The sequence below is a fragment of the Clostridium bowmanii genome (assembly GCF_018861315.1).
Lineage (GTDB): Bacteria > Bacillota > Clostridia > Clostridiales > Clostridiaceae > Clostridium_AD > Clostridium_AD bowmanii.
In genome coordinates this window covers 1-57671 of record NZ_JAHLDL010000007.1, presented here as the reverse complement: position 1 = coordinate 57671, position 57671 = coordinate 1, and the positions used below count along the sequence as shown (strand labels likewise).

At 30.0% G+C, this 57671-nt stretch carries 63 protein-coding genes and 1 riboswitch (1 of these 64 running past the window's edge); of the genes, 6 read left to right on the top strand and 57 right to left on the bottom strand.

The genetic code is table 11. The features are described from left to right. The 11 genes from coaBC to KPL51_RS06415 form a co-directional block, all read right to left on the bottom strand. A protein-coding gene (gene coaBC, locus KPL51_RS06465) for a bifunctional phosphopantothenoylcysteine decarboxylase/phosphopantothenate--cysteine ligase CoaBC (protein ID WP_216158649.1) crosses the window boundary here: on the bottom strand, positions 1–63 show its start. The gene continues 1128 nt to the left of window position 1, outside the view; 63 of the gene's 1191 nt are visible here — the first part of the coding sequence; it begins with the start codon at positions 61–63; its stop codon lies beyond the left edge, outside the window. A 1-nt stretch (position 64) separates the two neighbouring features. Further along, positions 65–283, bottom strand: coding sequence for a DNA-directed RNA polymerase subunit omega (gene rpoZ / locus KPL51_RS06460; protein WP_216158647.1), 219 nt, complete (start codon positions 281–283; stop codon positions 65–67). Then, positions 276–887: a guanylate kinase gene (gmk, locus tag KPL51_RS06455; RefSeq protein ID WP_216158645.1), complete on the bottom strand. Its 612-nt coding sequence runs from the start codon at positions 885–887 to the stop codon at positions 276–278. The genes rpoZ and gmk overlap by 8 nt, the downstream gene beginning before the upstream one ends. After that, complete coding sequence (remA, locus tag KPL51_RS06450) at positions 887–1159, bottom strand: extracellular matrix/biofilm regulator RemA (RefSeq protein WP_216158643.1); 273 nt, start codon at positions 1157–1159, stop codon at positions 887–889. The genes gmk and remA overlap by 1 nt, the downstream gene beginning before the upstream one ends. A 14-nt stretch (positions 1160–1173) precedes the next feature. After that, positions 1174–2052 (bottom strand): YicC/YloC family endoribonuclease, encoded by an 879-nt coding sequence (locus KPL51_RS06445; RefSeq protein WP_216158641.1) that lies wholly within the window; start codon positions 2050–2052, stop codon positions 1174–1176. Between the two features lie 209 nt (positions 2053–2261). Beyond that, a complete protein-coding gene (locus KPL51_RS06440) occupies positions 2262–3416 on the bottom strand; it encodes an aminotransferase class I/II-fold pyridoxal phosphate-dependent enzyme (RefSeq protein ID WP_216158639.1) in 1155 nt (384 codons plus the stop codon). A gap of 143 nt (positions 3417–3559) precedes the next feature. Then, positions 3560–4924 (bottom strand): NCS2 family permease, encoded by a 1365-nt coding sequence (locus KPL51_RS06435; RefSeq protein WP_216158637.1) that lies wholly within the window; start codon positions 4922–4924, stop codon positions 3560–3562. A gap of 88 nt (positions 4925–5012) precedes the next feature. Continuing rightward, positions 5013–5112, bottom strand: a riboswitch (purine riboswitch). A gap of 73 nt (positions 5113–5185) precedes the next feature. After that, positions 5186–6181 (bottom strand): asparaginase, encoded by a 996-nt coding sequence (locus KPL51_RS06430; protein ID WP_216158635.1) that lies wholly within the window; start codon positions 6179–6181, stop codon positions 5186–5188. A 328-nt stretch (positions 6182–6509) separates the two neighbouring features. Next, positions 6510–6710 (bottom strand): hypothetical protein, encoded by a 201-nt coding sequence (locus KPL51_RS06425; RefSeq protein WP_216158633.1) that lies wholly within the window; start codon positions 6708–6710, stop codon positions 6510–6512. Positions 6711–7044: 334 nt separating this feature from the next. Beyond that, the gene (locus KPL51_RS06420; protein ID WP_216158630.1) at positions 7045–7536 is read right to left on the bottom strand and encodes a ferritin family protein; all 492 of its coding nucleotides are present in this window, start codon (positions 7534–7536) and stop codon (positions 7045–7047) included. A gap of 483 nt (positions 7537–8019) precedes the next feature. Then, the gene (locus KPL51_RS06415; RefSeq protein ID WP_216158628.1) at positions 8020–8442 is read right to left on the bottom strand and encodes a putative ABC transporter permease; all 423 of its coding nucleotides are present in this window, start codon (positions 8440–8442) and stop codon (positions 8020–8022) included. Positions 8443–8698: 256 nt separating this feature from the next. Between KPL51_RS06415 and KPL51_RS06410 the strand changes: the two genes are divergently transcribed. After that, a complete protein-coding gene (locus tag KPL51_RS06410; protein ID WP_216158849.1) occupies positions 8699–9463 on the top strand; it encodes a YkgJ family cysteine cluster protein in 765 nt (254 codons plus the stop codon). Between the two features lie 56 nt (positions 9464–9519). Here KPL51_RS06410 and KPL51_RS06405 read toward each other — a convergent pair whose 3' ends face one another. The 5 genes from KPL51_RS06405 to KPL51_RS06385 form a co-directional block, all read right to left on the bottom strand. Beyond that, positions 9520–10368: an AraC family transcriptional regulator gene (locus tag KPL51_RS06405; protein ID WP_216158626.1), complete on the bottom strand. Its 849-nt coding sequence runs from the start codon at positions 10366–10368 to the stop codon at positions 9520–9522. Between the two features lie 143 nt (positions 10369–10511). Then, on the bottom strand, positions 10512–11435 hold the full coding sequence (locus KPL51_RS06400; RefSeq protein WP_216158624.1) for a sugar phosphate isomerase/epimerase family protein: 924 nt from the start codon (positions 11433–11435) through the stop codon (positions 10512–10514). Positions 11436–11457: 22 nt separating this feature from the next. After that, positions 11458–12558 (bottom strand): Gfo/Idh/MocA family protein, encoded by a 1101-nt coding sequence (locus tag KPL51_RS06395; RefSeq protein WP_216158622.1) that lies wholly within the window; start codon positions 12556–12558, stop codon positions 11458–11460. 341 nt (positions 12559–12899) lie between these two features. After that, positions 12900–14177, bottom strand: coding sequence for an FAD-dependent oxidoreductase (locus KPL51_RS06390; RefSeq protein ID WP_216158620.1), 1278 nt, complete (start codon positions 14175–14177; stop codon positions 12900–12902). Continuing rightward, entirely contained in the window at positions 14174–15136 is a 963-nt protein-coding gene (locus KPL51_RS06385) for a sulfide/dihydroorotate dehydrogenase-like FAD/NAD-binding protein (RefSeq protein WP_224853651.1), read from the bottom strand. The genes KPL51_RS06390 and KPL51_RS06385 overlap by 4 nt, the downstream gene beginning before the upstream one ends. Before the next feature lie 131 nt (positions 15137–15267). Here KPL51_RS06385 and KPL51_RS06380 point away from each other — a divergent pair, with 131 nt between their 5' ends. Further along, positions 15268–15927 carry a phosphatase PAP2 family protein gene (locus tag KPL51_RS06380; protein ID WP_216158616.1) on the top strand — a complete coding sequence of 220 codons (660 nt, stop codon included), beginning with the start codon at positions 15268–15270 and terminating at the stop codon, positions 15925–15927. A gap of 55 nt (positions 15928–15982) precedes the next feature. On the opposite strand, the gene KPL51_RS06375 is transcribed toward KPL51_RS06380, so the two are convergent. Both KPL51_RS06375 and KPL51_RS06370 read right to left on the bottom strand, forming a co-directional pair. Then, complete coding sequence (locus tag KPL51_RS06375; RefSeq protein ID WP_216158614.1) at positions 15983–18307, bottom strand: ATP-dependent Clp protease ATP-binding subunit; 2325 nt, start codon at positions 18305–18307, stop codon at positions 15983–15985. Between the two features lie 269 nt (positions 18308–18576). Continuing rightward, positions 18577–18729, bottom strand: coding sequence for a hypothetical protein (locus KPL51_RS06370; RefSeq protein ID WP_216158612.1), 153 nt, complete (start codon positions 18727–18729; stop codon positions 18577–18579). Positions 18730–18962: 233 nt separating this feature from the next. On the opposite strand from KPL51_RS06370, the gene KPL51_RS06365 reads away from it, so the two are divergent. Further along, on the top strand, positions 18963–20555 hold the full coding sequence (locus tag KPL51_RS06365; RefSeq protein WP_216158610.1) for a recombinase family protein: 1593 nt from the start codon (positions 18963–18965) through the stop codon (positions 20553–20555). Positions 20556–20800: 245 nt separating this feature from the next. Here KPL51_RS06365 and KPL51_RS06360 read toward each other — a convergent pair whose 3' ends face one another. Further along, positions 20801–21931 (bottom strand): D-alanyl-D-alanine carboxypeptidase family protein, encoded by a 1131-nt coding sequence (locus KPL51_RS06360; protein WP_216158608.1) that lies wholly within the window; start codon positions 21929–21931, stop codon positions 20801–20803. A gap of 130 nt (positions 21932–22061) precedes the next feature. Between KPL51_RS06360 and KPL51_RS06355 the strand changes: the two genes are divergently transcribed. Both KPL51_RS06355 and ytfJ read left to right on the top strand, forming a co-directional pair. Next, complete coding sequence (locus KPL51_RS06355; protein ID WP_216158606.1) at positions 22062–22652, top strand: DUF2953 domain-containing protein; 591 nt, start codon at positions 22062–22064, stop codon at positions 22650–22652. Next, the gene (ytfJ, locus tag KPL51_RS06350; protein ID WP_216158604.1) at positions 22645–23064 is read left to right on the top strand and encodes a GerW family sporulation protein; all 420 of its coding nucleotides are present in this window, start codon (positions 22645–22647) and stop codon (positions 23062–23064) included. The genes KPL51_RS06355 and ytfJ overlap by 8 nt, the downstream gene beginning before the upstream one ends. A gap of 253 nt (positions 23065–23317) precedes the next feature. Here ytfJ and scpB read toward each other — a convergent pair whose 3' ends face one another. The 37 genes from scpB to dapF all read right to left on the bottom strand — a co-directional run bounded on the left by scpB (position 23318) and on the right by dapF (position 54870). Then, entirely contained in the window at positions 23318–23905 is a 588-nt protein-coding gene (scpB, locus tag KPL51_RS06345) for an SMC-Scp complex subunit ScpB (protein ID WP_216158602.1), read from the bottom strand. A 1-nt stretch (position 23906) separates the two neighbouring features. Continuing rightward, positions 23907–24647 (bottom strand): segregation/condensation protein A, encoded by a 741-nt coding sequence (locus KPL51_RS06340; RefSeq protein ID WP_216158600.1) that lies wholly within the window; start codon positions 24645–24647, stop codon positions 23907–23909. 233 nt (positions 24648–24880) lie between these two features. Continuing rightward, a complete protein-coding gene (locus KPL51_RS06335; RefSeq protein ID WP_224853648.1) occupies positions 24881–26062 on the bottom strand; it encodes a D-alanyl-D-alanine carboxypeptidase family protein in 1182 nt (393 codons plus the stop codon). A gap of 202 nt (positions 26063–26264) precedes the next feature. Then, positions 26265–27143: a tyrosine recombinase gene (locus KPL51_RS06330; protein WP_216158596.1), complete on the bottom strand. Its 879-nt coding sequence runs from the start codon at positions 27141–27143 to the stop codon at positions 26265–26267. A 269-nt stretch (positions 27144–27412) separates the two neighbouring features. After that, positions 27413–28063, bottom strand: a complete 651-nt coding sequence (spoIIM, locus tag KPL51_RS06325; protein ID WP_216158594.1) for a stage II sporulation protein M — start codon at positions 28061–28063, stop codon at positions 27413–27415. Positions 28064–28308: 245 nt separating this feature from the next. Next, positions 28309–29127 carry a sporulation transcription factor Spo0A gene (spo0A, locus tag KPL51_RS06320; RefSeq protein ID WP_216158592.1) on the bottom strand — a complete coding sequence of 273 codons (819 nt, stop codon included), beginning with the start codon at positions 29125–29127 and terminating at the stop codon, positions 28309–28311. A 195-nt stretch (positions 29128–29322) separates the two neighbouring features. Beyond that, positions 29323–30546: a SpoIVB peptidase gene (gene spoIVB / locus KPL51_RS06315; protein WP_216158589.1), complete on the bottom strand. Its 1224-nt coding sequence runs from the start codon at positions 30544–30546 to the stop codon at positions 29323–29325. A gap of 320 nt (positions 30547–30866) precedes the next feature. Further along, complete coding sequence (recN, locus tag KPL51_RS06310; RefSeq protein WP_216158587.1) at positions 30867–32555, bottom strand: DNA repair protein RecN; 1689 nt, start codon at positions 32553–32555, stop codon at positions 30867–30869. 11 nt (positions 32556–32566) lie between these two features. Continuing rightward, positions 32567–33019 (bottom strand): arginine repressor, encoded by a 453-nt coding sequence (locus KPL51_RS06305; RefSeq protein ID WP_216158585.1) that lies wholly within the window; start codon positions 33017–33019, stop codon positions 32567–32569. Beyond that, a complete protein-coding gene (locus KPL51_RS06300; RefSeq protein WP_216158582.1) occupies positions 32988–33869 on the bottom strand; it encodes an NAD(+)/NADH kinase in 882 nt (293 codons plus the stop codon). Before KPL51_RS06300 ends, KPL51_RS06305 begins: the two co-directional genes overlap by 32 nt. 60 nt (positions 33870–33929) lie before the next feature. Then, a complete protein-coding gene (locus tag KPL51_RS06295; RefSeq protein ID WP_216158580.1) occupies positions 33930–34742 on the bottom strand; it encodes a TlyA family RNA methyltransferase in 813 nt (270 codons plus the stop codon). Positions 34743–34777: 35 nt separating this feature from the next. Next, positions 34778–36640 carry a 1-deoxy-D-xylulose-5-phosphate synthase gene (gene dxs / locus KPL51_RS06290; protein WP_216158578.1) on the bottom strand — a complete coding sequence of 621 codons (1863 nt, stop codon included), beginning with the start codon at positions 36638–36640 and terminating at the stop codon, positions 34778–34780. Positions 36641–36792: 152 nt separating this feature from the next. Further along, positions 36793–37662, bottom strand: coding sequence for a polyprenyl synthetase family protein (locus KPL51_RS06285; RefSeq protein WP_216158576.1), 870 nt, complete (start codon positions 37660–37662; stop codon positions 36793–36795). A 44-nt stretch (positions 37663–37706) separates the two neighbouring features. Next, on the bottom strand, positions 37707–37940 hold the full coding sequence (locus KPL51_RS06280; protein WP_216158574.1) for an exodeoxyribonuclease VII small subunit: 234 nt from the start codon (positions 37938–37940) through the stop codon (positions 37707–37709). After that, entirely contained in the window at positions 37940–39145 is a 1206-nt protein-coding gene (gene xseA, locus KPL51_RS06275; RefSeq protein ID WP_216158572.1) for an exodeoxyribonuclease VII large subunit, read from the bottom strand. The genes KPL51_RS06280 and xseA overlap by 1 nt, the downstream gene beginning before the upstream one ends. After that, positions 39135–39983 (bottom strand): bifunctional 5,10-methylenetetrahydrofolate dehydrogenase/5,10-methenyltetrahydrofolate cyclohydrolase, encoded by an 849-nt coding sequence (locus tag KPL51_RS06270; RefSeq protein WP_216158570.1) that lies wholly within the window; start codon positions 39981–39983, stop codon positions 39135–39137. The genes xseA and KPL51_RS06270 overlap by 11 nt, the downstream gene beginning before the upstream one ends. A 172-nt stretch (positions 39984–40155) precedes the next feature. After that, positions 40156–40551, bottom strand: coding sequence for a transcription antitermination factor NusB (gene nusB / locus KPL51_RS06265; RefSeq protein ID WP_216158568.1), 396 nt, complete (start codon positions 40549–40551; stop codon positions 40156–40158). Between the two features lie 85 nt (positions 40552–40636). Further along, positions 40637–41026 carry an Asp23/Gls24 family envelope stress response protein gene (locus tag KPL51_RS06260; protein ID WP_216158566.1) on the bottom strand — a complete coding sequence of 130 codons (390 nt, stop codon included), beginning with the start codon at positions 41024–41026 and terminating at the stop codon, positions 40637–40639. An 81-nt stretch (positions 41027–41107) separates the two neighbouring features. Further along, complete coding sequence (locus KPL51_RS06255; RefSeq protein WP_216158564.1) at positions 41108–41611, bottom strand: SpoIIIAH-like family protein; 504 nt, start codon at positions 41609–41611, stop codon at positions 41108–41110. A gap of 52 nt (positions 41612–41663) precedes the next feature. After that, the gene (spoIIIAG, locus tag KPL51_RS06250; protein WP_216158563.1) at positions 41664–42308 is read right to left on the bottom strand and encodes a stage III sporulation protein AG; all 645 of its coding nucleotides are present in this window, start codon (positions 42306–42308) and stop codon (positions 41664–41666) included. Positions 42309–42370: 62 nt separating this feature from the next. Further along, positions 42371–42964, bottom strand: a complete 594-nt coding sequence (gene spoIIIAF, locus KPL51_RS06245; protein ID WP_216158561.1) for a stage III sporulation protein AF — start codon at positions 42962–42964, stop codon at positions 42371–42373. A 54-nt stretch (positions 42965–43018) separates the two neighbouring features. Beyond that, the gene (gene spoIIIAE, locus KPL51_RS06240; protein ID WP_216158558.1) at positions 43019–44167 is read right to left on the bottom strand and encodes a stage III sporulation protein AE; all 1149 of its coding nucleotides are present in this window, start codon (positions 44165–44167) and stop codon (positions 43019–43021) included. 9 nt (positions 44168–44176) lie between these two features. After that, the gene (gene spoIIIAD / locus KPL51_RS06235; protein ID WP_216158556.1) at positions 44177–44560 is read right to left on the bottom strand and encodes a stage III sporulation protein AD; all 384 of its coding nucleotides are present in this window, start codon (positions 44558–44560) and stop codon (positions 44177–44179) included. 59 nt (positions 44561–44619) lie between these two features. Then, entirely contained in the window at positions 44620–44817 is a 198-nt protein-coding gene (spoIIIAC, locus tag KPL51_RS06230; protein ID WP_216158554.1) for a stage III sporulation protein AC, read from the bottom strand. Between the two features lie 16 nt (positions 44818–44833). Continuing rightward, positions 44834–45352, bottom strand: a complete 519-nt coding sequence (gene spoIIIAB, locus KPL51_RS06225; protein WP_216158552.1) for a stage III sporulation protein SpoIIIAB — start codon at positions 45350–45352, stop codon at positions 44834–44836. A gap of 1 nt (position 45353) precedes the next feature. Continuing rightward, positions 45354–46274 (bottom strand): stage III sporulation protein AA, encoded by a 921-nt coding sequence (gene spoIIIAA, locus KPL51_RS06220; protein ID WP_216158550.1) that lies wholly within the window; start codon positions 46272–46274, stop codon positions 45354–45356. A 162-nt stretch (positions 46275–46436) separates the two neighbouring features. Further along, complete coding sequence (gene efp / locus KPL51_RS06215; protein ID WP_216158549.1) at positions 46437–46997, bottom strand: elongation factor P; 561 nt, start codon at positions 46995–46997, stop codon at positions 46437–46439. 368 nt (positions 46998–47365) lie between these two features. After that, the gene (locus tag KPL51_RS06210; protein WP_216158548.1) at positions 47366–47770 is read right to left on the bottom strand and encodes a hypothetical protein; all 405 of its coding nucleotides are present in this window, start codon (positions 47768–47770) and stop codon (positions 47366–47368) included. Positions 47771–47772: 2 nt separating this feature from the next. Beyond that, positions 47773–48219, bottom strand: a complete 447-nt coding sequence (locus KPL51_RS06205; protein WP_216158547.1) for a hypothetical protein — start codon at positions 48217–48219, stop codon at positions 47773–47775. Between the two features lie 6 nt (positions 48220–48225). Further along, positions 48226–49047 carry a hypothetical protein gene (locus KPL51_RS06200; protein ID WP_216158546.1) on the bottom strand — a complete coding sequence of 274 codons (822 nt, stop codon included), beginning with the start codon at positions 49045–49047 and terminating at the stop codon, positions 48226–48228. A gap of 73 nt (positions 49048–49120) precedes the next feature. Continuing rightward, positions 49121–49543 (bottom strand): hypothetical protein, encoded by a 423-nt coding sequence (locus tag KPL51_RS06195; protein ID WP_216158545.1) that lies wholly within the window; start codon positions 49541–49543, stop codon positions 49121–49123. Beyond that, entirely contained in the window at positions 49533–49991 is a 459-nt protein-coding gene (locus KPL51_RS06190; protein WP_216158544.1) for a prepilin-type N-terminal cleavage/methylation domain-containing protein, read from the bottom strand. The genes KPL51_RS06195 and KPL51_RS06190 overlap by 11 nt, the downstream gene beginning before the upstream one ends. Continuing rightward, a complete protein-coding gene (locus tag KPL51_RS06185; RefSeq protein WP_216158543.1) occupies positions 49985–50434 on the bottom strand; it encodes a PulJ/GspJ family protein in 450 nt (149 codons plus the stop codon). Before KPL51_RS06185 ends, KPL51_RS06190 begins: the two co-directional genes overlap by 7 nt. Continuing rightward, the gene (locus KPL51_RS06180) at positions 50415–50858 is read right to left on the bottom strand and encodes a type II secretion system protein (protein WP_216158542.1); all 444 of its coding nucleotides are present in this window, start codon (positions 50856–50858) and stop codon (positions 50415–50417) included. Before KPL51_RS06180 ends, KPL51_RS06185 begins: the two co-directional genes overlap by 20 nt. A 42-nt stretch (positions 50859–50900) precedes the next feature. Further along, positions 50901–52097, bottom strand: coding sequence for a type II secretion system F family protein (locus tag KPL51_RS06175; RefSeq protein WP_216158541.1), 1197 nt, complete (start codon positions 52095–52097; stop codon positions 50901–50903). 74 nt (positions 52098–52171) lie between these two features. Beyond that, positions 52172–53851: a GspE/PulE family protein gene (locus tag KPL51_RS06170; RefSeq protein WP_216158539.1), complete on the bottom strand. Its 1680-nt coding sequence runs from the start codon at positions 53849–53851 to the stop codon at positions 52172–52174. A 197-nt stretch (positions 53852–54048) separates the two neighbouring features. Next, complete coding sequence (gene dapF / locus KPL51_RS06165) at positions 54049–54870, bottom strand: diaminopimelate epimerase (RefSeq protein ID WP_216158847.1); 822 nt, start codon at positions 54868–54870, stop codon at positions 54049–54051. Positions 54871–55105: 235 nt separating this feature from the next. Between dapF and KPL51_RS06160 the strand changes: the two genes are divergently transcribed. Continuing rightward, positions 55106–56845, top strand: a complete 1740-nt coding sequence (locus tag KPL51_RS06160) for an Rqc2 family fibronectin-binding protein (RefSeq protein ID WP_216158537.1) — start codon at positions 55106–55108, stop codon at positions 56843–56845. A gap of 679 nt (positions 56846–57524) precedes the next feature. Here the strand turns inward: KPL51_RS06160 and KPL51_RS06155 are convergent. Further along, complete coding sequence (locus KPL51_RS06155) at positions 57525–57638, bottom strand: zinc ribbon domain-containing protein (protein WP_446681735.1); 114 nt, start codon at positions 57636–57638, stop codon at positions 57525–57527. Between the last annotated feature and the right edge of the window lie 33 nt (positions 57639–57671).

The following is a 57671-nucleotide window of genomic DNA, read 5'->3' as shown; positions in this document are numbered from 1 at the left end:
TAATGCTTTATAAGCAGCTACACCACCTGTTACACCAATAACTACTGTCTTTGTATTTTTCATACTATTTTATTCCCTCTTTTGTTGTAATAGCCAAAATAGCTCCTTCATAGATCTCATGTATAGCTATAGTAACTGGTTTCGTAGAATCCACATGTACAAGTGGGCTTTGACCCTCTATTAGTTGTCTTGCTCTTTTTGATGTTGCCACAACTAAGGAATATCTGTTATCAACCTTTTCTAATAAATCTACTATTGATGGGTTTATCATTGAATTATTCATTAATATTTTCCTCCTTTAAAAAAACTCCATTCATTCTATCTACTCTACATCTTTCTGCAATTACAATGCTTTCAATTTTTTTACAAGCACTATCTACAGTATCATTAACAACTGCATAATCATATTTTGACACGAAACTAATTTCATTATGAGCTGATGTAAATCTAGTAATTAAAGACTCTGGTGTTTCACTGCCCCTATTGGTAATTCTATTTTTTAATTCCTCCATGGATGGCGGAAGAATAAAAATAAATAAACCATTGGGATAGGACTTCTTAACCATAAGCGCGCCTTGAATATCTATTTCAAGTATTACATCTCTGCCGCTATCTAATACTTTTAAAACCTCAGATTTTGGTGTACCGTAATAATTTCCATAAACCTCTGCATATTCAAGAAAATCTTCTGTTTCAATTTTTTCTAAAAATTTATCTTTTGTTATGAAATAGTAGTTTACTCCATCTATTTCATCATTCCTTGGACTTCTAGTAGTGGCAGACACCGAAATCCAAAAATCATTTTTTTGGAGAAGCGACTTGCATACAGTTCCTTTACCAGCACCGGAAGGTCCTGAAATAACAATGAGCTGACCTTTACACCCCATTATTCCTCAACCTCGTCTAAACGATCATCATCTTTAACAGATAAGCGGTGTGCAACAGTTTCAGGTTGAACAGCTGATAAAATAACATGATCACTATCTGTGATAATAACCGCTCTGGTTCTTCTTCCATAAGTAGCATCAATTAGCATACCTCTATCCCTTGCTTCTTGAATTATTCTTTTAATTGGAGCTGATTCAGGGCTTACTATTGCTACCAATCTATTTGCTGAAACAATGTTACCAAAACCTATGTTTATTAATTTTATACTCATCGCGCGCCTCCTGTTTATTCTATGTTTTGTATTTGTTCTCTAATTTTTTCTATTTCACTTTTCATATCAATTACTGTATTTAAAATTTCTAAATCATTTGCTTTCGAAGCTATAGTGTTAGTTTCTCTATTCATTTCTTGAATAATGAAATCAAGCTTCCTTCCAACCGGTCCGTTTATTATTAGAGTTTCCTTCATTTGCTGTATATGACTATTAAGTCTTACTATTTCTTCATCAATTCCAGCTTTATCCACAAAAATTGCAACTTCCATGGCAACTCTATTCTCATCAAATTCAACTTCCTTATGAAGAGCATTTAGCCTTTGAGTTAGTTTCCCCTTGTACTCACAAAAGACAACGGGAGCTCTTTCTTTAACCTTTTGAACCAACCCATTGATTAAATCACATTTACACATAACATCCTCTAGTAATTTTTCTCCTTCTCTTTCTCTCATAAAAAGAAGAGCTTCAAGGGCTTCATTTAATGATTGTTCAATCTGCTCAAAAGTCTCTGAAACATCTTCCTCCTTTTGTTTAAGAGTTACTACCTCAGGTAATCTAGCAATTTGAGAAACTGATATATCATCTCGAAGATCATATTTATCTTTTAGAACTCTAAAGCAGTTCATATAACTTTCAGCTAATTTTTCATTTAAATAAGCTTCTACATCTTCCTTATCATAATTACCTTGAGTTACAAATACGTCAAGTTTTCCTCTTTTTACTTTTTCACCAATTATTTTTCGGATTTTATCCTCAAAAGATATTAACACTCTGGGCATTCTTATATTGGTTTCGAAATATCTATGATTAACACTCTTAATCTCAATGGTAAATCTTTTACCATCTTTTTCAGATCTTCCTCTTCCAAACCCAGTCATACTCCTAATCATAACAACGCTTCCTTCCAATGTTCATTGTGAATCCTTATAATTATACATAAACCAACACCACAATTTCAAGTCAAAATCATAAGTTTTCACTTTAATTACGTTTTTTATTTAAAAAAATACTGTTAAAATGTATTTTAATGTATTTTTAAAATAGTTCACACTTATAATAAAATATTTCCTATATAACTTATATTATACCAATAATAATATTAATCACCACATTTTTTTAAAGATTTTAAAGCTTCTTCAATAATAAGTCTATCTTTAGTCAATGCTATACGGAAATAATCGTATCCAAGGTTGCCAAAAACATTCCCAGGTGTAACCACAATTCCATGATTAATCAATAGTTCCGCGCAAAACTCATTAGTTGTATAATTTTTAGGTGTTTTGCACCACAAATAAAAGGTCCCCTCCGCATCAAAAAATTCAATGTTCTTTTGGAGCAGAATCCTTTTAGCAACTTGTCGCCTTTCATCATATATTTTTCTTAGATTTTGAATATAATCACGTTCTAAATTAAAAGCAGCAATTGCGGCCTTTTGCAATGGAATAAATTGACCAGAATCACAATTACTTTTCACCTTTAAAAGCGCATTTATTACTTTAGCATTCCCTACAGCATAACCTATTCTATATCCTGTCATATTGTAAGTTTTAGATAGAGTTCCAAACTCCACAAATTGCCTTTTTACATCATATTGCATAAGACTAATAGTTTTTTTGTCTACCTTAATTATCTCATTATATGCCGAATCATTACATAAAACAATGTTATTATCATAAGAAAACTTTACAATATTCTTGTAGAACTCTGAACTTGCTACTGCACCAGTTGGATTATTAGGATAATTTATAAATATAAGTTTACATTTAGAGATGATTTCCTTCGGGATAATATTGAGATCGGGCATATATCCATTGCTTTCCTTTAACGGGATAGTATAAGGAATGCAGCCCCACAGTTTTGAACAGATACTATAAACAGGATATGCAGGTTCTGGCACTATTACATACTCTCCCACATCGCATACTGCTGGGATGATATTGCTTATGCCTTCTTTTGAGCCTATAAGAATTATCACTTCCTCCAAATCTAAACATACAGAATAAATCTCCTTATAATATTTTATAACCGCTTTTTTAAGTTCAATTATACCATCATAAGGAGGGTAGTTATTATACCTATACCCTTTTAATCCATCTACTAGGGCATCAGTTATTTTTGAATTAACTTCTAAATCTGGATCCCCTATGCTCAAGTCAATGATTTTTTTCCCGGTGTGAAGATATTCATTTTTCATATCTTCAATTTTTTTGAAATGATATTCATTAATATTGGATAGCCTATTATTTATTTTCATAATACCACCCTTATACAATTTTGTATTATGTTATTCGGGTGGCACTAGCTTTGTTACAGTACTTTTATTAATAAAGAAAAGACAAGTACATATCACTGCAAATGTACCTGTCTTTTCTAAGTAATTCTAAACTTATTTTATTATTATTGATTTAACCCTGTGATAACCAATTTAGCGATAAATAATACTGCCAAAATATAAATTACAATTGAAACCTTTTTTCTTTTACTAGCATCCCTAGTAAATATATTGTTTGCAAGATTTAAAACTGCATAAGAAAGAATTCCTATAGTTAAACCATCTCCAATACTATAAGTAAGTGGCATTAATGCGATTGTTAAGAAGGCAGGAACTCCCTCTGTAAAATCACTAAAATCTATTTTAACTATGTTTTCCATCATAAAGAATCCTACAACTATTAGCGCAGGTGCAGTTGCACAGGATGGTATTGCAACGAATAGTGGTGAGAAAAACATTGCTATTAAAAATAATACTCCAGTTATAACAGAAGCGAGTCCAGTTCTAGCGCCTTCTGCAAATCCCGCCGAACTTTCTACAAAAGTAGTTACAGTTGAAGTCCCAAGGAAAGCTCCCACAGTAGTACCAACCGCATCTACAAGTAACGCACGTCCAGCATTTTTTACATTACCATTTTTATCAACAAGTCCAACCTTAGATGCAACTCCTACTAAGGTTCCTACAGTATCGAAAAAATCAACAAATAAAAATGTTAATACTATTGTAAGAAATTCCAATATTTTACTTGTATCAGTTAGGTATGAAAAATCTAGTTTACCAGCAATTGGTGCTATTGATTCAAATTTAAATATACCTTTGGGAGTACCTATTCCATATGTTGCTGCTGCCTGAGGTGATATTATAGCAAATATCCAAGCCAATATTGTACTTGCAGCTATTCCCCATAACATAGCTCCTTTAACATTTTTCTTAGACAAAACTACAATTATAATTACTCCAATTACAGTTATTAATACTGTTGGCCTTGTAAAATTACCAAGGGCAACCTTTGTTGCATCATTACTAATTACAATACCAGCATCTACAAACCCAATAAATGCAATAAAGAGCCCTATACCTGCAGTAACTGCTAATTTTAAAGTTGTTGGTATAGCATTAACTACTGCCTCTCTCACACTAGTTAAAGATAATATAATAAAAATAATGCCTTCTACAAAAACAGCCGCTAGTGCTACTTGCCATGGAACTTTCATTCCTATTACTACAGTATAAGCAAAAAATGCATTGAGTCCCATTCCTGGTGCTAGTGCAAAAGGAAGATTAGCATATACTCCCATAAATATTGTGGTAAGTCCTGCCATTAAACAAGTTACTGTTACTACAGCAGCTGCTGGCATTCCTACCCCAGGATCCCCCAATATATTTCCATTAACTGCAATAATGTATGCCATTGTTAAAAATGTAGTTACTCCTCCAATAATTTCTTTTCTTACGTCGCTTCCATTTTCTTCTAACTTAAAACGTTCCATTTAGTCAACCTCCATAATGTTTACAATACAAAATAAAACCACTAGGGTTCATGAGAAACCATAGCGGTCACTAATACAAAGGTATTAAATGGCCTCACAGATTACTCATAGTCGAATATTTTTGGTATTCGGTAGAAACTTCTGAACCCTATTATCAGAACTATATGAGTTGTAGTGAATATTTTGTTTTTGTACAAACATAATAACAAAAATATTTATATGCGTCAATGCCATCACGAATATTAAGATATAAATTCTTTATTAAATTCGGCTTTTATAACGTCCACTCTCGAACATTCTTTCAATTTCTTCTATATTTGCGGTCTTTGCAAGTGCAAGCATAAGTTTAATTCTAGCCTTTTGGCCTGGCAAACTATCCCCAAAAATAACTCCAGCATTTCTAAGTTCCTTTCCACCACCTGGATATCCATAGGAATCTAATACTCTTCCTTTAAAGCATCTAGATACCATAACTACTGCTACTCCTTTTTCTATGGCTTTTTCTACTCCTTTAGCCATTTTAGGTGGAATATTCCCTCTCCCCATAGCTTCAATAACAAGTCCTCTTGCACCTTGCTCAACACAAAAATCAATTAATTTAGAATCCATTCCAGCACAAGCTTTTATTAAATCTACTCTAGTCTCTATTTTTTCTGTAATAATATGTTCTTTTTTCAAACTATCTCTGTAAAATATTGCTTCATTATTATCTATAATCCCTATTGGACCAAATTCTGGGCTCTGAAAAGTATTTAGATGCATTGAATGTGATTTAGTAACTTCACCCGCACAATTAAGTTCATCATTTAAGCACACCAGTACCCCCCTATTACGAGCCTCTGGGGAAATAGCTGTACAAATCGAGGCTGATAAATTTGCCGGTCCATCATACCCAAGTTCCGAACTATTTCTCATGGAACCTGTAACAATTACAGGCTTTGGATTATCTATAGTTAGGTGCAATAGATATGCCGTTTCCTCAAGGGAATCTGTGCCATGTGTCACTACAACTCCGCATATATCATCTCTGCGTAAAAAACTTTGTATGTATTTGGATAGTTCCATCATAAGCTCTGGTGTCACATGAGGCCCAGGTAAACTTGAAAACGTATATGATTCTACCTCAGCAAAATTTTCAATTCCAGTAACCATAGACATTATTTCTTCTCCACTTAAAGTTGGAATTGCAGCCTTTATTCTTGGATCAACCGTCATTGCTATTGTTCCTCCATTAAATATAACCGCAACCTTTTTCATATGAAATTCCTCCTAAAATTTATTTTTAATTTGAATATTATATTTTATTTGTTTTAATCAGTACAAATAAGTATAACCTAATATGGGTTAAGTTAAAAAAATTAATATGTGTGAATTTTCTTGAACAAACAAACTCTATTTTACAATATATTTATAATAATTACATCTCTTATTTTAAATTAACACGATAGTAATAAAATACAATAAGATATACTTATTGTTATAAGCATACCTTATTTACATAATTCCAATTATAATACTTTATCATTATTAATATATCCTGTTTAATATAATATGATTGTTCAATATAACAGCATAGCTATTAAGCCTATTTGTTTATTAAATATTCAAATAAATTTCTTTCTATTTCATCTGCACCATTATCATCTAAGGTTATATATTCCCTATGCCCATCCAATGCCTTAAGTTCTATCTTCCCTATCTCTTGACCATTAACAAGGTCAAGAGCACGTTCAAACTTCATTATCTTAAATCCTTTATTTATAAACTCTACCGTTTGATTTACCATAAAATCATGCTCCTTTCAAATTTACTTTTTATTATTTTCTCTAATTGCGTGATTTATTATACCTAAAGTCGCACTTAGAATTTATTTTAATATAAAGTGCTAAAAAATGATTATTTATTTTTTAAATATTCTAAAACCCAGTAACCTTTTCTTGAAATTTACATAGTATATATTATAGTAACTTTAATTATATAATTTTTTACATTAGTAACTACTTATTTGATTGTTTCTATCCCCCCAATATAAAAACCACCGCTATATTTGATATAACGGTGGTTTTTCACTATGATTATATATTAACTTACGCTTTAAAAACTAATTAAAATAAGCTTATTTAAAATGGTGCATATCCTTGTTCTGACCACCATTCTTCTTTTAATTCCTCATATTGAGATGAAAATTTATCTAAATGAATGTTTTCCCATTTAATCAAAATAGTATATAATGCTTTCGCTTCTTTAAGTTCTGTTTCTTTGGTAGCCTTTGTATAATACTCTATTGATGCTTTTTCCATTTGTATTCCAATTCCAAAGGCAGATACAGCAATTCCAGCATCTTTTCTATCAATATTCTCCCATTTAAAAATTGCTGGTGAAGCTGGTTCAGGAATTAATGCCAATTGAAAATCCACGATATTATCATCTTTAATCTTGCTAAACAAATCCTTTAGCCAAACTACATGCTTCATTTCTTCCTGTGCAAGTTCTAAAAATGCATTTTTAACTTCTAGAGAATTAGATCCGTTTGCTGCCATGTTATAAAATTCATACCCTTCTATTTCATTAATAATTGCTCCTTTTAAGATCATCAGTTCTTGATTATTCACTATTGTCTCCTCCTTAATATGTTATAAAAATTTACGTTCTTATTTATATTAATTCTTTAATAGTAATTAATATTATTTTATCATATTTTGAAATCTTATACAACAAGTTCCTTTTATAATTTCTGTAAGAATGGAAAAGTTGCAGGAAAATCTAAGAGTAATCTTAGAAGCACGTGATTTAAGTCATGTGAGGTTCACTCAAGTACAGAACCAATGAAAATTGAAGAATCTATTAAAAATTTACTTTAAAACATATTGTGAGTTACCCGTTGAATTGACTTTAACGACATTTCAGAAGGAAAGCCACCTACTTACTATAAGTGGGTGGCTTTCCTTCTGAAGTCGTTAATATTGAAGCTTCGGAGAAGATGATTTAACTTCTAGCTATAACAAGAGCCAGAAAACCCTGCAGTGCGTTCAATATATTTATAACAATAAATTCACAGCATAATTCTTTTATAATTCTAATTATGTTCTAATTGATCATTTAGAATTATACTTTATACTATTTTCAATACGTGTTATAACATCATGGATCTTCTCAAAAATAATCCCAAGCACAATCCATATGGGCGCATACTCCAATGTAATCATCCCATATATTGACAATGTTTTATTCACATAGTTCCAAGGGCACGCACCTAAAACAGACCTAAGCAATAGTCCGCTGACTAATTCTACTGCAAATATAAGAACCATATATATACCTCCCCGAGCTAAAAGCGGAAGATGTCTTATCCTATAATGTACTGGTTCAAGAAATACAGCAAGACCATATATAGGAAACATCCAAATACATGTGGTGCCCCTAAGTAATAAGTCACCCGTAAGCATTGCTCCAAAGCCGTTCCACAAAACCTCTGCGCAGAGACCTAAAAGTCCATATATAATATATCTTTTCCACATAAATGTATTGTTTGTATTCCCTTGTAAAATATACTGATAATTTTTCTAATTAGAGTAAAAGTTTAAAATTCATCTTTCTTTATAAAATGCTGTAATAAATTTACTGTTTGTTGTAGCTTAAAAATATCTATTGTAATATAATATAATAAAAAAGCAGAGATTATATACAAATATCAAGGCATATTCAAATAAATGCACTAACAAACTGACTTTTTATTAATTTGAATGTGTCTATAACTAGGGAGGAAAGATTATAATGCAAATCAATGCTAGTGTGGCAATAATTCCTAAAGATCAATTATGCATATGTGGAAGTGGTAAGATTTTCTCTGACTGTTGTATGAAAAAAAAGCACATTTATGAAACAATGGTATTCCCTGATAATGGTCGTAAAATTATTTACGATCAAACTGAAATTACTTTAGCAGTAAAGAGTTTAGATGATTTTATTAAATCCAGAATTAATAATATAAATTCCGGATTATCTAAGGAGGAGGCCATACGTAAACTCAGACGCCTTTACGAAAAACTTGATAATGCTTTAAAACCTATTGAAAAAGTAACTTCTTGTAAACAGGGTTGTAATTATTGCTGCTATTTACCCATCTTATCAAGCCAACTTGAAAATGAGTTAATAAAAGAATATATGAGCGAACATTATTCTGCTGATAAACTTGCTGAGTTTAAGAATAGAATCATTGAAAACAAAGATACACTATCTGAACTTGTACATATTAACGGTAGATTTATGGATGAAAACTACAAATTATATTCCACCTCTAATATTCGATGTTCCTTTTTAGACAACAATAACAATTGTGCAATCTATAATGCAAGACCATTTATATGCAGAAAATATTTAGTTTTTAATTCACCAATGGTTTGCAAAAATACTTTAAATAAAACCGATCAATATTACTCAAATTACCTAACTAAGGTAAAAGATTCCATAATAGTGCTTAACAAGTTAACCTACGGTGACACTTTTCAATACAAACATGTATTATCTTGGTTTATATAATATTAAAGAAGGTAATAATTTCTAAGTAGAACAGTGTTGTTATTACCATATCAGCGCTATTTTATAGTTTTTCTATACTCCATAGGTGCGCACCCTTTCAAATTTTTAAATACCCTGTTAAAGGTTTTAACACTATTAAAACCGGATTTATATGCAACTTCTATAATAGAATTAGTATCATACATAAGATACCACTCAGATTTCGTTATTCTAAAATTATTCAAATAGTCCAAAAATGTCATTCCAGTATTTTCTTTAAAGAATCTAGTGAAATGATACTTACTAAAGCCTGCTACTTTCGAAATCTCATCTAACCCTATATGATTTTGATGATTTTTCTCTACATATGCAAAAACCTTATCAAGTTTCTTAAGCCTCTCCATTTGTCCCCTCTCATCCCCTAGTGAGCGTGCCTCTTTAGGCATATATCTAAGTAATATAACTGCTAAGTCATAGAGCCTTGCTTTTAAAACAAGTTTGTATCCTTCCTTAGCTTTACCATATTCATCAATAATCTCCACTATCTGCTTTTCCAGTAAAGCATGGACTTCACTTCCACAGGTCAGGAGCTTAGAACGCGTGAACATCGGTTTTATAATTCTATTATCTTTTGTTCCCGAAAGAAAGTTATCGTATATGGACATTCTAAATTGTATAACCGCTCTTTTGCTAAATTCTGTTTGCTTAAAAAAACAATGGACCTCTCCCGAACCTATAATAAGTATCTCCCCAGCTATCAAGTGATAGGTATCCTTGTTCACCACCACTTTAAGATTTCCCTCCACAAGATATATAATTTCAATATCCTCATGAAAATGATGAGGTGTACTTGCGTTCCCGTCATTAAAAAATAATCTAAATGGGAAATCTTGTTCCAATACTGTTTTTTCTAAGCTACCTTGCATAATACCCTCCAAAATTCTCATTAATTCAGGCAACATTACATATTAAAATAGACATACAGTTTTTTAACATTGTATGTCTATTTATTATTCTGCCTGTTACAGCTTTATTTTAACTCTTTTTTAGTTATATTCATAGAAAATAATTATATTAATTTTTGAAGGTAATCTATTCCAATTTGCAATCCTTCCTTCACTTTTTCTGCGCTACCTTCATAAAGAGGGTCTTCATGTTCAATACTCACGACTCCATCATAACCTATTTCGCTTAATTCTTTAAAAAGACTTTTCCAGTCTACCTGACCAAGTCCTGGCATTCTATATCTCCAATATCCAAAATCCTCATGGCTTAAGTTTAGTAGTTTATTAAATGCACCATAATCTTTTAATTTTTCCTTAAAAACTTCTGTATCCTTTGCATGTACATGGAATATTCTATCCTTAAATTCCTTCACAGGAGTAATATAATCCATTAGAAGTGCATGCATATGAGACGGATCATAATTTAATCCAAAATTTTTGTTAGGAACCCTTTTAAACATCTCTCTCCAAAGCTCCGGAGTAAAGGAAATAGTTCCTGGTTGTCCTTCTACCTGCCAACCTATCATTGGACAATTCTCTATTATTACTTTAATGCCTTTATCCTCTGCATACTTTACTAGCTCTCCAAAGACTATTTCAAACTCATCAAAGTTCTCCACCAGCGACTTATCTATGTTTCTTCCTACAAAAGTTCCTACTGAGGGAGCCCCTATAAGCACTGCCGCATCAACACACTTTTTAAAGTGATTGTTTATTTTAGCTCGCACGCTAAGGTCTCTATCTAAATTATTATCATAATAAGCAATTGAAGATATTGTAAGTCCATATTCGTTAAAATATGCCACAATCTCCTGTGCTTCCTCTTTTGTAAAATTAGTTACATCTATTTCACTACCTGAATAATCTCGGTTATTAGTTCTTGGCCAGCACGCAAGTTCTAAAGATTTAAAACCATGCTGACTTGCCCATTTTGCTTTTTCTTTAAGTGGAATACCACCAAGACATCCTGTTAAAAGTCCTATATACATATTAACACCCTTTCGCTTATCATTATTTATTTAAATAGACAGGTTTTCCTGTTTTAGAAGATTCATATATTGCTTCAAGTATCTCAGTAACTATTAATGTTTGTTCTGGTTTCACTAAAGGCTCACTATCATTTAATATACAATCAATCCATAGTTTTGCCTCTAGGTCTGCTGGGTTTTCTAAGCTTCCTTCATAGAAATCAACCCCACCTGAATTAAAATCTACTTTGGTATCGTATAATCTACTTAGATTTTCTCCATTTATCCTAAGGCCATCCTTCATATCAGCTCCGCCTTCTGTTCCACATAGTGTTGTTTGTGCTTCTCCTATATCAAGGGTATTTAAAGCCCAACTTGATTCTAAAATAATAGTTGTTCCATTTTCCATTGTAATAAATCCAAAAGCTGAATCCTCTACAGTAAATTTTTTAGGGTCCCAAGGCCCCCAAGCATTAGCAGCATTTTCTTTACTACTAAGTTTATGATATACATTTCCAACTACATATTTAGGTTTATAATTATTTAGCATCCATAAGGTTAAATCCAGTGCATGGGTTCCTATGTCTATTAGTGGTCCGCCACCTTGCTCAAATTCATTTAGAAAAACTCCCCAAGTTGGAACTGCACGTCTTCTTATAGCATGTGCTTTCGCAAAATATATTTCTCCTAAATCACCTTTTTCACAAATCTCATGAAGATACCTCGAATCACCTCTAAAGCGATTTTGATAGCCTATAGTAAGTTTTTTACCTGTACGCTTTGCAGCCTCTAACATTCTTCTTGCCTCTTTCGAAGTTTTTGCCATTGGCTTTTCACACATTACATGTTTGCCAGCTTCTAATACATCCACGGTAATATCACTATGTGATCTATTAGGTGTACACACATGAATTACATCAATATTTTTATCTTTCAAAAGTTCCTTGTAATCATCATAAACTACTGCATCTTCTGCTCCAAATTTCTTTGCAGCCTCTTCTGCTTTTTCTATTAAAATATCACAAAATGCTACCATTTCAACATGTGATATTTTAGCTAAACTTGGCATGTGTTTGTTATTTGCAATACCGCCACAACCTATTATGCCAACTTTCAACTTCTTTTCATTACATGTATTCTCCATAATATTTACTGATTTTTAAGTTATACCATAGTTATAACCGAAAAGTCAGGTTTTCACTTCCTTTCAAAATATAATAATTGAGAACCTATTTTTCTGCAATTCACAGTTACTGAAAACTAGTTTCTCTAAATAATTCCTATTTAACGTTTACATTTCATATTTTACAGTATAATAAATTTTATTACTCGCCATGAATTGCGGAGTTGTTCTCAAATATTGCTTTTCTTGTGAAAATTTTTACTTATCCCTTTACTTGCATATTTTGAATTACCTTGTATATATAAGGTTTGGATAAGAAAAAAGGCCTGCTTCACCTTAAGCTGACCTTTCCATTTCTTGCTCTATATAAGTTTTTCATCAAATATGTGAGTTAAATTTAATTTTTCTACTTTTAAGGCAATCTTATCTATGTCCAAAGTATATAGTCCTAGCTCTTGCATTCTCTTGAAATACTCTGCTCCTGCAAAAGTGTACCTATTAGTTCTTCCTTCTTTTGTGTTCATCCTTTCGTTTGCATAGGCTATTATATCTCCAACGGCAAGTGACCTTGGTAAAATAAGTAGAGGCATTCCTAGGTAACTTCTTATTGCATTATGTCCTGCCAAAGCACCTGTTATCATTGCCTCTGTGTGGCCTACAAAGAGTCCAGCCTTTTCTCCTGCACAGAACAAGTTATCTAAGCCTATAACCTTCATACTGTCGGTTCTTGGGGCAACTGATAGATATCTTATAGAGTTTCCCTTCCCCCCCGCATATGGATCTATATATTTTGCGTTTTCAAGTCCTTTAATTTTGCGTAATTTATCTAATGCGTAATAAGAAGTCATAAGCTTTGCATGACCTGTATCTAATAGGATTATATTTTCAGCAAACTCTCTAAGAGCATATTGCTGACATACTTTTAGTTTAAGTTTGTCTAAATTTATATCCTCCTCTGGGACCTTTAAAATAACTACTCCTGTCTCATCTAATTGTTTTACAATATCATCAGATAAAGAATCCTTAGCTAGTTTACAAGAACCGCTAACCGCTCCATATACGTCTTCTTCTCTTTCTCCTTTTAAATCTTCAATGCCTGCTCTGTAACTTATACTTACCCTTGGGCCAAAAGCCGGGCATCTTAAAATACACATTGAACACCCATTCCCATATTTTAAACAGTTACCCATTGGTCCTGTTGATCCTGTAGTTTCTATAAATACATCTGCCTCAACATATTCTCCATCTGATAGATATATTCCTTTTATTCTATTACCCTCTTTTTCAACATCCACTACCCTTGTTATCATATTTATTTCTATATCCATAGCTTTTAAATATTTCACTACTGCTGGTTCAATCTTGTTCACATCGTAAAGCCAAGCATTTTTATGTCCAGGAAAATCAATATTTTTATGTCTACTATTTTCATCAGTCAAATGTATTAGATCTCCTGCCCCTAGTGCTATCATTTCTTCTGATGCAGTATACCTTCCATTATTTCTCATTATACCACCTACATTGCCAAGCCCTAAAAGCAAATCTGTTTTTTCATATAGTACAACTGAAGCTCCTGCTTTTTTTGCTATAATTGCTGCACTGCAACCAGACCATCCACCACCAATCACAATAACCTTCAAAATATTCTCCTCCCTTCTAATACATATTTAGGCTCTGTCTGCATTTTGCAGAGCCTTCTTAACTTACGATCGTTGTTTTTTCTTGTGCAACATCCACATATACCCTCACCACAGCACATCTTCGCATTATTACAACAGGAATATTTAACGTTTTTGTCTATATCCTCTACAGCCTTCATCAATTCATAATTTAAAACATCTGCAGCATCACAATGCACTAATTTAATATCATTGTTTTTAATTAAATCATTTAATATAACATTAAATTCATCCGTGATTATGCCACGGCTTATAGTATTACACAATATAACTTTCGAAACATATTTATCTAAATATTTATTTACAAAACTATTATTATAAGGAGAATTATCAAGAACAACTGTAATTTCATTATTATTGGCATACAAATGTTTAAGTGGTGGTATCATAGGTGCCTGACCTATACCCCTTGCAACAATTAAGCATTTGCTATCCTTCATTTTATTTATGTTTTTTAGTCCTAAAATACCATTCCAAAATGGTGCTTTTACAAGAATATCTTCCCCCAGCTTTAACACATCTAATGCCTTAGTTTTAGACCCTTTTAATTCTATAGCAATAGTTATAGTATTATTTCTCGTATCAGTATCCATTATAGATATAGGTGTATCAAACCTTGTATCTGTATCTGGCCTTCTCACAAAAATATAACTTCCTGCCTGAACTAGTTCACTTACCAATTTATCGCTTACCTCTACCGTAAATATAATGACATTATCTTCGAACTTACTTTTTTTTATTATTTTACAGTTGTAATATTTTCTACTTTCTTTAGCTTTGTAATTGTTTGAAGCATAATCTTGGTATATACATACCCCATTCCAATTACAGCAGTCACAAAACTTTTTACCTGCCAACTGTGAACATAATATGCAGTCTCCCGTTTCTGCCAGATGGCAAGGGCATGGTTGAGACTCCAAACTGCGATTCTCTTTAATCAATTGTTTAATTTTTATAGTAATGACACAATATTCATTAAAAATTTTTGAAAAAATCATTGAAACTATTCCGATTTTCCGTTAAACTATTGTTTAAAGAAAGGATTGATTACTTGAAAAAACTTTTTAAAAATTTATTGCCGCTAATACTTATTGGTTCTATCCCTTTTTCCAATTTATTTTATTGGACACTAAACAACACCCAAAGAGGAGTTTATGATTTAACCACTGATTTAGATAGATTTTTACCGCTTATAAAAATATTCATAATACCTTATATGACCTTATGGTTTTTCTTAGCCTTTTGTTTTGTTTATTTGTGCTTCCAAAACAGGAAGGTTTATTATAAGATAATGATTACTTTAATTTTATGTTATGTTGTTGCATTTATAACTTTTTACTTTTTTCAAACCACAGTTACAAGGCCTATTGTTACGGGGGATGATATATTTTCAAAACTAATTTTATTTACCTATAATTCTGATAAACCCTATAATTGTTTTCCAAGTATACATGTTATTACTGCATACTTAGCTGTTAAGGGAATTAATACTACCAATGCTAAAAAGCCGCTTAAAATTTCACTTAATGTGCTAGGCTTTCTTATTATCATATCAACTCAATTTGTTAAACAGCACGTGATAATGGATATATTTTTCGGAATATTTTTATGTGATGTTATATATAACGGACTTACTTATTATGAGCAGCAGTACAAACTTTATAATTTTAAAAAAGTTTTTAATTTTCCTAGGCAAAATATTAAACAATAATATAGCTAAAGTGCAAAAGCTGCTGAATAATTTTTCAGCAGCTTTTGCACTTTATTTAAATATGTCTTATGACAACCTTACCTTCTACTAATTCTATGGCTATATTTGAGCCTTCGCTAAATTCATTTTTAAGATAATGCTCCGCAACTTCATCTTCAATGTATTTTTGAATAGTTCTTCGAAGTGGCCTTGCTCCATATTTTTCATCGTATCCTTTTTCTAATATAAAGTCTTTTACCTCTCCTGAAACATTCAACGTTATCTTCTTTTCTCTTACCTCATCCACCACTTCCGCAATCATTAAATCTACTATTATGCGAAGTTCTTCCTTTTTAAGAGGAGTGAATACAATAGTTTCATCCACTCTATTTAAAAATTCTGGCCTAAAGGTTTCTTTTAATGCATCTTTAACGCGAGCTTCTAATATATCATAATTATCTTGGACAAAGCCAATGCTACCTGCTTTAAACTGAGTACCAGCATTAGATGTCATAATTATTACAGTATTATCAAAGAAAACAGTTCTGCCTTGGCTATCTGTTAGCCTTCCATCTTCAAGAATTTGTAATAACATGTTAAATACATCCGGATGAGCTTTCTCTATCTCATCTAAAAGAATCACTGAGTAAGGCTTTCTTCTTACTTTTTCTGTTAATTGACCAGCTTGATCATACCCTACATACCCTGGTGGCGCACCAATTAACTTTGAAACTGTATGCTTTTCCATATACTCAGACATATCTATACGAATTAGTGCTTCTTCACTTCCAAAAAGCTCACAAGATAATGCTTTAACTAGCTCCGTTTTTCCAACTCCTGTTGGTCCCACAAAAATAAAAGAAGATGGCTTTTTCTTTTTCTTAAAACCTGAACGATTCCGCCTAATAGCTCTAGATAAACTTGTGATAGCTTGATTTTGACCTATAACGCGTTTATGAAGCCTATTCTCAAGATCTAATAATTTTTTCGCTTCTTTTTCTGTAATCTTTTGAATTGGAATTTTAGTCCATGATTCTATTACAAAAGCAATATCCTCTAAAGTAATTTGAACCTCACTACATTTTCTTTCTATTTCACTAATATTTTCTTTTATTTTACATAACTTCATTCTATACTCTGCAGCTTTTTCAAAATTTCCAGTTTCTTCTGCATTATCCTTGTTAGTTTGAATTTTTTCTGATTCTTCTTTTAACCCTACAAGTTCTACCAGGCCCTTATTTTTCAAATTAGCACGAGATCCAGCTTCATCAATAACGTCTATAGCTTTGTCTGGTAAAAATCTATCTGTTATATATCTTTCGGATAGATTTACAGCTTCTTCAATTATCTCATCAGATATTTTAACTTTATGATATTCCTCGTAGTATCCCCGAATTCCTTTTAAGATTTCTATTGTCTCTCCCACACTTGGTTCTTCAACTACAACTGGCTGAAATCTCCTTTCAAGTGCTGCATCTTTTTCTATATATTTTCTATATTCCTCTAAAGTAGTCACTCCAATAACTTGTATTTCTCCCTTTGCCAAGGCTGGTTTTAAAATATTTGCTGCATTCATTGCCCCACCTTGAACTTCACCAGCTCCCATAATATTGTGCACCTCATCAATTACTAATATTATATTTCCACTTTCCTTAGCTTCTTCAATAATAGACTTCATACGACCTTCAAATTGTCCTCTAAATTGCGTGCCTGCAACCACAGCAGTGAGGTCAAGTAAATAAACTTCCGTATTAAATAACTTCTCTGGAACTTGTTTTTCTACAATTCTTACAGCCAATCCCTCTGCAATAGCTGTTTTTCCTACACCAGCTTCCCCAATTAAAATAGGATTATTTTTAGTTCTTCTATTTAAAATCTGTACTACTCTATCAATTTCTTTATTTCTCCCAACAACTTTGTCCACACCATTTTGCTTTGCTTTGTTTGTTAGGTTTATACCATATGTATCTAAATGCTTTCTTTTCTTTTTAAAGGGATTTTTTCTGGATTTTTCTTCTGGTGCTTCCAGGGTCTTTTTAGAAGTCTCAATTTCATCATCTATAAAATCTTTATTTTCGTCTTCAGTTGAAAATAAGCCATTAAATATATTACCAATCATTTTTTTCCCATCGCCATTTTCATTATTCATATCAGAAGTATCAATTTCCTCAAGGTTCATATCTTCTAAATTCATGTCTTTGAAAATATTACCCATTTGCTGATTTAAGTTCTCAATATCTTCTGAGGATATTCCAGCTTGCTGCATCAATTGATCCATAACTGGAACACCCTTTTTTTTAGCACACTCTATACATAAAGCTACAGTTTCTGTTTTCCCATTTTCAATTTTTGATGTTAATATCATTGCTATATTTTTTTTACATATTTCACATAACTTCATATAAATCATCTCCATATTTTATGTTGTATTGAATATTATAATAGTATATCATTCTTTAATAAAATTTGTTCAGTATATTCTTGATTGTTTGTTTTTTATTAATAAATCTTTTGTTAATAAATCACAACTTCCCTAGTCTTTAAACTTTCCCTTTTATGTTTAATTCTACTCATGTAGCAATATTCCTTCTTAAATAACATTGATAATTTTGTTAAAAAATAATATAAAGTGCATTTAACATGATAGTATATCTATTTATTGGTATCTTGCTAAATAATCGCAAGTTTTTCTATTAATTCGTTTATTTCTTCTAATGAAAGCTTCGGAGCTATTATTTTTAAAGCAGCTTTTGTATATCTCTCATTTAAGAGTTTCCTTTCGCTTTTGTTTAATTCTAATATAATAATAGAGTTAACCTTCACTTATAATCCCCCAAACAAACTATTATATTATAGTATGTTTGTTTATACACTTCGTTACAAAAATAAATATAACCAATTATATTTATTTATATTCACCACTTTGGAATATTATTTTTACAAAATACATATCTTTATTTTGTAAAGCCATTGTAGTTTATAGAATACTATATTTCAATTTTTATGTTTAAGCACTTATTATTAGGCTTCAAAATCAATTGCGAGGAGTAATTAAATTGAGGATTGCAGCTATATACTCCAGGAAATCAAAAATTACAACAAAAGGCGAATCAATAATTAACCAAATTGAGCTATGCAAGCATGAATGTAGACATTTGGGAATTGAAAAGTTTTTAATATATGAGGATGAAGGTTTTTCAGGAAAAAATATTAAAAGACCTCAGTTCCAAAAGATGCTAATTGATGCCAGAGAAAAAGAGTTTGATGTACTCATCTGTTATAGACTTGATAGGATTAGTAGAAATATATCTGATTTTTCTACTCTTATAAACGAATTAGACAATTTGCATGTAAGCTTCATAAGTGTTAATGAACAATTTGATACCTCAACACCTATGGGCCGAGCTATGATGTATATTGCTTCTGTTTTCGCACAACTGGAGCGCGAAACTATTGGTGAAAGAGTTAGAGACAATATGTTGGAACTTGCTAAAAGCGGAAGGTGGCTCGGAGGCCAGACCCCTTTAGGTTATGAAAGTAAGAAGCTTTCATACCTTGACGGTGACTTTAAAGAAAAAACCATGTATACCTTATCATCTATAAAAGAGGAATTAGATGTGGTAAAATTCATTTACGATAAATATTTACAGTACAAATCAATTAACCAGGTATTTATCTTCATTTTCAAAAATAATATTAAAACAAAAAACGGAGCTGACTTCAATAAGAAAAGAATTCAACTTATATTAAGAAATCCCCTCTATGTTAGAGCCAATGAGAATGTTATGAGGCATCTAGAAGTTATCGGCATGAATGTAATGGGAAAAGTTGATGATAGACATGGTATTCTAACCTATAACAAAACTAAAGGTGCTAGGATTAAACGAGATATAACGGAATGGATAGCCGCAGTTTCTTCACATGAAGGAATTATTGATGCCTCACCATGGCTTGAAATTCAACAAATATTAGACGAAAATAAAAATAAAGCACCACGACTTGGCACCTCTGCTGCGGCATTACTCACCGGTATATTAAAATGCTCCAGTTGTGGTAAAAGTATGATTGTTAAACATGGTCATATAAGTGCACAAACCAATAAAAAAATTCAATACTATGTTTGTAGTACTAAAGATCATTCAAGAGGAGAAAGATGTAATAACCCTAATATCCGTGTAGATGAGCTAGAAGATATAGTTATAGATAATTTAAAAAATGTCACTGTTGATAATCTCGTTCTACTAGAAGAGTTAAATAAAATTAAATCTGAAATGCTTAAAAATAATTATATGCAATCTGAAATAGACAATTTACCTGGGCAGATAAAGATGAAACAAACTCAAATAGATGTTCTGGTAAATCAATTATCTTTCGAGGATGCAATATCCAAATATATAAGGCCTCAAATTTTCAAACTAGGAAATGACTTAGAAAAACTAAAGGTAAGATATTCTAAGTTAAAATCCGATTGTTATAAATATCAAAACAACAAGTGGAATGCAACAAACACACTTGCTTTTTTAAGTAGCTTCTCATCTATGGTGCATATGCTAGATTTTAATAGTAAGCGCTTACTAATTAATAATATTGTAGAGTCAATATATTGGGATGGCTCTAAAGGTACAGTGAAAATTAATTTAATTAAATAAACTACTAGCCTGCTTATCGCAGTTTAGTGTATCAAGCACAAAATTCACTTCCTACATCAATACAATCGTAGGGTTCATAACTCATCAATATAACCTCCTAAGCACTATACTATTAAAATATTTAAAAACCTAGAAATTGTTACAAGTTAAATAATATTAATACTTGTACATCAAATATAACAAATTGCCCTTAAGTTCAATTAAAAGCTTTTACAATAAATAAAAAGAGTCCTAAGTGGCTCTTTTTACTTATTAGGAGTAATTAAATTCACAATTTCATGAATTCTTTGTTTAAACATATTCTCTCTTTTTACAGAGTTATTAGCAACTAGAGCTTCTGTAAACATAAGTTTATTATTTGCATATATTTCTACTCTACCAATTTTATCTCCAAGGTTTACTGGAGCACTAACCTCATATAATGGTTTTTTAATTTTAACCTCAATACTTTCATCATTCTTCACTGGAATTATAATATCTCTTTTACTTACCATTTGAACATCTTTAATCCCATTTTTCACACTAATATTTTGTAAAATATCATTCTTGTTAATTAATTTTCTATATTCATAATTTTTCTCCACATATTTACTTATTCTTTCTGTTTCCTTCCACCGAGGAGTACAATTTAAAGTAACTATAATAACATCCCTATCTTTAATTTTAACTGAAGTTACAAGACATTTACCAGCCTTTCCAGTAGATCCTGTTTTTACTCCTGTTGAACCCGGCAGAGTCCATAGAATCTTATTTATGTTATGATAGCTCCTAGTAAAATTATAGTCTTTTGCATCGATATCTTTAGAGGAAACAATATCATTAAAAAGTGGTATTTCTTTTGCCTTTGAAGTAAGCAGTGCTAAATCATATGCTGTAGAATAATGATTTGCACTATCTAACCCATGAGGGGACTCAAAGTTACTATTTAATAACCCAATCTCTAAAGCATACTCATTCATAAGCTTTGAAAACTCGTCAACACTTCCACTTATTCCTTCTGCAATAGCTATTGCTGCATCATTTCCTGACCTTAACATAAGTCCATATAATAGTTCTTTTAAGGTTATTTCTTCTCCTTTTCTTAACCCTATTTCTGAACCGCGAATAGAGGCAGCTTTTTCTGAAACGGTTATTTTTTTGTTTAAATCTCCAGATTTTATTGCCACCAGCGAAGTTATTATCTTTGTAGTACTAGCAATTTCAATAGGGGTATATGCATTTTTTTCATATAAAACAATTTTAGAGTCACAATCTAAGGCTATGGCACTTATAGCATTAACATTTAAATCATCTGCATAAACATTTTGAAGCCTTCCTGTTAATAAAAAAAACATACTCAAAGTTATTGATAATATTTTTTTTGATCTTTTTATCATAAAGTCTCACCTCTTTTAATTTTTGATGCTAATTTACAATTAAATATAAATAATGTGCATTAAACATTTATTGATTTTTTTATTGATTTTTGGGCATAATAACAATTATTAGGTATACTGGGAGGTTAAAATGTTTAAAGGTATCATAGTGTTTCTTTTAGCACTAACAATTATATTATTTCCAATCCCATTAAAAATAACTCTTAAATACTCAAACAAAATTTTGGTAATTTATATATATAATAAAAAATTGAAGATAAGAAATCTTTCAAAATCAAGTTTAAAAAGTAATTCAAAAACTGATACTAAAGCTAAAACAAAAGAAAATTTTTTAAAATCATTTTCATTAGATGATATAAAACTACTTATTCATAAACTTATCAGCTCAAAATTCAAACCCACATTAAATATAAACACTAAACTGGAGTATGGATTTGATGATGCAGCTTTTGTAGCTGTTTTATTTGGTTTAATTCATAGCACCTATAGTTTTATATATTTGCTCATACAAAATTTTGTAAAGGTAAAAAATATAGACATCAAAGTTAAACCTCATTTTGAAGAACATGATATAAATATGGAAATTTCGAGTATAATTTATTCCAATTTGGCCAAAAATGTTTATATACTATTTATAATGATAATTTGCCTTGTAAACATAAAGATGATGCATAATAAATCAAACATTAAAAAATATAGAGGAGGAAATGTACATGGATAATCATCCAATTGAAAATTTAATGAGAACCACCATGGAAAGTATAAAAGATATGATAGATGTAAATACCATTGTGGGGGATCCTATAGAATCACTAGATGGTACTACAATTATTCCTATTTCAAGGGTATGTGTTGGTTTTGCTTCTGGTGGTAGTGAATTCAATAGTGTTAAAAGCGGATCAATGGATAAGTACCCTTTCGGTGGTGGTTCTGGAGCAGGAGTAACTGTTAAGCCCGTTGCGTTTTTAGTTATTAAAAACGATTCAGTAAGACTTTTGTCTGTAGATCAACAAAATACCTATGATAGAATTGTTGATACCGTTCCACAGGTTATTGATATTGTTAAAAATATGTTTAAAGATAAATATGATAAGCATAAAGAATATGATGATGAAGAAAAATGTGATGAATAATTTTTTAGTTACTAGTGCTTAATTAAAATTTATAAATCAAACTTATAAAACCCCATTATAATAAAGTTTTCATTTAAGATACTTTATCATAATGGGGTTTCATTACTTTATGCACATTTTTTTTAAAAAAATAGCTAGACATTTTAATTATTTTCAACTTCTTCTTTTGAATCTTTCTGTGAACTTTCACTATTAAATCATCTCCTGCGGAGCTGCAATATTAACGACTTCAGAAGGAGATTTATACTACCACTTATAAAGTAGGGGACTTTCCTTCTGAAATGTCGTTAAATTCTTCTAAAGAAGGCATTTCATCCAGGCTATAAAAATTAAAATGCTTAAGAAATTCATCTGTAGTAGCATAAATAATAGGTCTTCCTGGAACATTTTTTCGTCCACTTTCTTCAATTAGTTTTTTTTCTGATAAGGTATAGATTGCCCTATCACTCTTAACACCCCTTATCTCCTCAATTTCCACTCTTGTTATTGGTTGTTTATATGCGACTATTGCTAGTGTTTCAAGAGAAGCCTGAGATAATGATTGTCTAATACTCGTCTTTAATAATTTTTGAACATATTCACTATTACAGGATTTTGTTACAAATTGATATCCATCATTAGTTGATATAATTTTAATTCCTCTATCCTCTTCTTCATATCTCACTGTTAATTCCTCTAATAATTCTCCTGTAAAATCATTGCTACATTCTAATATATTTGCAATTACACTTAACTTTAAGGAATCTCCAGTAACAAACAACAAAGATTCAATTATAGAGAAATATATTTTTTTAGTAGAAACCTCTTCAATGCCCTTTTGCACTATATCAAATTCACTCATATTAATCTACCCTTTCTAAATATATATCTTTAAAGGTACTTTCTTGAATTACTCTCACACTTCTTATCTTAATCAGTTCAAGCAATGCTAAAAAGGTAACTATAACTTCTATTTTTGATGAATAGGCATAAATCAGCTTTGAAAAATATACTTTTCCAAACAAATCAAGTGCCTCTTTCAATTCTTCCATTTTATCTTCTATTTTATATTCATCTACTAATATATTTTTGTTTATAACATTATTTACATTCATTTTATTTATATATTGTTGCATTAACTTATTATATAAATTATACAAATCAAGCATTGTAACATTTTTTAAAAAATCAATTTCTTTAGCATTTTTATTATCTTCCTCTATTATTTCAGGTTTTTTACTAAACATTATGCCTGCATCTTGTTCTAGCATCTTTAATTTTTCAGCTATAACTTTATATTTTCTATATTCTATAAGCTTACTTAATAATTCTGCTTCTACATCTTTTTCTTCATCACTACTATTCTCCTCTTTATTTTTAGGTAGCAACCGTATAGATTTAATTTGAATTAAAGTTGCAGCTATAACAATGAATTCTGATGTCATCTCTAAATCCATTTCACTCATGCTCTTAAGATAGTCCAAGTACTGATTCGTGATTTCATAAATATTAATATCATAGATGTCCATCTCATTTTTCTTAATAAGATGAAGTAACAAGTCAAATGGACCTTCAAAATTAGTTACTTTTATAGTTAATGGCATGTACACTCGCTCCTAAATAAAAATTTAATTATAAGGAAATATAACATTTTTAAATTTCTTTATATCAAGCTATTTTAAGTATAGTGCATCTCTAAAAAAATAACTAGTCAGTATAAAATAAAAAAGGCTAAAAGATACTAATTAATAAAAAAGAAAAAAAGTATAATAACACTTCTAGGCAACCACATTATTGCCTAGAAGCTATAGTTATTTATTAAAATAAATTTATAAGTTTAAATTGCCTTATCAAATAAGTCTACAATGTTATTCTTAATATTATCCCATACTTTAGATTTTTTAATATCTCTATCGCTATAAATAATAATTTTGCCCCATAATTCATTATCAATGGATATTTCGCAAAATCCAATTGCTACATCTTTTTTATATTCACTTAAGCCTTCCTGTAGAATAATTTTTTTGGTGATTTCATTTTTCTTACCTCTTTCAAGAGTTATAATAACATTATCTTTTGCCTTAGCTATTAAAAACTTGTCACCCTTCTTATTTAAAGCTATTTTTTCTAATTCCTCATCTTTTGTTATTATTTTTTTAGTTTCAAATTTTGAAAATCCAAAGTTCATTAACATGCTAGCATCGTTATTTCTTATTTTATAAGTTGGTGCACCCATAATTATTGCAAGCATTCTAACATTATTTCTCACCGCTGTAGCAGATATACAATACTTTGCTTCATTTGTAAATCCGGTTTTAAGTCCGTCACATCCATCAAAAAATCTAACAAGTTTGTTATGATTTACAAGACCTATTGGAGATTTCCGCCCCTCTGATATAGTTTCCATATAAGTTCCTGAATATTTTAATATCTTAGGATATTTTAATAACTCTCTAGACATAATTGAAATATCATAGGCAGATGAAAAGTGTCCATCCGCACTGAGCCCAGTACAGTTTTTAAACTCAGTATCATTCATATTAAGGCCTTTTGCTCTTTCATTCATCATGGATACAAATGCGCTTTCACTACCTCCCAAATATTCTGCCATAGCCACTGCAGCATCATTACCTGATGCGATGGCTATACCTTTTAAAATTTCTTCCACAGTTCTAATTTCACCAGTATCTAGTATCATACTACTTCCGCCCATTTTTTTTGAATTCTCACTAATTGTTATTTTATCTTGCAATTTAATCTTACCAGAATCTATTGCTTCCATTGCTAGTAACATAACCATCACTTTAGTTACTGAGGCTGGAGCAAATCTTTCATGAGAATTTTTTTCGTATATTATTTTGCCACTAGATGGTTCCATTAGTAATGCTGACCTTGCTTCTACTACAATCCCTTTATCAACCTTCTTTTCCCCTACTGCACTTGCTGATATAGTATACAACTGTGTAGTGAAAATTAACGATAAAAACAAACACAATGCATTGTTAATGCTTCTTTTCATATGTATCCTCCTCATATTCCTTTGAGCTAGATAACAATTATTATGTGTTATCTAGCTTATTTCAAATCCATATGATTATTTTTACCAAGTTACCACAATATTATCAATATTTATTTCGATAATACTAAAAAATTTATTATAGGTATAAAAAAAAATAAGTTCAATATACTAATATATTGACTTATTACTCAGTTTAAATATTTTATGCTCTAGGATGAGTATTCTTATAAATTTCTGCTATTTTACTTTTTTTCTTTATAGTTGAATAAATTTGAGTTGTAGCCATACTATGATGACCTAGTAATTCACCCACCGATCTTATATCAGCACCATTTTGCAATAAATGCACAGCAAATGAATGTCTTAGTGTGTATGAGTTTATTGTTTTTTTAATATTACTGCTTATAGCATACTCTTTAATAATCTTCCAAAATCCCTGCCTAGTCATTTTATCACCTCTTGTATTGAAAAAAAGTGTGCTTAAATTATTTATGTTCATGTCAAACCTAATCTTCAAATACTGTGATAAGCATCTAACTGCATGTGATCCTATAGGAATAGTTCTTTCATTTTTCATACCATTATTGCACCTTATATATAAAAGTTCTAAATTAATATCATAAATTGTTAGACTTAAAAGCTCTGAAACCTTCGTGCCTGTAGCATACATGAGTTCTAGCATTGCTTTATCTCTACAACCTTTATGTGTTAACTCTTCTGGTTGATTTAGAAGCTGATCTATCTCTTCAATAGATAAAATTTGGGGTATGTTACGTTTAATTTTAGGAATAGAAAAATAAGCTGTTGGGTCTTGCTGTGCAAAATCTTTTTTAATAAGATATTTATAGTAATTTCTAATAGAAATTACACTTCTTGCGATAGAACTATTTGCAGATCCTTCTTTTTTAAGAAGCTCTGCATATGCCATTATTGTTATGTTATCAACCATTTCTATGCTTTCATTTCTTGTCTCAGTAAATTCAATAAATCGTTTAACATCTCTAGAGTAGGCCTCCACAGTATTTCTTGATAACTTGTTACTTTCTAAATTATCTATATAGATTTTCAATAAATTGCTCATAATTAGTCTCCCATATTTTAGATAATATTAATATTTATAAATATATTAACCTCTAAAAAATAAATAAAATGTAAGAACATAATTATAAACTAATCTATAATTTTTATCAACCAATTTATAAACAAAAATAGTGTTTTTGTAATTTTTTGTATTATCCGTTAAACTTTGAAGCAAGTAATCTAATGCTTTAGGAAGGAAAATTCCAATTACTAATAAAACCACAAAACATTTTATTGTTAATATTATAAAATGCCATAATTCACTATTCCTCATTTACTAACACTTCCCAAATTATTAATAAGGTTTTTTACGAAATATGGTGCAATATAGGATTCTATAATTATACCAATAAACAAGAAGATTATTATTACAATAAATATTAGGCTATAATATACTATTCTACTAGTTATACTACTTGTCCATTGTTTATTGAATTTATCCTTAAGTAGCATTATAGAAAATTCCATGGATACTACAGATGCAAAAATAATGCATGGAATATAAATTATATTTTGTGGAAGTACACCTAGAATCGCAATTCCAATACCACTTTTTCCAAGGCCACTAATCATGAAACTAAAGGTAAATCCTACTGTGAACCCTTTCAATAAATCAATTATAATTATTATTGGTATTCCTACAATAGTTAAACCTAAAAACCAAAGAAAAATAATCACAGGTAGATTATTTTTAATTGATTGTAAGAATATTAGTTTATAGCTAATGCCATTGGCATTTGATGGATCAATAAAACTAGTTAAATAATTTACTAAATCGTTTTGTTCAAATTCTCCCATATATTTCACACTATACATTCCTAAAATTATACCTGTAAATACACAAAGAATACTTACAATATATAACCAAAAATTTTCTTGTATGTGCTTGTTTATCTTACTCATTAAGGTATTAGTTGACATAAATCTCTCCCCCTTTGTTAATCACTTTTTCGGCTATTAGCTAATAACAATATGAATATTATAACTTATTTCATATTTATGATAGCAAAGAGGGTTATATGCATAATTAATTTAAGATTATATCCGTTTAATTTTTATGTTAATTATTATTTTGCCTAATTTAATTTTCCATTCAAATTAATATAACCTATGCGCATGTTGCACATAGGTTATATTAATTAAGTTAATTTAATTGATTAGTTTAATTAAGAAACTCCTCGATTTTGTAATCTTAACTTATCGGCAACCATTGCTATAAATTCGCTATTTGTTGGTTTTCCTTTAGCATTGTGTATAGTATAACCAAATATCTTATTTATAGTTTCAACTTGGCCACGGCCCCATGCTACTTCTATAGCATGTCTTATTGCTCTTTCTACTCTACTAGCAGTTGTATTAAACTTTTTAGCAATTGATGGATATAATTCTTTTGTTACTGCAGATAAAAGTTCAATATCATTTACTACCATAGTAATTGCTTCTCTTAAATACATATATCCCTTAATATGAGCTGGAACACCAATTTCATGAATTATGTTTGTGATTTCAGCTTCTAAATCCATTGGTTCATTGCGGCTAGTTTTTCTAGGTTCACTTGTATCCACAAATGACATTGATTTTTTACTATGGTCGCTTGAAATTGTATTATTAAACATTTGTCTTATTCTTTTTGTAAAAACATCCATGTCAAAAGGTTTTACTACATAATAATCTGCACCCAAAGTAATTGCTCTTTGTGTAATTTTATCTTGCCCTACTGCAGATAACACTATTATTTTAGGTATTGGATCAAGATCCATTCCACCTAATCTTTCTAGAACACCAAGCCCATCTAAATGTGGCATTATTATGTCTAATACAACCAAATCAGGCTTTCTCTCTTTTATCAATTTAAGAGCCTCTATTCCATCTTTTGCAATACCTGTAACTACAATATCCCTTTGACTTAGTAAATAATCGTTTAAAATATTACAGAATTCTTTATTATCATCCGCAATAAGTACACTAATTCTAGGTTCTTCCATATTATATATCCCCCTTACAAATAAATTCCCATATCTTAACAAATATTAATTCGACAAAAGAATTTTAATACCTTCTTATATTAAATAAAAATACAAATAAATATTTTTTTATTATAAATTGTAAAATAAAAGATAGCATTTGCTATCCTTTACGTGCTAATTTCTATTTTACCTCTTTTTATTCAATAATGCTAGCTATTTTGATAAAATACCTGCATCTTTAAGCATCCATTCTATATATATCCCATATCCTACATCAGGCTTGTTTATTAATACATGAGTAACCGCTCCCACAATTTTATTATTTTGAATTATCGGACTACCACTCATACCTTGAACTATACCTCCAGTTTTTTCTAAAAGTCTAGCATCTGTAATTTTAATTATCATACTTTTAGATCCCGATGTACTTTGAGGTAATAGCTTCTGAATTTCTATTTCAAACAATTCTGGTTCACTACCATCTATAGTTGTTAGAATTTTTGCTTTTCCTTCTTTAATTTCATTTCTAAGTCCTATTTTCATTGGTTTATTAAATTTTTTATTAATAAGACTTTTTGTTCCATCTCCAAATATGCCACATCCCGTATTTTTTATTATTTGTCCTTTTATTATATTTTCATCTATAAAAAGGCCTCGTAACTCCCCTGGAATTCCCCTTGTCCCTTTTTTTATTGATACTATATTAGATGATACAATTACACCATCACTAACACTTAATATTGTTCCAGTATCACTATCTGTGATAGGGTGTCCTAGAGCAGCAAATTTATTAGTTTTCTCATCATATAAAGTTAATGTTCCTACACCTGCAGTTGAATCCCTTACCCATAATCCTATTTTTTGTTTTCCATCTTTAGCATCAATGGCGGGTTTAACTTTTACATCAAAATAATCTAGATTATTTTTTCGTTGTAATGTAAGAGTAATTTCTAGATTTTTTTCTGTATTCACAAATCTTGCTATATCTTCAGCATGATTTATTTCAACATTGTTTATTTTAATTATACTATCTCCTATTTGTACACCTGCATTTGCAGCAGGACTTGCTATTTTACCGTTACTACTGTCTATATCAGAAAGAGCTACTACTAAAACACCTTTGGTATTTAGTTTAACCCCTATTGGCTGTCCCCCAGGGTAAACCATAATTTCTGAATTGTCTTTTGCGAAAGTAGGTGCTACTTTAAAATAATCTAATGATTTTGAGTTTATACTTGCGTCACTTTCAATTTTATAAGAACTTGTAATAATTTTGTCACTACCTTGTTTCATTTTTATGGCTTTCATAGAATAAAATTTTTCCATTGGTGAATTAAATACTGCAACAACTTTATTTTGAGTTTTAAAGTATGCACTTAAAGCCAAAATCACTAGCGGTGTCATTATAAAGCATATTATATTGAATCTATTCTTCATGAGCTTTACCTCCTTTTCGCTTATAATTATAATTTTAAGTTACCCTTGAGCTCTCCATATTATCCTATAACATTAATTCAATAATAGTCAAAGACATAGATTGAAAACTAATTTATGATAAATTTATAAAATTCTTCTCTATTTCAATTTTTTCACATTTTCAATAAACAAGATTGTTCATTTATAATCTTTAGTCTAAACAATGATTTACATATCAACTATATTTCCAAAAAAAAATAAAGCCATTATTAATAACTTTATTTTTCCCTATAAAACATATTTTTATTACTATATAACTATAAAATCGTAAAAAATAGAAATTAATTTTTCTTTTGTTTATTAGCCATATTAATCATTTCTTTAGAATTTTCCAAAGTTAATTTAGTAACCTCTGTACCACCTATCATTCTAGCTATTTCCTGTTGTTTTTCCTCCATATTCATTTTAATTATATTTGTGTAGGTTTTTTCATTTATAACATTTTTAGATATTAAATAATTTGTATCTGCCATACTAGCTATTTGCGGCAAATGAGTTACACAAAAAATTTGATGGTTCTTAGATATTAAATACATTTTTTCTGCCACACATTGTGCTATTCTTCCACTAATACCAGTATCTATTTCATCAAAGATAACAGTAGGTATTTCATCCTTATCAACAAATACAGTTTTAAGTGCAAGCATTATTCGAGATAACTCACCGCCAGACACAATATCTTCTAATGGACTTAGTGGTTCACCTGGGTTAGTAGATATACAAAATTGAACCTTGTCACAACCATTTTCATAAAACTGCTCTTCTAGTTTTACTTCAATATAAAATTTACTTTTTTCAAGTCCGATATAATTCAATTCCTCTTTTATTTTATCGCCCAGTTCTTTAGCTATGCTACATCGAATTTCATGAATTTTATGGCCTATAATTTTCATTTCACTCTCAACAGCTATTTTTTCTTTTTTAAGAAGAGCAATTATTTCACTACTATTAATTAATTCTTCATTCTCAATTTGAATTCTTTCACTATATTCATGAATTTCTTTAATAGTGGCCCCATATTTCTTCTTGCAACTATTAATTTGGCTTATTCTGCTATTAACATATTCCAATTCTTTTTCGTCATAATAAATATTTTCTTTTAAATTTCGTATGTCAGTAATATTTTCCTCTATATTGTAATAGCTTTCTTCTATTGAGTCTGCAATTACTTTTATCTTTTCCATATGTTTTTCTATAGCTCTTAGTTCCTTAATAGCTATAGCTAAATTATAAAAAACCGTTGTATTTTCTTCATCACTTGTATACAATAGCTCGTAACTTTTTGATAAATGTTTCTCTAATTTTTCTGAATTACTAATTATTGCACACTTTTCTAGAAGTTCATCATCTTCACCGATTTTTATATTAGCATTTTTAATTTCTTCTATCTGATAATTTAAGAAATCAATTCGTTTTTCTCTTTGACCCTCATTTCCTTCAAGCTTTTGAATTTTATTTTTTATAATAGTCATTCTTGCATACTTCTCAGCATAACTAACAAGAACCTTATTAATTCTATAAGCCCCAAATGAGTCTAGATAAAATATATGATTACCTTTATCCAATAAATTATGATTATCATGTTGTCCATGAATATCTAGTAACGTCTTACTAATAGATTTAACCTTTGAAAGTAACAAGGCTTTACCATTAACTTTAGCAACACTTTTACCCGATTGGAAAGTTTCCCGACTTACAAATACCATATCCTCATATTCAATATCCATATCATCTAAAGCATCCTTGTTATTTTTATTATCTATTGTAAATACAGCCTCAACATAAGTTTTGTCTTCCCCTGTCCTAATTAAGTTTTTATTGAATTTCCCACCTAAAACAAAATTTATAGCATCAATTAAAATCGATTTTCCTGCTCCCGTTTCACCAGAAAGCACGTTGAATCCTCCTTCAAAATTAATACACAATTTTTCAATTAGGGCAAAATTCATAATATTTAATTGTAGGAGCATACTAACTCCTCCTATTCACTAATCATTTTTTTGATTTTTTGTACTATTTCTTTCATATCTTCTTCTCTTCTAGCTAAAATAAAAACAGTATTATCCCCAGCTATAGTTCCCACAATACCAGTGAATTTTAGTGAATCCAAAGCTTCAGCAGCAGCAGGTGCAGATCCCGATATAGTTTTAAGTACTATAAAATTATCCACATGATCTACATAAAGCACAGTCTGGCAAAAAATATTAACCAGCTTATTTGATAAAAAACTGTCTTCTGGTGAAATAGTAGCATACTTGTGAGTTCCATGTGCATTCATAACTTTGATTAATTTTAATTCTTTTATGTCTCTAGATACGGTTGCTTGAGTAATATCAAACCCCTTACCTTTCAGTTCCTCTGCTAGTTGCTCTTGAGTTTCAACTTCTTTAGCCTGAATGATCTCAATTATTTTCGCATGACGTGCAATCTTCATTTTTTTCTCCCTCACAATCAGTTGTTCTAGAAATTATTTTTTTTCTCAAAACTTCAAAATAGTTGTAATCATTAAATTTTACCAATCTACATTTCTTATTTGAAACATTCACTAATATTTTCTCATAGTTATTTAGCTCTATTGCGCGTTGTCCATCGAGAGTCAAAAATATACTTTCTTGTTCACTTTTTACACTTATAGATATTTCACTTTTAGAATCTAGGACTATAGTTCTCATAGATAGTGATAATGGACAAATTGGGGTTATAGCTATAACATCTAGATTAGGGTAAATTATAGGCCCACCTGCAGATAGTGAATATGCGGTTGAACCTGTTGGTGTAGATATTATAAGCCCATCCCCTGTAAAATCTATATAAAATTTATTGTCTATGAAAAGCTCATATTTAACAACTCTCGCAAGGGTCCCCTTTGATACAATAATATCGTTTAGTGCAATATATTTTTCAGGTTCTCCCCGAAGTGGCAAAGTGCAATTAAGCATCATCCTGTCTTCTACATAATACTCATCTTCAAAAACTTTTTTCGTAGCATTTTCAAATTCTAAAAGCTCCACACTGGTAAGAAAGCCTAAATTTCCTATATTCACCCCGAGTATTGGAATATTAGAATTATTTAGATTTCGCGCTGTTCGAAGTATTGTCCCATCACCGCCTAATGCGATAATAATATCTAAATCATTATATTTTATATTTTCAAGGCCTTTGGAATCTTTAAATATAAATATATTGGTTTCATCAATATATTTATTGATAATATCTTTCACATATTTCATTATTTTGCCATCTCTATCTTTTGTGGTATTTATGTTAATGCCAATGTTTTTCATAGTTCCTCCTTGCCCTTCTCTATATCAACTGTCTGCTATTAATTATTATCTCAATTACTCTTAGTTTAAACTTTTATGGGCTTCACTAACTAATAGTTCTATACTTTCTCCTATAAAGCTTACATGATCCCCTTTAGTTTTGGTAAAATAAATTAAATATTCAATATTACCGTTAGGTCCTTTTATAGAAGAGTAATTAACATTAATAACCTTTACATTTAGATCTTCCAAAAATTTTAAAACTCTAATTATAACCGCCACATGTTGACTTTGTTTTTTAACCACACCTTTTTTGTTTACTATGCCTATGCCAACTTCGAATTGTGGTTTTATTAGAGCTACAACACCAGCATCACTTTTTAATAGACTCAGTATACTGGGAATGACTTTCTCGAGTGAAATAAATGACACATCTATACTAGCAAAATCCCCAAGTTCTTCTATCCTATCTCCATTTAAATATCTTATATTTGTATGTTCTAATGATATTACTCGCGCATCAGCTCTCAGCTTATTATCTAACTGATTTGTTCCAACATCTATAGAGTATACTTTGCAAGCCCCATGTTGGAGCATGCAGTCTGTAAACCCTCCTGTAGATGCGCCTATATCTAAACAGACTTTCCCTAAAAGATCAATATCAAAGGAATTTATAGCCTTTTGAAGCTTTAATCCACCCCTACTTACATAGGGATTATCTTCTCCAATAAATTCAATATTAGATGACAAGTCTACTTTCTTTCCGCATTTTGTAGTTTTAATCCCATCCACAAATATATTTCCAGCAATAATATTTTCTTTGGCTCTTTCTCTAGAAAATAAAATTTCTTTTTGAACTACAAGAACATCTAATCTCTCTTTATTGTCTACCATGAAAAACTCCTTAAAGACCAACTAAAGTGGCTTATTTAAATTAGTTTTAAAATACTTTCGAAAATTCCATCCACATCTAATTTATATAATTTATATAATATATCAACTGTTCCGTGAGGAATAAATTTATCTTTAAACCCCAAAGCAATAACTTTTGTGTTTCCATTTAATGAATTTACATACTCAAGAACCATAGAACCCAACCCTCCATGTATAACGTTGTCCTCTATAGTCACTATGGAATAGTTTTTATCTACTAGCTCTTTTATTAATACTTCATCAATTGGCTTAATAAAACAGGCATTAATTACAGTAGCTTCTATTCCCATATTGTTTAATTTTTCTCTAACTAAAACGGCATTTTGAACCATTTTGCCTGTAGCTATAAAAGCTATCTTGCCGCCATGAAAAAGTATTTCCCATTTTCCTCTTATAAAGTTTTTAATAGAAGACATCTTTATATTTGGATTGTCCCCTCCCCTAGGGTATCTTATAGCAATTGGGTAATCTTGTTTAACTGCAAAAGCGAGCATTGACTTAAGTTCGCTTATACATTTTGGGGCCATAATTGTCATATTAGGAATATGAGATAAATATGATAAATCAAATATGCCTTGGTGAGTTTCTCCATCTTGACCAACAACTCCAGCTCTATCTATAGCAAAAATAACAGGTAACTTTTGAATGCATACATCATGTAAAATTTGGTCATAAGCCCTCTGAAGAAAAGTAGAGTAAACTGCAAAAATAGGTTTTAAGCCTTGAGATGCCATTCCCGCAGCCATAGTAACTGCATGTTGTTCTGCTATTCCCACATCAAAAAATCTATTAGGAAACTCTTTTGAAAACATTTCAAGCCCTGTGCCCTCTGGCATGGCCGCTGTTATTGCAACTATATTTTTATCTTCCTTTGCAAGCTCGACCATCTTCTCTCCAAAAGCATCAGAGTAACTTTCTTTAGAACTACCACATAATTCTCCAGTTAGAGGGTCAAAGGGACCTGGTCCGTGAAATTTACGTGGCTGTTTTTCAGCGAACTCATAACCCTTGCCTTTTTTAGTTATAACATGAATAATTACTGGTCCATCTATATTTTTAGCTAGCTTTAAAACCTTACTTACTGCTTTAATATCGTGTCCATCTATAGGTCCTAAATATTTTATACCCATATGTTCAAATAACATTCCTGGCACTACAACCTGCTTAATTCCATCCTTAATTTTATGGATAGAATTAACCATACCGTTACCTACACTAGGAATCTTTCTAAGTGTAGAATTTATCTCTTTTTTTATTCTGTTATAAGTTGGATCAATTCTAAATTCATTTAAATATTTAGATATTCCCCCAACATTTTTAGATATAGACATTTGATTATCATTGAGCACGATAATCATTCTAGTTTTCCTAAATCCTATATCATTTAATGCCTCAAAAGACATGCCTCCTGTAAGTGCACCATCACCTATTACTGAAATAACATCATAATCCTTTTGTTGCAAGTCTCTAGCTCTTGCCATGCCAATTCCTGCAGAGATAGAAGTACTACTGTGGCCTGCTTCAAAGCTGTCATATTTACTTTCTTCTCTATTAGGAAAACCGCTGAGTCCTCCAAAATTTCTAAGTGTGTCAAATTTATCTTTTCTTCCTGTAAGAATTTTATGCACATAGGATTGGTGACCTACGTCCCATACCACTTTATCACTATTAAAATCAAAAACATTATATAAACTTAGAGTTAATTCTACTATACCTAAATTAGAAGCTAAATGGCCTCCTGTTTTAGACACTTTTTCCAGTAGAAAACACCTAATTTCTTTTGCAAAAGAATTTAATTCTTGTATTGACATTTTTTTCACTGAATTTATATCATCAAAATCATCTAAAATTTTACCCATATATTTCTAACCTCTTTTATTAATTATAATATTTTAGAAACAAAGAAAATTGCTCCAAATTATTGGTTATATTTTTATCTAAATACTTTATTTTTTTATAATTGTTAAAATTTAACCACCTTTTATGGAGACATTATATCATATAATAATATTTAATATTCTCTTTTCAATAAAAATTCCGTGATTTCTTCTAAATGTACTGTATTTTTTTGTAGCTTTTTTAATATTTCAAAACATTCCTGTGTTAAATCCTTACACTTTTCTTTGCATTTTTCTAATCCATACATAGTTATAAAAGTTGTCTTATTGTTACACTGGTCATGTTTTACATTTTTTCCTAAAATATGTACATCACCAATTATATCTAATATATCATCTTTTATTTGAAAAGCCAGCCCTAATTTCTCACCATAATCATTTAAAATATACAGATCTTCTTTACTGGCATTACCAAGTATTGCACCACTTACTATGGCCGCTTTAATTAATTGCCCGGTTTTATTTCTATGCATATAAAGAAGTTCTTCTTCTGATATTGAGCTGCCCTCGCTTAAGATATCACAAATTTGCCCAGCTATCATTCCCTGAGCTCCAGAGGCTTTTGCTATAATGGAACTTGCCTGGATTTTATTTAAATTTCCATCTAAACATTGCTCAAACATTAGTACCATTGCCTCATTTAATAATCCATCTCCTGCAAGTATTGCTATTGCTTCACCATAAATTTTGTGATTTGTAGGCTTTCCCCTACGCAAATCATCGTTATCCATACTGGGCAGATCATCATGAATAAGTGAATAAGTATGAATCATTTCAAGCGCTGCTGCAAAAGGTAAGATATTTCTATAGTCTTTCTTGTACATAGCATATGTTTGAAGCATTAAAATTGGTCTTATTCTTTTTCCTCCAACTTTTAAACTATAAATCATTGCTTCGAAGTTTCTATTATCCATCTCTGGCTTTTCATCAAAATAATCACTTATCCACTGTTCTAATTCACTCTTCATGGATTTTATATTCATTTTATCCCTTCTTTTCTTTATATGTTTTTAAAAAACAGTGTACCTTAACTTTTAATAACTTCCGGTAGTGGCATAAAATCTTTTTCACCTTGCTCCGTTAATATTTTTATTTTACCTTCTGTATCATTTAAAATTTTATATAAACTGTTACAAATTTTTATACCCTCTTCATAAATAATCATAGTTTGTTCCAATGTAATTTCGTTTCCATCCATTAGGCCTACAATTTCTTCAAGTCTTATCATCATATTTTCATAAGATTCTTTTTTCTTAGCCATTAAAATACCTCCAACTCACTTATTTTAAATTTAGCATTGCCATCTTTCAAAGTGATTTTCAATTGTTTTATATTTTTCAAATTTTTGATTTCGCTAATAACTCCATCATCATTATTTTGTAATAATGCATATCCCTTATTTAAAACATTCAAAGGGTTATGTGCCTGCAATAGAGCATTGTATTTGGAAAGTTTCTGCTTTTCTAATGAAACCACAGCATTAAATTTATAATTTAAATTTTCTTTCAAATTATCTATATGAATATATTGATTAACTATATAATTTAGAGGGTTATTTATTTTCAATGTTTTATTTAGCAAATTAACTTTATTATATTCTTTAGTCACCTTAAAACCCACAGATCTTAATAGTAGTTCTCTATATGCACTAATTTCATTATTTAACTCTTTTAAATTCTTCACCACAATTTCTGCCGCGGAGGATGGCGTTGGCGCTCTATAATCAGATACAAAATCAGCTATAGTAAAATCAGTTTCATGACCAATTCCAGTAATTATAGGTATTTTAGAATTATAGATTTCCAGAGCTAAATTTTCTTCATTAAATGCCCATAATTCTTCTATGGAGCCTCCTCCTCTTGCTATAATTATACAATCAACATCTCTTGAGGTATTAAAATACTTTATTCCAGCTGCAATGTCCGCGCTTGCATTTACCCCTTGGACTAATGCAGGGTATATAAGGATATTAACCAGTGAATTACGCCTTGTGGCAACGTTTATAATATCTTTAATTGCAGCTCCTGTTGGTGATGTGATTATTCCTATGCGCTTAGGAAAAGAGGGTATATTTTTCTTGCGTCGGCTATCAAATAATCCTTGCTTTTCTAATTTTTCTTTTAAATTTTGATAAGCTAAATATAATTGTCCCTCTCCGTCCGCCTCTATGTCGTCACAATAAAGCTGATATGCGCCCTCCCGCTCATAAACAGAAACCCTACCCCTAGCAATAACATTCATGCCATCTCTAGGTGTAATCTTAAGTTTATACGTTTGTGATTTAAACATTACACAATTTATCTTTCCAAATGCATCTTTTAGTGAAAAGTATATATGTCCGCTAGAATGCAATTTCACATTAGATACCTCTCCTTTAACATTAGCATTGTTTAATATAAAGTCACTATCTATTACTTTTTTAATATACCCATTAAGGGCAGTTACTGTAATTACTTTAATAAACATTGTTCCTCCATGCTACGCAAGCATTTTTTATAAGCATTGTAGTAGTCATTAGTCCCGTTCCACCTGGTACAGGGGTTACATAGCCTGCGACGTCAATAACCTCGTCAAAGCACACGTCTCCAGTAATTTTACCATTTACCATTGTAGTACCAACATCTATAACAACTGCTCCTTCTTTAATAAAATCACTTGTAACGAAACTTGGTCTACCTATAGCGGCAACCAAAATATCCGCCGCTCTGCAAATTTCCTTTAAATTTATTGTTTTAGAGTGACATATAGTTACTGTTGCATCTTCATTAAGTAATAATTGCGCTGCTGGCCTACCTACAATATTACTTCTACCTATAACAACAGCATGTTTGCCTTTAATAATGCAACCTGTATTTTTAATCATTTCAATGACACCAAGAGCAGTACAGGGAATAAAACTTTTATCTCCCTTATAAAATCTACCCATATTCTTATCAGTTAATCCATCAATATCCTTTTTATATGAAATTTTAGAAGTGATTTCTTTTTCATTAAATTTTTTGGGCAAAGGCAATTGAAGAATTATGCCATCCACACTATTATCATCATTAAATTTTTCTATAAGATCCATAATATCTTTCTCGTCAATGTCAATGCCTAAGTGAATACAACTATATGAAACCCCTAATTTATCGCAAAGGTTATTTTGACTTTTGACATAAGACAGTGATCCCCCATCTTCTCCAACTAAAATAGTTTTAATAGAGGGTACTCGGAGTCCAAGGCGAACTCCCTCACATATAATTGACTTTATTTCATTTCTATAATTTTCAACTATTGTCTTTCCATTAACTTTAATTCCCATATTATCCTCTCCTTTTATACATTTTAATAGATTAATTAGTATAAGAGATCCCAACCATAATTTCAAAATTCAGCTTTTATAGTAATAAAATAGACTAGCATATTATCTAGTCTATTTTCAAGCTACCTATACCACAAATAATGCGAACGGCTCTGATATTTAAGGGCACATTCTAAATCATTTTTGCTAAAATACCATTTATAAAAGCTGGTGAACTGTCTTCACCGTATTTTTTAGCAAGTTCTATTCCCTCATTCACTGAAACCTTACCCGGTATTTCCTCCTCGAATAATATTTCATATGTACAAATTCTTAAAATTGCTAGATTCATTTTTGATAACCTATCCAATTTCCACTTAATTAAGTACTTTTCAATATTCTTATCAATTTCAGCACCATTTTCATTAATTCCGGCTAGCACTTTTGTAATATATGACATGTCAATGTCTGTTAAATCTACATCTGTGTACTCTTTAAAATTTTCAATTATATCCTCATACTTCTCTTTGTTTATTGACATTTCAAAAAGTAATTTCATTGCTGCTTCTCTTGACTTTCTTCTATTCATTAGTTATCCTCCTATTTTTTCTATATTAAATTATGCACATATCTTTAACGTGGAAACACCCTCTGATTAGAGAGGGTGTTTACTCCTATGCTTCTATTTCCTCTACCTTTTCTGTTTTAGGTAGTACAACATTTTGTACATACACATTTACTGCCGATACTGCAAGTCCCGTCATGAGCTCTACAGATTTTTTTACATTTATTTGCGCTTGCTCTGTAACTTCTGGGATTTTAACCCCATATTCAACTACAACGTGTAAATCAATTACTGCACTATTTTCCCCTACATTGACTTTAACGCCTTTAGATAAATTTTTCTTTCCACTTAATATTTGAGTTATTCCACCAACTAGACTAGCGCTCATTCCAACAATTCCTTGTATTTCAGCAACAGCGAGTCCCGCTATGACACTAACTACATCCTCAGATATCTTAACGATACCCATATCTGTTTCATTTATAATTTTATCTTCCATATTAGTACCCCCTTGTTTAGCTTAGGTAAAACATGATAATGCTACATTTATTATAGCAGATAAATATTTGATTTACAATTATTATTCTTTAATGCTAACTACAATGTTTTCTAATTTTGTTTTACTCATTACAACATCTTGAATTGCACGTAGTTCTTCTTGTGAAAGTTCTTTTTTCGCGGTTTTAACTAATACATCTACCTTGTCATCTACTATACTGCACAATGCTTCTTCAAACCCTTGAGCTTTTATAGCAAGTTCGATGTCTGATTCATTTTGCGTAGCTACTGATATGCTTAGATATTGAGCAGCTGCAGCATCCTTTTGTTCTTTAGGAGTATTAGCATCATCGATTAGACCTTTGATTGTTTGAAGTGTTCTCGCATTGTCTTGATTTCTTGTTAATATTGCTTCCGTAAAATAGGTTGAAGAATTTTTACTTTGTTTTAAAGATATTGCACTCTTGTCATTACCAAAATCAGTGTCATTTACATATAATGGTCCATTAACCTTTGTTGCAAGATAACCTGTAACCACTATAAGTAGCACCAACGTAACAATTATACCAGACTGTTTTTTATTCATAATATTTCCCCCCATCAACTTTTCTAAGAAATTCTTTCTAAGAAATTATATGCTAATTATTCATAGGATATACATTAACTTTGTTTTCAGGCAAATTAAATAAATTAATTACTGCCTGTCTAATCCTAAGTTCAGTAACCTTTTCCACTGATCCTTCTGCCACAACACACACTCCAGTAATAGTGGGCTTGACTGTTTTTACAATAAGTGGTTCATTTGCGTTTCCATTATTGGACATAACTACAGTTCTTCCATCATTTTTTTGAGTGATATTTCTTTTTCCTCCTCCAGTATCATTTTCTACTGTAAGACTTTCAGAATCATTGATATTTACTGCAGGAACACTTTCTTCACCACTCTCAAAATATATCATCAATTGTACTTTTCCAACTCCCTTAATTTTTTCCAGAGTTGATCTAAGCTTGTTTTCTAATTGTGATTCATAATCAGTTAATCCTGTAATGTTATTTTCCACTGCAATCTTATCACTTTGTGGCTTATCAGCAACAGTTGAAGCGATCTTTGGTGTTTTGAAAAAGCTACTGGCTAAAACAATTACAACTGCAACTAAAATTAGAAGTACCAAATTTCCTAATAGTTTGTCAGATTTTTTACTATTACTCTTTTTGTCATCACTACTATTTAGTTTTGTTTTAATAAACTCAGTAATTTTACTAAGCAAATTATCATTATTCATAGAGCTCCTCCCTCTTTCATTATTTTTAATCCTAATGCTACACTAATTAATAGTCATAGGTTTTAAGAATTCACTTTATAAACAGTTATGATTTTACTAGATATTTTAAATTTACTACTTAAGAGCCTCTTTATTTTTTCCCCTTCTTCGCCATCTAAAATGTTTTCTTTAGATGCATTCACACTCTTAGTATTAATTTCTATTTTTTTAATATTTTTAACACCTTTTTCTACAATTTCAATTTGGACCCTATTAATACTAAACACTTTATTTTTATCATCATAATTTATTTTTATATCAGCATTGTACTGATTTTCTGGATAAGCATCCTGTAAATTTATAATACATTGAGCCTCTAAATTTTTTTTAAAATTTTCTGTGGTATTTAGTATGTTAGTATCTTTATATTTTTTAATATCTGTCACTGAGGTACTTGACTCCATATAACTTGTCGCTTTACTGGAATAAGAGTATAAATCAAAATCCTTATTAAAAATTTTCATTATAGGGTTTATAATTACTACAATTAGCATTAATCCTAATACAAATTTTGCATACTTTTTCATGTTATTATCAGGTAAAATCATTTCTACAGCAGTAATAAAAAATATAGCAACAGTAATGTTGGTTATCCAGACTTTCAATACATTTATCAAACTATCACCCCCTTCTTTTGATTTTCAACATAGCATGGACTATTAACTGTTACTTTAGCCCATCATTATACTTTTTCCGGTGGATGCTACTATTGCGACCATTATGAAAAACATTATACTTACAGATATTACACAAGACATTAAGAGTATAATAGAATCCCCTACTGAATTTATACAATCTACAGTACGACGATCACTTATAGGTTCAATTAGTGCAGCTGCCAACTTATACATGAAAGCCATAATTAGCAATTTTATAATAGGAAATAATACTATTATTATAAGAATAACCAGGCCTAACCCACTTATGGCATTTTTTAAAAGAAGTGAGTATCCTGCTACCGTTGAAATTGCATCCGATAATGCTTTCCCAACTACAGGTATAAATGTATCTACTGCAAATTTCGCTGTTTTTATAGTAACTTGATCTATAGTTTTTGCAGCTATGCTTCTTACTGTAATTACCGCAATAAATACTGTCATCACTATTCCCTGAACCCAAATAGCAATTTGTTTTAAAAGCTTTGTTAAGTTTTCTATTTTGTAATCACTAGATATATTATTAACAAATTGTAGTACGAAGCTCATAAATATTATAGGAATGAGAATATCTATATAAATTCTAGAACTTATAGTGGCAAAACCCATTATCACAGGGTCCAGTAGTGTGGCTTCTGTGAACCCTCCCACACTGGCCAGTAACATCATAAGAACGGGCATAAGTGATGCCATAAAATCTGTCATATTAAGAATGGTGTTTCTAGCTAGCTCTACACCTACATAAAAACTTTTAGTTATCAAAATGATCATCACACCATAACATGCAAAATAAGCAATGCTAGACAATCTCTCTTTACTAAATGCACTTTGAAGATTATGGAGCAATGCACAAACAATAGCAATAATCATAAGACTTCCAATTAACTCCATGGATGCAAGCACTTCTTTAAAAGTGAAGGCAATTAGATAAGTAGATATTTTTTTAAAAGTAAAACCATTTTCGCCAGTTTTCATAAATTCCTGAACAAAAGCTTTTGGCTCCATATCGTTAAATATTTCATACTTGGTCTTTATATTGGTAATATATTCATACAAATTATTTATTTCTGTTTGTTCCTTTTGTCCTATTTCACTTACTTGGGTAGCCTGTACACTAATTGGTAAACATATTAACATCAATAAAATTAATAATATTTTTTTCATATTATACCTCTACATTATTTTTAAAATAGATTGCATTACTGCCATAAGGATTGGTATCGCCAAAACTAATATTAATATTTTCCCTGCAAATTCAACTTTAGCTGCAATGCTATTCTCGCCAGCATCCCTGCAAATCTCACTACAAAAGGAAGCCAAATAGGCAATGCCAAGTATTTTAAAAACTGTGTTTAAATACACAACATCAATATTCGCTCTGTTTGCTAGTGTTTGCAAAAAACTCATTATTATGGTAAGTTTGTTTATCATAAATAAAAAAATTAATATTCCTGCTGCAATACTAACTTGAATAGCTAAATCATCTCTTCTGCCCTTAAATATAAGCACGATAAACAGCGCCATGAAAGCAAATGCCACAATTTTAATTATTTCCATAATGCCCCCCCTGTTTGTCTCTGTAGCAGAAAACAATTATCAATTATATTCTCCCTGTTTTAAAACTGAAACAAAGTTTTTACAGAAGTAAATAGTTTGCTAACTAGGTTAATAACCATCATAAGAATTAATATTACTCCAGCCAAATTTGCAACCACAGCGATATCATCCTTGCCTCCACTTTTTAAAATCTTATCAATAATAATGATTAGAATACCTGTTGCCCCTATTTTGAACAGCAAACTAACATCTAACAATTAAAAAACCTCCTCCCTATATTAATACTATTACCAGCACTGCCCCAAAAGAAAAACCTAAGTATCTATACATTTTTAAATTTTTATTCATAAATTCTTCTGATGTTTTAATTTGTTTCTTCAAATTTGCTATGGTAAGTAAAAATATACTGTTTTGCCCTTCAATATCCGATTCACCCAAAGTTTTAGATAAATCTAAAATAACATTTATATCATCAGAATTTAGATATAATCTACTTTTCACCGTATTCATTGCACTATTTATTGCTTCATATACATTCTCATAATCATTATCAGACAATAATTCACTAGTTTTATTAAAAAGTTCTTTTATAGGCTCTTTACTTTTATGCGCTATGCTTTTAAAAGCATCCGGCAAAAGGGTATGTACATAAGTTATTTCATTTTGAAGTTGATATATTGCTCTTTGAACTTCATTTAACTGAAAAACTCTATATTTAAGTCGCTCACTGTATATAAATCCTGCCAATGTTGAAGCCCCTAAAATCAATGCACATCCTATTATTTTAATCATATTATGACCTCCACAAATCTTTACCCACTGTAAAATCATAAATACATTCTATTGTTCCAATTCCACTTTTATTACTAAGCACTATGGCTCTTGAAAACACGTAATTTTCAACAAGATCTTTAAACACTAGTCTTTTATATAAATCTTCAATTCCAAAACCATGAATAGTTGTAATTAAACTAATTCCAGAATTTAATGCCATTAAAATACTCTCCATGTCCTTTTGGGTACCAATCTCATCACAAACTATTACCTCAGGTGACATACTTCTAATTGCCATCATAATTCCTTCACTCTTAGGACAATTATCTAGTACGTCTGTACGTATTCCAACTTCCATTTGTGGTATTCCTTTAAAAGAACCAGCTATTTCTGATCTCTCATCAATTATGGAAACATTTTTACCATGAAAATTTTTATTTTCATCGCCCTTAGATAATTGCCGTGTAATATCTCTAAGTAAAGTTGTTTTTCCACATTTAGGAGGAGATATGATAATTGTATTGTGCACTGAATTATTATAAGTAATATAAGGGATTACCTTATCAGCACAACCTATAATTTCTTTACATGCTCTTATATTTATAGATGAAATGTCTTTAATGGTTTTTATACTATTGTTTTCAATAACACATATTCCGCATAATCCAACTCTATGTCCACCTTTTATAGTAATATATCCCTGTCTAATTTCGTCCTCAAATGCATATATTGAATAATTGCTTATTCTCTGCATTATATATTTTATATCCTCGGTGGTTGCAATATAATCCCATATTTTTTCTTTACTACCAATGTGAATAAATATAGGCTTGTTTACTTTTATTCTAAGTTCTTCAAGTTCATGTATGTTGTCAATCTGTTCCAATTTGCTCCTAATAGTTTTAGGTAATATTTCAAATAAATCTTTTGTGGCTAACATTTTTCTCACCCTCTCATATATCATTTCTATTTTGAAACCTTGTAAAATATTCCATATAAATCTAATTTTTTTTAACTCAATGGAATTCACTTTAAATAATATATGTGGTAATCCCCAAAAAAAGAATAAAAAAAAAGAACCAAATTGGCTCTTTTTAAATATTTAGCTTACTCTTTCCATGTAATCGCCATTTCTAGTATCTATTCTTATAGTTTCACCTTCATTAACGAACATTGGAACTTGTATTATTGCTCCTGTTTCTACAGTAGCTGGTTTTGTTACACTTGATGATGTATTGCCTCTAACACCAGGTTCCGTTGCAGTTATAACAAGTTCTACAAAGTTTGGAGCTTCTACTGAGAAAGCTTCATCCTTATAGAATTTTATTATAGCAAACATATTTTCTTTTAAATATTTTATAGCATCTTCAACTTTTTCGTAGTTAAGTGGTATTTGTTCAAATGTTTCTTGATCCATGAAGTAGTATAATCCTTCAGCTGAATATAAATACTGCATTTCTTTTCTTTCTATAACTGCTTCTTGCAATTTTGTAGTTGGGTTAAATGTTTTTTCTGTAACCCCTTGGTTTATAACATTTCTTAATTTAGTTCTAACAAACGCAGCTCCTTTACCAGGTTTTACATGTAAAAATTCTATTACTGTATAAACTTGTCCACCTTCATCAAACGTAGTACCTTTTCTTATGTCTCCTGCTGATATCATTAAGTATCCCTCCAAAATTCATTCATAATTCAATTAACCCATTTATATTGTAACCTTATTAGGTAAATCGATACCGATTTATTAGTAAATTAATACCGATTTCTGCAGTTGTATTGTATCCGCCTAATTATATATTTAGAATTAATTTTTTAAGTTCGCTAGCGCTACTGTATCAATTACATTTATCTTAATTATAGCACTTGTTGCCACAATATATGCAAGTAAATGCAAACATTACAGAGTAACAATGTTATTTTATCAAAACTCAATGACATTTGCAAATATAATTATGCATTATTTGAATAATATTTTTATTTATATTTTTCTAAGACTCAAAATCCATATATCTTCATAAAAAAATAGTTAATTTACTTGTTTTTTTTAAAATCAATACTTATATTTATAGTATTTACATCCTTGTTAATGTTAATACTATTTATTCCTGAAAAATTTTTGTTTTCTTTTAATGAATTAAGGGAATTATATAGCAATTTTATATCACCTATGTAATCTACTTGAACATTGCATTTCTCATGCTCTAACATGTTTATAGATTTCACATCAAAATTCATGTTTTTTCTTAAAATTTCTAAAATATCACTATATCCATATTTTTCTATATTTTTAATATTACCATCTACTTTAATACTATAATCATTTTGGTTTTTATTTAGAAAAAATTTATCCTTCACAGAAATAAGCTTGAAAGATAAAATTCCCATTATCATGAGTAAAAAAGCTAATATTATTTTAAGTTGCCTGGTTTTATACATTTTTATACCTCTATTATAATTTTGAAGTTGTACTTTTCCCCATTTTTATTACTTGGAGTTAGTTCCTTTATAGAATAGTGATTTTCTATGCATCTTATTGCAATGATATATTCATCATAACTTTTAACTTCCATGTCTATTTCCAGACTTTTTTTGCTTATATTAATATTTTTGAAATTCAAATTATTCACCTCTAAAAAGCTACTCAATTCTTTATATTTTTCAACTGTGACTATATCCACAATATCAGTACTCAAAACACCAATATTATTATTTTTACTAGCATTATACACCTCTATACTATCTGCTTTATTGGATATATTAAGAATAAAACCCAACAAAATTATGTTTGCTATTATAATTATCATAATGCAAGTTTTAGTTCTTTTATATATTATTTCATTTTTTTTATCTTCGTACCAACTTGGAATGAAGGTTTTCTTTTTCATAGCACTTTATCCTTTTTTTATCATATATTTCACTAATTCTTCTTGCTTTAAATTATCTAATATAACCTTTGGTAATTTTAAATAAGTAAGTTCTTCAATACCTATTGCTTCATTATCTAATGCAATACTATCTAACTCTTTAACATTTAATTCTTTTATATTTGCATAATATATTTTTTTACACCGCAGCGCATAATCATTGTACTGTTCTAGAAATTCGTTCATTACATATGAAAACTTTATTATAGCTAACTCATTAACACTTATTATATTATTAGCCACAATTTCATTATCACAACAAATTAAAGAATATAAATTACAATCATAATAAAAAACCAATATATAGTCACTTTCATGGATTTTGTCTGAATAATAGTTTTTAAAACAAAATTGAATTAAGTTTATTTTCTTTAGATTAATGTTATTATCAATGCAATTTTTCAAAATATCTAAACTATTTCCCTGAAGGCAAAAAACTAATATTTCCATATTAAATTTGTCTTTACTTTTAAGCTTATAGGTAAACGCAATATGATCTATGTCTTTATAATAATATCTTAATTCATTTTTAATCATATCGTTAATTTGATGTTTTTTAACTGTTGGCAAGGTCATCAATTTAATATATACTGTTTCCCCTTCAACGAGCACGTATAAGTTCCTGTTTTTTATATGTAATTGAAAATCTTTTATATTTGCAATATCCTTTATATATGAATTTTGGAATGCAATATTGAATGCTTTATTCAATATAATATTTTTAGAAAATCCAGCTATTAAAATTTTATTGTTGGAGACTTCTAGAAACATATTCCTTCTAATCTTCATCTTTTCATCCTCTTTTCCCCTATTAATTTTAATAAATTTCTTCCAAACTTGCTACTTGCCACATTGATGAAACCTAGTAATACTCTGTTTTTATAAACACCAGCTTGAAACTCTCACCATTTGCTACTAATTTATAATAATCATTTCTATTTATTGTGTATTCGTAAGGTATTGTAAAAATTAATTCATTGGTTTTATTAGTGTAACTCACCTTTGATGCTCCATACTTTACTATGCTACTCTTGATATTGCAAAAAAAATCTATTGCTCCTACCTTTTTTATGCCTTCATTATTTTCATTAATATAAGTGAAAAATAAAGTCATTAGATATTCTTTATCCTTTTGGTATTCATTATGTTTTAATATGTATTTTTTATTACTTGTAGAGTATTTCACCTCTGCCATTTGAATATCAAAAATATACATCATTATAATTAAACAGATAATCCCTACTAAAATCGTATAAACCAATATAAATCCCTTTTTAGTTTGCATTTTCTATTGCTAAACACCTCTCAATTATTTGACCATTATACCAACTTACTTTAATGTAAAGAGTTTTCCCATATTTTATAGCCACAAAGTCTTTCACATCATCTATAATTAAGCTCTTATAGGAACTGTCCGAGGGTACACTATAGATTGTTCCATACAGCAGATAAAGATTGCTATTGATACGTTTTATGTGGTTTGTGGTGCTTCCATCACTGTAACTTATTTTAATGATATTACCCTCAGTTTTTACGTCCTTTGAATCCTCATTAACTTCCTTTTCAATTATTGATATAGCTTCATTTAGATAATTAAACCCCTTGTTTTCTATTACACTATTTTTGTAGTTTTTCAAGTAAGAGATAAGCATACTATCAACCACTCCCAGCATTAATAATACTAGGCTCATTGCCACTACTATTTCTATAAGTGTAACTCCCTTTTTCACCATTCATGATATCCTTTATAGAAATCACATTGCAATTGTACAATATTATTTGGTCCACCAGCATATAGAGAAAGTCTTAACGTGTATAACTTAGATTCATATTTTAAATAACTCAATTTTATATAGGGCCCCCCCACAGATGATGCTTTCGAAAAGGCATCCATTACATTGTTTTGAATTTTGTTAACTGTCATATTTTCACTATTTATAAATGTTCTATTATCCATAAGCACCCCTTGAAGTTCTGTAAATGTCATAGTGTATATTATATTGTTTTTTAAAGTCTCCATTATGGATACATTATTATTTATACTTTTAATATCTTTTTTAATATTTAGAGAAGTTACGTTAAAACACATCATACAAATGAAAATCATAGAAAACACCCCTAAACTAACCAATACCTCTAATAAGGTAAACCCTCTTTTACTTGATAAGTTTGACATATTCTGTACCTACTCTCATTGTAATTATATGTTTTACTAAATTATTGTCTATTAAAACAATTGTGCATGCATCATTAGTAAACCCGTCCTTATCAAAGATAATGTCACTATTATTTCGCCTTCCTATCACTTCATACAATGTTATCTTATTTGAGAATATTAATTTATTTACCGTGGTAGTTCCCTTTTCCAACTTAATTTCATTTTTTCCTCTATCAAAAGTCACAATTGCACTACAAGAATTTTCTCTACAAAACATTTTCGAATTATTAATAAAACCTACTGTAGCATTACAATAATAATCTGCATCTACTTTGTTTTTTATTGTTTTATAATATTCTAAAGAAACTATGCTGACTCCTCCAATTATGCTTATAATAGCTAAAACTACTACCATCTCTATCAATGTAAATCCTCTACGCATAAATTCACCTTTCTCATATATCTAAATACTAAATAAATTCATTTAAATTTTTCCAGCAGAGTCCATGACACTTAGCATAGGAAGCATAACCGCCAGTATTATTGTACCAATCATAATACCTAAAAATATTATTAGGATTGGTTCTAGTAGTGCAGTGCCTTTCTCTACCTTTTCCTCTGCTTCTTCATAAAAGATATCTGCAGCGGTCAAAAACATTTCATCCAAATTACCGGTTTCCTCACCTATTCTTACCATAGCCACAAAGAATTGTGGAAATAGGTTCATTGCATTTAAACAATCTGCTAGATCTCTTCCTTTTTTTATATCATTAAAAACGGTTTTAAGTTTTAACTTAAAATATCTATTACCAATAACATCATAGATTATTTCAAAGGCTCTAAGCAGTCCCACCCCGCTACACAATAATATATTAAGTCCTCTAGTAAATCTTGTGTAAATAAGGTGTTTATAAACAGGTCCTAATATCGGACACCTAAATTTGAATTTATCAAAAGCTAACTTCCCATTTTCCGTTTTAAAATATTCCATAAAAATAAAAGCTAAAATTAAATTAATTATTAAAATCCACAAGAAATTTTGTCCTAAAAAATTACTAGTTCCTAAAACAATTCTAGTTATTAAAGGAATATCTGCATTAAGAGAATTTAAGTTTTTAATAAATATAGGTATTACCTTTATAAACAAAAATAATGATACAATAGTTAATGTTAGAAATACTGTACAGGGATAAATCATTGAATTAACGAATTTTTTTGTGAGCTTATGCTCTTTTTCATAATATCTAGACAATTCCTCCAGTATTGTATCTAACTTACCACTCTCTTCCCCTAAATAAATCATGTTTATTAGAAACTCAGGATATATATTTCTAGTGTTTTTCATACTTGCATATAGCGAATTCCCCTTTTGTACATTTTCTCTAATGCTAATAAGACTATTTTTTATAGCTTTATGTAACATTTGCTCATAAAGCAAATTAAGAATATCACATATAGGTATACCTGATTTAAGACATATTGAAAATTGCTTGCAAAACATTGATATAATTTTCAAGTTAGGTCTAGTAGAAATTTCACTTATTTTTTTTATACTCCTACCCTTTATTAAAAATATTTCTTGCGCCCGTAATCCCAATGCTAATTCTTCTATACTATCACTTTCAGCGCTACCCTTTATTATTATTCCATTTGAGGTTTTAGCCATGTATTTATATTTCATTTTATATTTCACCTATCATTGTTCATCTTGCGGAAATAACTAGTCATTATGCTATTATACCTCCACAAGATAACCTATTTGAAATTATAGCTGTAAGTAGCATTCACAAATTCTTCTATTGAAGTTACACCGCTAAGCACGGAATCTCTACAACTCTCCATAAAAGAACTTGATTTATTTTCATTACAATATTTCCATAACTCATCACTTATGCCGCTTCTTGCTATAATAGATTTATGAACACTATCTAATTTTAGTAATTCATATACCACAGTTCTCCCTTTATATCCAGTTTTATTACATTTATTACATCCTACTGCACTATATATTTTGTCGCCTGTTTTAAAACCTAAATGCTGAAATTCGTCATGAGTAATCTCGTGTTCAATTTTGCAATGGCAACATAATTTTCTTATTAATCTTTGGGCTAATACTACAACTAATGAATCTGCAACCAAATATGATGGAATACCCATATCTATTAACCTAGATATGGATGTTACTGCATCATTTGTATGAAGCGTTGATAAAACTAAATGTCCTGTTATTGATGCTCTTACAGCAATTTGTGCAGTCTCCTCATCCCTTATCTCTCCAAGCATTATTACATCTGGGTCTTGCCTCAAAATGCTTCTTAGGCCCGTAGAAAAAGTAAGCCCTGCTTTAATATTCACATTTACCTGATTAATTCTAGGCATATTATATTCTATTGGATCTTCTATAGTAATGATATTTTTGCTTTTACTATTGATTTCATTTAAAAGTGCATATAAGGTAGTGGATTTACCGCTTCCTGTAGGTCCTGCCACAACAATCATTCCATGAGAAAGTTTTAATATATCCTTTAAAATCTGAACTTTATCGAAGCTAAAGCCTAATGAGTCTAGATTAATGAATTTCTCTAATTTGTATAGAACTCTTATAACAAGTTTTTCTCCATACATTGTTGGGAGTGAGGATACCCTAAAATCATAATCTGTTCCATCTATGTTTTCAGTTATCTTCCCATCCTGAGGTATTAGTTTAGTTGCTATATCTATATTTGCCATTATTTTAATTCTTGCACATAAAGATTTATATACACTACTGGGAATCTGATTTATTTCATTTAGGATGCCATCTACTCTCATTCTAAGTATGGCAAAATATTTAAAAGGCTCTAAGTGAATGTCACTAGCTCCTGAATTCACTGCCTGCTTTAATAAGGAATTTGTTATCCTTATAACCGGTGCATTTTCAGCAAAAAGTTCGCCCTCCATCTCCTCATTTTTTTCTTTATCTTCTAGCATATATTCTTTTTTAAGCTCTTCAACTGCCACATCCACAATTTGTTTTCCATAGCAGTTTTCAATAGCTTTTAATATATTACTAAGTAAAGCAAAAAATACTTTAATTTTTTTATTGGTTATAAATCTTAACTCGTCGATAACTTTTATGTCAAAGGGATTTGAAAAAGCCACATGTAACTCATTATTTTCATAATAAAAAGGAATTAAGCTATATCTGCTGGCTATCTCCTTTGAGATTAATTTAAAAGCTCCATTATTCCCATTGTTAGATTCTAAATCCATATAGGGTATACTAAAATCATTCTCTACTATTGAAATAAGCCCATTCAAATCTACTTTTATGTCACGCAGAATTATTTGCTCTTCGCTAAAATTGCTATTAAATGAACTCGCCTTCACGTCCTTATAGCATTGCTCTGTAATTAAGTTTTTATCTAGTAGTAATTGGAGTAAATTTTTTTTCATAATATTTACCTTTTCTAATTTTAATTTATAGGATATCCACTTGTAATCATTGTCATTTTTTTTAATATTATTCATGATTTATAAAGAAATTTTCCACAAAACAAAAAAAGTATATATTACGCATATTGCAATGCGATTAATGCATTACACGTAATATATACTTTTTTTTACGTATAGAAATATTCAAGTTGCTCACTTCATATTAGAAAAAAATGTCCTTCAAAAGTTGTTTCTGCTGGTCCTTCCATTAAAACTTCATCCTTAATAATCTCTACGGTAAGGATTCCACCAGGAACCTGCACAGTTACTTTTCCATCTATATATCCAAGCCTACTTGCCGCTACCACAGAGGCACAGCTACCAGTTCCACAGGCTAGTGTTGGCCCTGCGCCTCTTTCCCAAGTTTTAACCCTTATCATATTCTGCCCTAATACTTCACAAAAGTTTACATTCGTCTTTTGTGGAAATAGACTATGCTGTTCAATAAATTTTCCTTCCTCTATGCAATAATCCTCATGTTTCCCAAAAACAATAGTATGGGGCACACCCATAAACATTGAAGTAATATAATATTCTTTATGATTAGCCTCTATTTTTCTATTAATTATTTCACTCTCAGCTAAAGCGGGAATACTAATTGGATTAAAATTATATTTTCCCATATTAATAGTTACACTTTCTACTCTTCCGTCTTTAACACAAATATTTGCAAACTTTACACCGTCACCAGTTTCAATTTTTATATTTTCCCCTTGCACATGTTTTTTTTCCCAAACATATTTAGCAAAACATCTTATACCATTTCCACACATAGATGCATAAGAGCCATCAGCATTAATAATTACCATCTGAATATCCGCTATATTACTCTTTCTAACTACTAAAATTCCATCTGCACCTATGCCAAAATGCCTATCACAAAGTTTTATAGCAAGTCCCTCTAAATTGGCATAGTTACACTGAAAATCCTCAATAACAATAAAATCATTTCCCGTTCCCTGCATTTTTGTAAAATTTATAGTTTCCAAATTATTCCTCCTTCTTATCATGCTCTACAATGACTTTTCAATAATTTTCTTTAATGGTATACTGTTAATTATAGTATATCTCATATTATGCTTAATTCATAAAAATTCATTTAATGTTTTTATGCATTTTGCTAGATGTGAGTTTATCATTTAAATAGTATATTATATAATGCATTATTTAAAAATGTAAATATATAGTATTAAAACAACAGGAAGGATGATATATATGGCATTAGATGGAATTTATTTATCCAGCCTCATTGAGGAAATAAAAGATGTAATCATAGATTGTAGAGTTGATAAAGTAACACAACCAGAAAAGGATGAAATTATATTAAGCTTTAAAAAAAATAGAAAAGTCCATAAGTTATTAATAAACTCAAGCTCTAATTATCCTAGAATTCACTTTACTGAGCTTAATAAAGAAAACCCAATAAAAGCCCCTATATTTTGCATGGTTTTAAGAAAATATTTAAATACCGCCACGGTATTAGATGTAAGACAACTAAATTCAGATAGATTACTAATTATTGATTTTAAATCTAGCGATGAATTAGGCTTTGATAGTGTATACTCGTTAATAATTGAAATAATGGGTAGACATAGTAATATTAGTTTAGTTCGCAACCGTGATAATCTAATTATGGATAGCATTAAACACGTTACAGCAGACGTAAATAGCTTTAGAGTTATATTCACTGGAGCAGAATACGTATATCCACCAGTTTCTACAAAGCTAGATCCTTTCAACTTTAATTATGAAGAATTCTATGAGTATATAACCACTAAAGAAATACAATTTAGCGAAAAATTTTTTACAGGCACCTTCACAGGAATAAGCGCTAAACTTTCAAAAGAACTGGTATATAGGTATTCTACAGAAAATAATAACTTTGATTTAGATCATGCTAAACCTATTTATGATTTTACAGAAAACCTATTTAAAAACTTAAATAAAAATATATTTTTAGCATCCTATGCTAACAAAGGCAAACTAGAAGACTTTCACTGTATTAAACTTACTTCTTTAAAAGATTGTGAATACGCCAAGTATGATTCACCTTCTAAATTAATAGAGAATTTTTATGTTCAAAAGGATACCCATGATAGGTTAAATTCTAAAAGTGCAGACCTTCAAAAGATAGTTCATAATAATATCAACCGTTGTGATAAAAAGGTAAAAATACTTAAAGAAACCTTAAAAGAATGTGAAACTAAAGGTTGCTATATGTTAAATGGCGAACTCTTAACTGCAAATATATATTCACTAAAAAAAGGTGATAAGGTTGCCAGTGTTGTAAATTATTATAGTGAAAATGGAGAATACGTTCAAATCAAACTTGATGAAAATAAAACTCCCTCACAAAATGTTCAATACTACTATAAAAAATACAACAAATTTAAAATAGCAGAAGAAATGGCAACAATTCAGATGGTTCTTACTGAAAATGAATTAAAATATCTTCACTCTGTACTAACTAACATAATAAATGTGGAAAATTATAGTGCAATTGAAGATATTAAAAATGAGTTAATAGAAACTGAATATATAACATTTAAAAAGCACAACAAAGGTAAAAATAAAAAAACAAAAGCAACAAAGCCTATGCATTTTGTTTCAAGCGATGGCATTGATATTTATGTTGGTAGAAATAATATTCAAAATGACTTTTTAACTTTAAAACTTGCAAATAAAAATGATACTTGGCTTCACACAAAAGAAATCCCAGGTTCTCATGTTATCATTAAAAACTTTGGTGATATACCTGAAACCACATTATTGGAAGCTGGAAACTTATCAGCATTTTATAGTAAATCTAAAAACTCCTCGAGTGTGCCTGTTGATTACACTCAAGTTAAAAACGTAAAAAAACCCTCCGGTGCAAAACCTGGAATGGTTATCTATTCAACAAATAAAACTATGTATATAACTCCTGTGGAAAGTAACTTAGAACGAGTGGAATAAAAAAAACGCGGACTATGTAATCTCTCCTACATGACTTGAAATAAGAGTTTGAAACGTGAAATTCCATTAAGGAATTCTAGTGTTTTGTTCATGGAAAATTCTCTGGCGCTCACATTCGCCGTCCTGCCTCAGGTTCACTAGCCTTCCTTCCTGGAAGGCTCACGAGAATTTTCCATTCACAAAACAAGAATTTCTAAATGGGATTTCAATGTTTCTGCTCTTCTTATTTCAAATCACTCCCAGAGAAATTCCATGCCAGCAATGTATCTACATAATCCAAAGAAAATTTCTTGTACTTCAGTTGAACTAAATCGGAGGGCAAGTAATTGGGCTTGCAAAAGTAAAATAACGTATTAATTATCATATAATTAATACGTTATTTTTCATTGATATAATTATATTTTCGTTGAAATTATATATAATAATTAATTTATTAAACCTAATCACATATAACATAATATATTTTTCTATGTTATATTTACAATAATAATAATAATAATAATAATAATAATAATAATAATAATAGTATAGTGAACCTCACATGATTGAAATCACGTGCTTCTAAGATCACTCTTAAAATTTCCCACATCGACGTCCTCGTAACCTACTAACTCCATGGGTGTTATATTTCGGATAAGTTCCTACCCTACATTTCCTCTATATGAATTTTTATAATTTATTAAATAGCCATTTCTAATCCTAATTCTTTTATTCCCTGTTTAAAAATATTTTTTGATGCATTTTCATCCCTATCATGAATGCTTTTACACTCTTCACAATTCCATTTTCTTATAGACAGCAGCTTAACCTTCTTATTTACTGCTCC

Bases quoted from the DNA above. Each gene is read 5' to 3' on its own strand.
- KPL51_RS06335 (WP_224853648.1), bottom strand. From the start codon at position 26,062: ATGAAAAGAAGCATTAACAATGCATTGTGTTTGTTTTTATCGTTAATT.
- KPL51_RS06195 (WP_216158545.1), bottom strand. From the start codon at position 49,543: ATGCAAACTAAAAAGGGATTTATATTGGTTTATACGATTTTAGTAGGG.
- KPL51_RS06160 (WP_216158537.1), top strand. From the start codon at position 55,106: ATGGCATTAGATGGAATTTATTTATCCAGCCTCATTGAGGAAATAAAA.
- KPL51_RS06270 (WP_216158570.1), bottom strand. From the start codon at position 39,983: ATGGGAATTAAAGTTAATGGAAAGACAATAGTTGAAAATTATAGAAAT.
- KPL51_RS06190 (WP_216158544.1), bottom strand. From the start codon at position 49,991: ATGGTGAAAAAGGGAGTTACACTTATAGAAATAGTAGTGGCAATGAGC.
- KPL51_RS06415 (WP_216158628.1), bottom strand. From the start codon at position 8,442: ATGTGGAAAAGATATATTATATATGGACTTTTAGGTCTCTGCGCAGAG.
- KPL51_RS06185 (WP_216158543.1), bottom strand. From the start codon at position 50,434: ATGTCAAACTTATCAAGTAAAAGAGGGTTTACCTTATTAGAGGTATTG.
- KPL51_RS06395 (WP_216158622.1), bottom strand. From the start codon at position 12,558: ATGGAGAATACATGTAATGAAAAGAAGTTGAAAGTTGGCATAATAGGT.
- KPL51_RS06205 (WP_216158547.1), bottom strand. From the start codon at position 48,219: ATGAAAAAGAAAACCTTCATTCCAAGTTGGTACGAAGATAAAAAAAAT.
- KPL51_RS06295 (WP_216158580.1), bottom strand. From the start codon at position 34,742: ATGGTAGACAATAAAGAGAGATTAGATGTTCTTGTAGTTCAAAAAGAA.
- efp (WP_216158549.1), bottom strand. From the start codon at position 46,997: ATGATATCAGCAGGAGACATAAGAAAAGGTACTACGTTTGATGAAGGT.
- spoIIIAE (WP_216158558.1), bottom strand. From the start codon at position 44,167: ATGAAAAAAATATTATTAATTTTATTGATGTTAATATGTTTACCAATT.
- spoIVB (WP_216158589.1), bottom strand. From the start codon at position 30,546: ATGAAGAATAGATTCAATATAATATGCTTTATAATGACACCGCTAGTG.
- KPL51_RS06300 (WP_216158582.1), bottom strand. From the start codon at position 33,869: ATGAAAAACATTGGCATTAACATAAATACCACAAAAGATAGAGATGGC.
- KPL51_RS06280 (WP_216158574.1), bottom strand. From the start codon at position 37,940: ATGGCTAAGAAAAAAGAATCTTATGAAAATATGATGATAAGACTTGAA.
- xseA (WP_216158572.1), bottom strand. From the start codon at position 39,145: ATGTTTATTAAAGTAATTACAGTAACTGCCCTTAATGGGTATATTAAA.
- KPL51_RS06180 (WP_216158542.1), bottom strand. From the start codon at position 50,858: ATGCGTAGAGGATTTACATTGATAGAGATGGTAGTAGTTTTAGCTATT.
- spo0A (WP_216158592.1), bottom strand. From the start codon at position 29,127: ATGGAAGAACCTAGAATTAGTGTACTTATTGCGGATGATAATAAAGAA.
- KPL51_RS06170 (WP_216158539.1), bottom strand. From the start codon at position 53,851: ATGAAAAAAAATTTACTCCAATTACTACTAGATAAAAACTTAATTACA.
- KPL51_RS06405 (WP_216158626.1), bottom strand. From the start codon at position 10,368: ATGCAAGGTAGCTTAGAAAAAACAGTATTGGAACAAGATTTCCCATTT.
- nusB (WP_216158568.1), bottom strand. From the start codon at position 40,551: ATGAATAGAAGAAAGTCAAGAGAAGCAGCAATGAAATTACTTTTTGAA.
- spoIIM (WP_216158594.1), bottom strand. From the start codon at position 28,063: ATGTCAACTAATACCTTAATGAGTAAGATAAACAAGCACATACAAGAA.
- KPL51_RS06330 (WP_216158596.1), bottom strand. From the start codon at position 27,143: ATGAGCAATTTATTGAAAATCTATATAGATAATTTAGAAAGTAACAAG.
- spoIIIAA (WP_216158550.1), bottom strand. From the start codon at position 46,274: ATGTTAGCCACAAAAGATTTATTTGAAATATTACCTAAAACTATTAGG.
- KPL51_RS06355 (WP_216158606.1), top strand. From the start codon at position 22,062: ATGTTTAAAGGTATCATAGTGTTTCTTTTAGCACTAACAATTATATTA.
- spoIIIAG (WP_216158563.1), bottom strand. From the start codon at position 42,308: ATGAATAATGATAATTTGCTTAGTAAAATTACTGAGTTTATTAAAACA.
- rpoZ (WP_216158647.1), bottom strand. From the start codon at position 283: ATGAATAATTCAATGATAAACCCATCAATAGTAGATTTATTAGAAAAG.
- KPL51_RS06260 (WP_216158566.1), bottom strand. From the start codon at position 41,026: ATGGAAGATAAAATTATAAATGAAACAGATATGGGTATCGTTAAGATA.
- KPL51_RS06430 (WP_216158635.1), bottom strand. From the start codon at position 6,181: ATGAAAAAGGTTGCGGTTATATTTAATGGAGGAACAATAGCAATGACG.
- ytfJ (WP_216158604.1), top strand. From the start codon at position 22,645: ATGGATAATCATCCAATTGAAAATTTAATGAGAACCACCATGGAAAGT.
- KPL51_RS06435 (WP_216158637.1), bottom strand. From the start codon at position 4,924: ATGGAACGTTTTAAGTTAGAAGAAAATGGAAGCGACGTAAGAAAAGAA.
- KPL51_RS06440 (WP_216158639.1), bottom strand. From the start codon at position 3,416: ATGAAAATAAATAATAGGCTATCCAATATTAATGAATATCATTTCAAA.
- KPL51_RS06200 (WP_216158546.1), bottom strand. From the start codon at position 49,047: ATGAAGATTAGAAGGAATATGTTTCTAGAAGTCTCCAACAATAAAATT.
- KPL51_RS06375 (WP_216158614.1), bottom strand. From the start codon at position 18,307: ATGAAGTTATGTGAAATATGTAAAAAAAATATAGCAATGATATTAACA.
- KPL51_RS06255 (WP_216158564.1), bottom strand. From the start codon at position 41,611: ATGAATAAAAAACAGTCTGGTATAATTGTTACGTTGGTGCTACTTATA.
- recN (WP_216158587.1), bottom strand. From the start codon at position 32,555: ATGCTCCTACAATTAAATATTATGAATTTTGCCCTAATTGAAAAATTG.
- KPL51_RS06210 (WP_216158548.1), bottom strand. From the start codon at position 47,770: ATGTATAAAACCAGGCAACTTAAAATAATATTAGCTTTTTTACTCATG.
- gmk (WP_216158645.1), bottom strand. From the start codon at position 887: ATGGGGTGTAAAGGTCAGCTCATTGTTATTTCAGGACCTTCCGGTGCT.
- KPL51_RS06400 (WP_216158624.1), bottom strand. From the start codon at position 11,435: ATGTATATAGGACTTTTAACAGGATGTCTTGGTGGTATTCCACTTAAA.
- dxs (WP_216158578.1), bottom strand. From the start codon at position 36,640: ATGGGTAAAATTTTAGATGATTTTGATGATATAAATTCAGTGAAAAAA.
- KPL51_RS06305 (WP_216158585.1), bottom strand. From the start codon at position 33,019: ATGAAGATTGCACGTCATGCGAAAATAATTGAGATCATTCAGGCTAAA.
- KPL51_RS06425 (WP_216158633.1), bottom strand. From the start codon at position 6,710: ATGGTAAATCAAACGGTAGAGTTTATAAATAAAGGATTTAAGATAATG.
- KPL51_RS06445 (WP_216158641.1), bottom strand. From the start codon at position 2,052: ATGATTAGGAGTATGACTGGGTTTGGAAGAGGAAGATCTGAAAAAGAT.
- spoIIIAD (WP_216158556.1), bottom strand. From the start codon at position 44,560: ATGGAAATAATTAAAATTGTGGCATTTGCTTTCATGGCGCTGTTTATC.
- scpB (WP_216158602.1), bottom strand. From the start codon at position 23,905: ATGAGTGAATTTGATATAGTGCAAAAGGGCATTGAAGAGGTTTCTACT.
- KPL51_RS06360 (WP_216158608.1), bottom strand. From the start codon at position 21,931: ATGATAAAAAGATCAAAAAAAATATTATCAATAACTTTGAGTATGTTT.
- KPL51_RS06285 (WP_216158576.1), bottom strand. From the start codon at position 37,662: ATGAATATAAAATCCATGAAGAGTGAATTAGAACAGTGGATAAGTGAT.
- KPL51_RS06175 (WP_216158541.1), bottom strand. From the start codon at position 52,097: ATGAAATATAAATACATGGCTAAAACCTCAAATGGAATAATAATAAAG.
- KPL51_RS06410 (WP_216158849.1), top strand. From the start codon at position 8,699: ATGCAAATCAATGCTAGTGTGGCAATAATTCCTAAAGATCAATTATGC.
- remA (WP_216158643.1), bottom strand. From the start codon at position 1,159: ATGAGTATAAAATTAATAAACATAGGTTTTGGTAACATTGTTTCAGCA.
- KPL51_RS06340 (WP_216158600.1), bottom strand. From the start codon at position 24,647: ATGCCATTAACTATAAAAGTAACTAATTTTGAAGGTCCATTTGACTTG.
- spoIIIAB (WP_216158552.1), bottom strand. From the start codon at position 45,352: ATGATTAAAATAATAGGATGTGCATTGATTTTAGGGGCTTCAACATTG.